The sequence below is a fragment of the Streptomyces sp. NPDC056161 genome, from assembly GCF_042268025.1.
Classification (GTDB): Bacteria; Actinomycetota; Actinomycetes; order Streptomycetales; family Streptomycetaceae; genus Streptomyces.
Map to the genome: position 1 here is coordinate 286,747 of NZ_JBHJUV010000003.1, position 57,671 is coordinate 344,417.

46 protein-coding genes and 2 pseudogenes are annotated in these 57,671 nt (G+C 70.4%); 30 read left to right on the forward strand and 18 right to left on the reverse strand.

What is annotated here, in order from left to right; translation table 11 throughout:
• Positions 1-527 precede the first annotated feature (527 nt).
• The 3 genes from ACFC09_RS04985 (at position 528) to ACFC09_RS04995 (ending at position 6,555) form a co-directional block, all read left to right on the forward strand.
• Positions 528-4,313 (forward strand): ABC transporter ATP-binding protein, encoded by a 3,786-nt coding sequence (locus ACFC09_RS04985; RefSeq protein WP_376524023.1) that lies wholly within the window; start codon positions 528-530, stop codon positions 4,311-4,313.
• 243 nt (positions 4,314-4,556) lie between these two features.
• A complete protein-coding gene (locus ACFC09_RS04990; protein WP_376524025.1) occupies positions 4,557-4,946 on the forward strand; it encodes a hypothetical protein in 390 nt (129 codons plus the stop codon).
• Between the two features lie 169 nt (positions 4,947-5,115).
• Positions 5,116-6,555: a S28 family serine protease gene (locus ACFC09_RS04995; RefSeq protein WP_376524027.1), complete on the forward strand. Its 1,440-nt coding sequence runs from the start codon at positions 5,116-5,118 to the stop codon at positions 6,553-6,555.
• 138 nt (positions 6,556-6,693) lie between these two features.
• Here ACFC09_RS04995 and ACFC09_RS05000 read toward each other — a convergent pair whose 3' ends face one another.
• The 3 genes from ACFC09_RS05000 to ACFC09_RS05010 form a co-directional block, all read right to left on the reverse strand.
• Positions 6,694-8,520, reverse strand: a complete 1,827-nt coding sequence (locus ACFC09_RS05000) for a glycoside hydrolase family 3 protein (protein WP_376524029.1) — start codon at positions 8,518-8,520, stop codon at positions 6,694-6,696.
• A 288-nt stretch (positions 8,521-8,808) separates the two neighbouring features.
• The gene (locus ACFC09_RS05005) at positions 8,809-9,606 is read right to left on the reverse strand and encodes a sugar phosphate isomerase/epimerase family protein (protein WP_376524031.1); all 798 of its coding nucleotides are present in this window, start codon (positions 9,604-9,606) and stop codon (positions 8,809-8,811) included.
• An 18-nt stretch (positions 9,607-9,624) separates the two neighbouring features.
• Positions 9,625-10,620 carry a GNAT family N-acetyltransferase gene (locus ACFC09_RS05010; protein ID WP_376524032.1) on the reverse strand — a complete coding sequence of 332 codons (996 nt, stop codon included), beginning with the start codon at positions 10,618-10,620 and terminating at the stop codon, positions 9,625-9,627.
• A 312-nt stretch (positions 10,621-10,932) separates the two neighbouring features.
• On the opposite strand from ACFC09_RS05010, the gene ACFC09_RS05015 reads away from it, so the two are divergent.
• Positions 10,933-12,360 (forward strand): alkaline phosphatase family protein, encoded by a 1,428-nt coding sequence (locus ACFC09_RS05015; RefSeq protein ID WP_376524033.1) that lies wholly within the window; start codon positions 10,933-10,935, stop codon positions 12,358-12,360.
• 152 nt (positions 12,361-12,512) lie between these two features.
• On the opposite strand, the gene ACFC09_RS05020 is transcribed toward ACFC09_RS05015, so the two are convergent.
• Both ACFC09_RS05020 and ACFC09_RS05025 read right to left on the reverse strand, forming a co-directional pair.
• Complete coding sequence (locus tag ACFC09_RS05020) at positions 12,513-13,418, reverse strand: helix-turn-helix transcriptional regulator (RefSeq protein WP_376524035.1); 906 nt, start codon at positions 13,416-13,418, stop codon at positions 12,513-12,515.
• 102 nt (positions 13,419-13,520) lie between these two features.
• A complete protein-coding gene (locus ACFC09_RS05025; RefSeq protein ID WP_376524036.1) occupies positions 13,521-14,567 on the reverse strand; it encodes a LacI family DNA-binding transcriptional regulator in 1,047 nt (348 codons plus the stop codon).
• A 502-nt stretch (positions 14,568-15,069) separates the two neighbouring features.
• Here ACFC09_RS05025 and ACFC09_RS05030 point away from each other — a divergent pair.
• The 8 genes from ACFC09_RS05030 to ACFC09_RS05065 all read left to right on the forward strand — a co-directional run bounded on the left by ACFC09_RS05030 (position 15,070) and on the right by ACFC09_RS05065 (position 23,911).
• On the forward strand, positions 15,070-16,230 hold the full coding sequence (locus tag ACFC09_RS05030) for a Gfo/Idh/MocA family protein (RefSeq protein WP_376524038.1): 1,161 nt from the start codon (positions 15,070-15,072) through the stop codon (positions 16,228-16,230).
• Positions 16,227-17,402 (forward strand): dihydrodipicolinate synthase family protein, encoded by a 1,176-nt coding sequence (locus ACFC09_RS05035; RefSeq protein ID WP_376524039.1) that lies wholly within the window; start codon positions 16,227-16,229, stop codon positions 17,400-17,402. Before ACFC09_RS05030 ends, ACFC09_RS05035 begins: the two co-directional genes overlap by 4 nt.
• A gap of 32 nt (positions 17,403-17,434) precedes the next feature.
• The gene (locus ACFC09_RS05040) at positions 17,435-18,235 is read left to right on the forward strand and encodes a sugar phosphate isomerase/epimerase family protein (protein WP_376524123.1); all 801 of its coding nucleotides are present in this window, start codon (positions 17,435-17,437) and stop codon (positions 18,233-18,235) included.
• Between the two features lie 800 nt (positions 18,236-19,035).
• Positions 19,036-19,551 (forward strand): hypothetical protein, encoded by a 516-nt coding sequence (locus ACFC09_RS05045; RefSeq protein ID WP_376524040.1) that lies wholly within the window; start codon positions 19,036-19,038, stop codon positions 19,549-19,551.
• 181 nt (positions 19,552-19,732) lie between these two features.
• Entirely contained in the window at positions 19,733-20,230 is a 498-nt protein-coding gene (locus ACFC09_RS05050) for a hypothetical protein (protein ID WP_376524041.1), read from the forward strand.
• Positions 20,231-20,457: 227 nt separating this feature from the next.
• Positions 20,458-22,860, forward strand: coding sequence for a glycoside hydrolase domain-containing protein (locus tag ACFC09_RS05055; protein WP_376524043.1), 2,403 nt, complete (start codon positions 20,458-20,460; stop codon positions 22,858-22,860).
• A complete protein-coding gene (locus tag ACFC09_RS05060) occupies positions 22,860-23,252 on the forward strand; it encodes a hypothetical protein (RefSeq protein WP_376524045.1) in 393 nt (130 codons plus the stop codon). Before ACFC09_RS05055 ends, ACFC09_RS05060 begins: the two co-directional genes overlap by 1 nt.
• A 224-nt stretch (positions 23,253-23,476) precedes the next feature.
• A complete protein-coding gene (locus tag ACFC09_RS05065; protein ID WP_376524047.1) occupies positions 23,477-23,911 on the forward strand; it encodes a hypothetical protein in 435 nt (144 codons plus the stop codon).
• Positions 23,912-24,364: 453 nt separating this feature from the next.
• Here ACFC09_RS05065 and rbsD read toward each other — a convergent pair whose 3' ends face one another.
• The 5 genes from rbsD to ACFC09_RS05090 all read right to left on the reverse strand — a co-directional run bounded on the left by rbsD (position 24,365) and on the right by ACFC09_RS05090 (position 30,444).
• Positions 24,365-24,754 (reverse strand): D-ribose pyranase, encoded by a 390-nt coding sequence (gene rbsD / locus ACFC09_RS05070; RefSeq protein ID WP_376524048.1) that lies wholly within the window; start codon positions 24,752-24,754, stop codon positions 24,365-24,367.
• On the reverse strand, positions 24,751-25,659 hold the full coding sequence (locus tag ACFC09_RS05075; RefSeq protein WP_376524050.1) for a ribokinase: 909 nt from the start codon (positions 25,657-25,659) through the stop codon (positions 24,751-24,753). Before ACFC09_RS05075 ends, rbsD begins: the two co-directional genes overlap by 4 nt.
• Before the next feature lie 105 nt (positions 25,660-25,764).
• Positions 25,765-27,717, reverse strand: coding sequence for a substrate-binding domain-containing protein (locus ACFC09_RS05080; RefSeq protein ID WP_376524052.1), 1,953 nt, complete (start codon positions 27,715-27,717; stop codon positions 25,765-25,767).
• Complete coding sequence (locus ACFC09_RS05085) at positions 27,707-29,314, reverse strand: sugar ABC transporter ATP-binding protein (RefSeq protein ID WP_376524054.1); 1,608 nt, start codon at positions 29,312-29,314, stop codon at positions 27,707-27,709. Before ACFC09_RS05085 ends, ACFC09_RS05080 begins: the two co-directional genes overlap by 11 nt.
• A complete protein-coding gene (locus ACFC09_RS05090) occupies positions 29,311-30,444 on the reverse strand; it encodes a LacI family DNA-binding transcriptional regulator (protein ID WP_376524055.1) in 1,134 nt (377 codons plus the stop codon). The genes ACFC09_RS05085 and ACFC09_RS05090 overlap by 4 nt, the downstream gene beginning before the upstream one ends.
• A gap of 512 nt (positions 30,445-30,956) precedes the next feature.
• Here ACFC09_RS05090 and ACFC09_RS05095 point away from each other — a divergent pair.
• Both ACFC09_RS05095 and ACFC09_RS05100 read left to right on the forward strand, forming a co-directional pair.
• On the forward strand, positions 30,957-31,928 hold the full coding sequence (locus ACFC09_RS05095; protein ID WP_376524057.1) for a hypothetical protein: 972 nt from the start codon (positions 30,957-30,959) through the stop codon (positions 31,926-31,928).
• 596 nt (positions 31,929-32,524) lie between these two features.
• Positions 32,525-33,502: a hypothetical protein gene (locus tag ACFC09_RS05100; protein WP_376524059.1), complete on the forward strand. Its 978-nt coding sequence runs from the start codon at positions 32,525-32,527 to the stop codon at positions 33,500-33,502.
• A 217-nt stretch (positions 33,503-33,719) separates the two neighbouring features.
• Here ACFC09_RS05100 and ACFC09_RS05105 read toward each other — a convergent pair whose 3' ends face one another.
• Positions 33,720-34,664 (reverse strand): hypothetical protein, encoded by a 945-nt coding sequence (locus ACFC09_RS05105; protein ID WP_376524060.1) that lies wholly within the window; start codon positions 34,662-34,664, stop codon positions 33,720-33,722.
• Between the two features lie 142 nt (positions 34,665-34,806).
• Positions 34,807-35,220, reverse strand: coding sequence for an ATP-binding protein (locus ACFC09_RS05110; protein ID WP_376524061.1), 414 nt, complete (start codon positions 35,218-35,220; stop codon positions 34,807-34,809).
• 236 nt (positions 35,221-35,456) lie between these two features.
• On the opposite strand from ACFC09_RS05110, the gene ACFC09_RS05115 reads away from it, so the two are divergent.
• The 3 genes and pseudogenes from ACFC09_RS05115 (at position 35,457) to ACFC09_RS05125 (ending at position 36,655) form a co-directional block, all read left to right on the forward strand.
• Positions 35,457-36,293 carry a helix-turn-helix transcriptional regulator gene (locus tag ACFC09_RS05115; RefSeq protein ID WP_376524063.1) on the forward strand — a complete coding sequence of 279 codons (837 nt, stop codon included), beginning with the start codon at positions 35,457-35,459 and terminating at the stop codon, positions 36,291-36,293.
• Between the two features lie 8 nt (positions 36,294-36,301).
• Positions 36,302-36,457, forward strand: a pseudogene (locus ACFC09_RS05120) (DUF397 domain-containing protein); the annotation flags it as partial.
• A 12-nt stretch (positions 36,458-36,469) separates the two neighbouring features.
• Positions 36,470-36,655, forward strand: a complete 186-nt coding sequence (locus ACFC09_RS05125; RefSeq protein ID WP_376524125.1) for a DUF397 domain-containing protein — start codon at positions 36,470-36,472, stop codon at positions 36,653-36,655.
• Positions 36,656-36,694: 39 nt separating this feature from the next.
• Here ACFC09_RS05125 and ACFC09_RS05130 read toward each other — a convergent pair whose 3' ends face one another.
• Complete coding sequence (locus tag ACFC09_RS05130) at positions 36,695-37,072, reverse strand: VOC family protein (RefSeq protein ID WP_376524064.1); 378 nt, start codon at positions 37,070-37,072, stop codon at positions 36,695-36,697.
• Positions 37,073-37,167: 95 nt separating this feature from the next.
• Here ACFC09_RS05130 and ACFC09_RS05135 point away from each other — a divergent pair, with 95 nt between their 5' ends.
• From ACFC09_RS05135 to ACFC09_RS05145, 3 genes are all read left to right on the forward strand, one after another.
• Positions 37,168-37,554 (forward strand): winged helix-turn-helix transcriptional regulator, encoded by a 387-nt coding sequence (locus ACFC09_RS05135; protein ID WP_376524066.1) that lies wholly within the window; start codon positions 37,168-37,170, stop codon positions 37,552-37,554.
• A gap of 196 nt (positions 37,555-37,750) precedes the next feature.
• The gene (locus ACFC09_RS05140) at positions 37,751-38,416 is read left to right on the forward strand and encodes a hypothetical protein (RefSeq protein ID WP_376524067.1); all 666 of its coding nucleotides are present in this window, start codon (positions 37,751-37,753) and stop codon (positions 38,414-38,416) included.
• Between the two features lie 2 nt (positions 38,417-38,418).
• Complete coding sequence (locus ACFC09_RS05145) at positions 38,419-39,429, forward strand: hypothetical protein (protein ID WP_376524069.1); 1,011 nt, start codon at positions 38,419-38,421, stop codon at positions 39,427-39,429.
• Between the two features lie 237 nt (positions 39,430-39,666).
• On the opposite strand, the pseudogene ACFC09_RS05150 reads toward ACFC09_RS05145, so the two are convergent.
• Positions 39,667-40,353: pseudogene (locus ACFC09_RS05150) on the reverse strand (PhzF family phenazine biosynthesis isomerase); the annotation flags it as partial.
• Positions 40,354-40,520: 167 nt separating this feature from the next.
• On the opposite strand from ACFC09_RS05150, the gene ACFC09_RS05155 reads away from it, so the two are divergent.
• Positions 40,521-42,776 (forward strand): ATP-dependent RecD-like DNA helicase, encoded by a 2,256-nt coding sequence (locus ACFC09_RS05155; protein ID WP_376524070.1) that lies wholly within the window; start codon positions 40,521-40,523, stop codon positions 42,774-42,776.
• A gap of 206 nt (positions 42,777-42,982) precedes the next feature.
• Positions 42,983-44,272 carry a citrate synthase gene (locus ACFC09_RS05160; protein ID WP_376524072.1) on the forward strand — a complete coding sequence of 430 codons (1,290 nt, stop codon included), beginning with the start codon at positions 42,983-42,985 and terminating at the stop codon, positions 44,270-44,272.
• Between the two features lie 961 nt (positions 44,273-45,233).
• Here the strand turns inward: ACFC09_RS05160 and ACFC09_RS05165 are convergent.
• Entirely contained in the window at positions 45,234-45,473 is a 240-nt protein-coding gene (locus ACFC09_RS05165) for a heavy-metal-associated domain-containing protein (RefSeq protein ID WP_376524073.1), read from the reverse strand.
• A gap of 117 nt (positions 45,474-45,590) precedes the next feature.
• Positions 45,591-45,731: a hypothetical protein gene (locus ACFC09_RS05170; protein WP_376524075.1), complete on the reverse strand. Its 141-nt coding sequence runs from the start codon at positions 45,729-45,731 to the stop codon at positions 45,591-45,593.
• A 381-nt stretch (positions 45,732-46,112) separates the two neighbouring features.
• On the opposite strand from ACFC09_RS05170, the gene ACFC09_RS05175 reads away from it, so the two are divergent.
• Positions 46,113-47,276, forward strand: a complete 1,164-nt coding sequence (locus ACFC09_RS05175; RefSeq protein ID WP_376524077.1) for a zinc-dependent alcohol dehydrogenase family protein — start codon at positions 46,113-46,115, stop codon at positions 47,274-47,276.
• Positions 47,277-47,414: 138 nt separating this feature from the next.
• Here ACFC09_RS05175 and ACFC09_RS05180 read toward each other — a convergent pair whose 3' ends face one another.
• Complete coding sequence (locus tag ACFC09_RS05180) at positions 47,415-47,615, reverse strand: helix-turn-helix transcriptional regulator (protein WP_376524079.1); 201 nt, start codon at positions 47,613-47,615, stop codon at positions 47,415-47,417.
• A gap of 473 nt (positions 47,616-48,088) precedes the next feature.
• On the opposite strand from ACFC09_RS05180, the gene ACFC09_RS05185 reads away from it, so the two are divergent.
• Entirely contained in the window at positions 48,089-48,391 is a 303-nt protein-coding gene (locus ACFC09_RS05185) for a hypothetical protein (RefSeq protein ID WP_376524080.1), read from the forward strand.
• Positions 48,388-50,055, forward strand: coding sequence for an amidase (locus tag ACFC09_RS05190; RefSeq protein WP_376524081.1), 1,668 nt, complete (start codon positions 48,388-48,390; stop codon positions 50,053-50,055). Before ACFC09_RS05185 ends, ACFC09_RS05190 begins: the two co-directional genes overlap by 4 nt.
• Before the next feature lie 273 nt (positions 50,056-50,328).
• Here ACFC09_RS05190 and ACFC09_RS05195 read toward each other — a convergent pair whose 3' ends face one another.
• Complete coding sequence (locus ACFC09_RS05195) at positions 50,329-51,255, reverse strand: sugar phosphate isomerase/epimerase family protein (protein WP_376524086.1); 927 nt, start codon at positions 51,253-51,255, stop codon at positions 50,329-50,331.
• Positions 51,256-51,385: 130 nt separating this feature from the next.
• On the opposite strand from ACFC09_RS05195, the gene iolC reads away from it, so the two are divergent.
• The 5 genes from iolC to mmsA all read left to right on the forward strand — a co-directional run bounded on the left by iolC (position 51,386) and on the right by mmsA (position 57,573).
• Positions 51,386-52,336: a 5-dehydro-2-deoxygluconokinase gene (iolC, locus tag ACFC09_RS05200; protein ID WP_376524087.1), complete on the forward strand. Its 951-nt coding sequence runs from the start codon at positions 51,386-51,388 to the stop codon at positions 52,334-52,336.
• 95 nt (positions 52,337-52,431) lie between these two features.
• Complete coding sequence (locus ACFC09_RS05205; protein WP_376524126.1) at positions 52,432-53,316, forward strand: deoxyribose-phosphate aldolase; 885 nt, start codon at positions 52,432-52,434, stop codon at positions 53,314-53,316.
• Positions 53,317-53,323: 7 nt separating this feature from the next.
• Positions 53,324-54,148 (forward strand): 5-deoxy-glucuronate isomerase, encoded by an 825-nt coding sequence (gene iolB / locus ACFC09_RS05210; RefSeq protein WP_376524089.1) that lies wholly within the window; start codon positions 53,324-53,326, stop codon positions 54,146-54,148.
• Positions 54,145-56,055 (forward strand): 3D-(3,5/4)-trihydroxycyclohexane-1,2-dione acylhydrolase (decyclizing), encoded by a 1,911-nt coding sequence (gene iolD, locus ACFC09_RS05215; protein WP_376524091.1) that lies wholly within the window; start codon positions 54,145-54,147, stop codon positions 56,053-56,055. The genes iolB and iolD overlap by 4 nt, the downstream gene beginning before the upstream one ends.
• Positions 56,056-56,070: 15 nt before the next feature.
• The gene (mmsA, locus tag ACFC09_RS05220; protein ID WP_376524093.1) at positions 56,071-57,573 is read left to right on the forward strand and encodes a CoA-acylating methylmalonate-semialdehyde dehydrogenase; all 1,503 of its coding nucleotides are present in this window, start codon (positions 56,071-56,073) and stop codon (positions 57,571-57,573) included.
• Positions 57,574-57,671: the final 98 nt, after the last annotated feature.

Consider the following 57,671-nt stretch of genomic DNA (forward strand, 5'->3'; position numbering starts at 1 on the left):
GGGAACTGCGCGCCCAGCCACGGACAAGCCGCGGACCGATGCCCCCGTGTCCCCCGCGGCGGTGCGGCCTGGGCACCCCACCGGACCGTTGCCCGCAGCGGAGCGGAGGCCCAGGCGCGTCCCCGGAAGGGGCGCGGGGAACTGCGCGCCCAGCCACGGACAAGCCGCGGACCGATGCCCCCGTGTCCCCCGCGGCGGTGCGGCCTGGGCACCCCACCGGACCGTTGCCCGCACCGGAGCGGAGGCCCAGGCGCGCCCCCGAAGGGGCGCGGGGAACTGCGCGCCCAGCCACCCCCCCCCTTGGCCGGGGCCGAACGACCACCCCCCCTCGGCCGGGGCCGAACGACCACCACCCCCCGGCCGGAGCCGAAACTCCACCACCACCCCAGAAAACCCTTGCTCCCCCTGGCGGCGCCACCTCGACAACCCCGCCCAACCCAGCGGAGCGCTTTGTTGCGGCGGGATGAAATCCGGTGCTCAGCGCGTTGGTGCTGTGCGGTAGACCAGGATGAAGGGGAGGCACCGGGGTGACACCTCAACCGGGATGGGCACGGCGGCTGGCGGGATACGCCTGGCGGTATCCCAAGGACGTCGTCCTGGCCCTGGGCGCCTCACTGGCGGGCATGGCCGTGATGGCACTGGTCCCGTTGGCCACCAAGGTGATCATCGACGACGTGATCGGCGACCACAGCCGCGCCATGGCCCCCTGGGCGGGCACCCTGATCGGTGCCGCCCTGGTGGTCTACGTGTCCGCCTACGTGCGCCGCTACTACGGCGGCCGGCTCGCCCTCGACGTCCAGCACGATCTGCGGACCGACATGTACGGGACGATCACCCGTCTCGACGGGCGCCGCCAGGACGAGCTGTCCACCGGCCAGGTGGTCGGCCGCGCCACCAGCGACCTCCAGCTGATCCAGAGCCTGCTGTTCATGCTCCCGATGACCATCGGGAACGTCCTCCTGTTCCTGGTCTCCCTGGTCGTCATGGCCTGGCTGTCGCTGCCGCTGACCCTGGTCGCGCTCGCCGTCGCCCCCGCGCTCGGCTGGATCGCCCGGCGCAGCCGCACCCGGCTGCACCCCGCCACCTGGTACGCGCAGGCCCAGGCCGCCGCCGTCGCGGGCGTCGTCGACGGCGCCATCAGCGGCGTACGCGTGGTGAAGGGCTTCGGGCAGGAGGAGCAGGAGACCGGGAAGCTGCGCGAGGTGGGCCGCAGGCTGTTCGCGGGGCGGCTGCGGACGATCCGGCTGAACAGCAGGTACACACCCGCCCTCCAGGCCGTCCCCGCCCTCGGCCAGGTCGCCATGCTGGCCCTCGGCGGCTGGCTCGCCGTGCGCGGGCACATCACCCTCGGCACCTTCGTCGCCTTCTCCACCTACCTGGCCCAGCTGGTCGGCCCGGTCCGGATGCTCGCCGTGGTGCTCACCATCGGCCAGCAGGCCCGCGCCGGCACCGAACGCGTCCTGGAACTGATCGACACCGAGCCCGGCCTGCGCGAGGGCACCAGGACGCTGCCCGCGGACGCGCCCGCGACCGTCGAGTTCGACGACGTGTCCTTCGGATACGACCCGCAGCACCCCGTCCTGCGCGGGCTGAGTTTCGAGATACCCGAGGGCGAGACCCTGGCCGTGGTCGGCTCCTCCGGCTCCGGCAAGTCCACGGTCTCCCTGCTGCTGCCGCGTTTCTACGACGTCACCCACGGCGCCGTCCTGATCGGCGGCCACGACGTGCGCGAGCTGACGTACGACTCCCTGAGGGCCGCCATCGGCCTGGTCCCCGAGGACTCCTTCCTCTTCTCCGACACCGTGCGCGCCAACATCGCCTACGGCCGCCCGGACGCCACCGCCGAGGAGGTCGAGCTGGCCGCCCGCGCCGCCCAGGCGGACCGCTTCATCGCGGAACTGCCCGGCGGCTACGACACCAAGGTCGGCGAACAGGGCCTCACCCTCTCCGGCGGCCAGCGCCAGCGCATCGCGCTCGCCCGCGCCCTGCTCACCGACCCGCGGCTGCTGGTCCTCGACGACGCCACCTCCGCCGTGGACGCCCGGGTCGAGCACGAGATCCACGAGGCGCTGAAGCAGGTCATGGCGGGCCGTACGACCCTGCTCATCGCGCACCGCCGCTCCACCCTCGGCCTCGCCGACCGGATAGCCGTCCTCGAAGACGGCCGGCTCGCCGACCTCGGCACCCACGACGAACTCCAGGAGCGGTCCGCCCTCTACCGCCGCCTCCTCACCGACCCCGACGAACTCGGCGGCGTCTCCCCGGGCCACACCCAACCCGCGGCGCTCCCCGAGGACACCTCCGTCCGCGCGGAACTCGACGCCGAGTTCGACGCCGAGCGCGGCGTCACCCCGCGCCTGTGGACCGGCGACCGCGCACCGAAGGACACCGCCCTCGCGGGCACCCCGGCCACCCCGGAACTGCTCGCTCAGGTCGAGGCGCTGCCCCCGGCCGACGACACCCCCGGCATCGACGAGGCGCGGGCCGTGCGGCCCGAGCGGTCGTACGGCCTGCGGCTGCTGCTGCGCGGCTTCGGCCCGCCCCTGCTCGTCAGCCTGCTGCTCGTCGCCGTCGACGCGGGCATGGGCCTGCTGCTGCCGGTCCTGATCCGGCACGGCATCGACCAGGGCGTCACCCGTACGGCGCTCGGCGCCGTCTGGTCGGCCTCGCTGCTCGCGCTGGTCGCGGTCCTCGCCCAGTGGGCGGCGCAGATCGGCGAGACCCGGATGACCGGCCGCACCGGCGAACGCGTCCTGTACTCGCTGCGTCTGAAGATCTTCGCCCAGCTCCAGCGGCTCGGACTCGACTACTACGAGCGGGAGCTGACCGGCCGGATCATGACCCGGATGACCACGGACGTGGACGCGCTCTCCACGTTCCTGCAGACCGGCCTGGTCACGGCGTTCGTCTCGGTCGTCACCTTCTTCGGCATCATGGTCGTCCTGCTGGTGATCGACGTACAGCTCGCGCTGGTCGTCTTCGCCACCCTGCCGCCGCTGATCGTCGCCACCTTCTTCTTCCGCCGGGCCAGCGTGAAGGCGTACGAACTGGCCCGTGAGCGGGTGTCGGTGGTCAACGCCGACCTCCAGGAGTCGGTGTCCGGGCTGCGGATCGTGCAGGCGTTCCGGCGCGAGCGGGACGGCCTGCGCCGGTTCACCGAGCGCAGCGACAGCTACCGCGGCGCCCGCATCCGCGGCCAGTGGCTGATCTCCGTCTACTTCCCCTTCGTCCAGTTGCTGGCCTCGGTGGCCGCCGCGGCCGTACTGATCGCGGGCGCGGGCAGGATCGAGGCGGCCACCCTGACCACCGGCGCCCTGGTCGCCTACCTCCTCTACATCGACCTGTTCTTCGCGCCGGTCCAGCAGCTCTCCCAGGTCTTCGACGGCTACCAGCAGGCCACCGTCTCCCTCGGCCGCATCCAGGAACTGCTGCGCGAGCCGACGTCCACGAAGGCCGCCGGCGCACCGCTCGACGTGCCCTCCCTGCGCGGCGACCTGGCCTTCGAGAACGTCGACTTCGCCTACCGCGCCGACGGCACCGACGCGCCGGGCGAGGCCGCCCTCACCGGGATAGACCTGCGGATACCGGCCGGGCAGACCGTCGCCTTCGTCGGCGAGACCGGGGCCGGCAAGTCGACCCTGGTCAAGCTGGTGGCCCGGTTCTACGACCCGACCGGCGGCCGGGTCACGATCGACGGGCGGGACCTGCGCGACCTCGACCTCACCGCGTACCGCCACCGGCTGGGCGTGGTCCCGCAGGAGGCGTACCTCTTCCAGGGGACCGTCCGCGACGCCATCGCCTACGGCCGTCCCGACGCCACCGACGCCGAGGTGGAGGCCGCGGCCCGCGCGGTCGGCGCGCACGACATGATCGCCCGGCTCGGCGGCGGCTATCTGCACGAGGTCGCCGAGCGGGGACGCAACCTCTCGGCGGGCCAGCGCCAGCTGATCGCGCTCGCCCGCGCGGAACTGGTCGACCCGGACGTGCTGCTCCTCGACGAGGCGACGGCCGCCCTCGACCTGGCCACCGAGGCGCAGGTCAACCAGGCGACCGACCGCCTCTCCGGCCGCCGTGCCGCCCACTCGTCGGCCGACCGCCTGCCCGCACGCGGCGCGGCGCGCACCACGCTGATCGTCGCCCACCGCCTCACCACCGCGGCCCGCGCCGACCGGGTCGTCGTGATGGACCACGGACGGGTCGCCGAGGACGGCACCCACGAGGAACTGCTGGCGCTCGGCGGGCGGTACGCCGAGCTGTGGCGGACCTTCGTCGGCCAGGCCGAGCCGGAGGAGCCGGTCGGCGCCCTCGGCTGAGGCCGCCCGGCCCGCACGCCGCCGCCCCCGCAGGCCCCCCGCCGCCTCGGTGGTGAGGCAACCGTCCGACGGGTGCCGTGCGTCCGTACATCAGTACGTGACGTCCGTACGTGACACCAGTAGGTGACATCAGTACGTGACACCAGTACGCGACATCCGTACGCAACCGCAGTACGCGCTCAGCCGTCCGGCAGCCCTGCCCGATCCTTGTCCGACGGCCGTGACCTGAGAGGGACGAGACAAGTGGCCAGTGGTGCGATACGGCGGCGTCTGGTGCTCGGGGCGGCCGTGCTGGCCGCCTCCGGGGCACTCGCGCTCGCGGTGCCCGGCGGCGCCCGGGCGGCGGACGAACTGTGCGCCGGGCGTGTGGTGAAGACCCTGCCCTTCACCACCGGCTCCGTCCACGTCTACAAGCGGGACGGCTACGTCTGCGCGGTCACCCTCCCCGACAGGCCCGGCGGCAAGCGCACCATGTCGGTCAGCGTGCAGGCGCGCGGCAACCGCCCGGTCGTGGACAAGGGCCGCTACGTGTACCGGGCGGGCCCGGTCACCGTGCACGCCGGGCACCGGTGCGTACGGGTCACAGGCTCGGTGGGCAGCGGCTCGGTCAGTTCCGGCTGGATCCTGTGCTGACGCCACCCGCGGCCGGCACCACCCGCTCGACCGTCCCCGTGCACCCCGTCGGGCCGCCTCCTGCTCGGCCCCCGTCGGCCCGCTGACCTGGTGCTGAGCCAATGCCCCCTGGTGGGAAGCGAGTTGCTCCGATAGCTTCCGGCGCACATCTGTCTCGCAGGGAGGGTGCATGCGCAAGTCGCTCAGATGGCTGCTCGCGCTCGCCGTGCTCATAGGCACGCTGAGCACGGCGGGGACGGCCACCGCCACAGCCCGGTCCGCAGCCACCACCGGCAGCACGGACATCAAGGAGCAGCTCCTCGCGATCCCGGGCATGAGCCTGGTCGAGGAGAAGCCCTACACCGGCTACCGCTTCTTCGTCCTCACCTACACCCAGCCGGTCGATCACCGGAACCCGGCCAAGGGCACGTTCCAGCAGCGGATCACCGTGCTGCACAAGGACGTCTCCCGCCCGACGGTCTTCTACACCGGCGGCTACAACGTCTCCACCACCCCAAGCCGCCGCGAGCCGACCCAGATCGTGGACGGCAACCAGGTCTCCATGGAGTACCGCTTCTTCACCCCGTCCCGGCCGTCCCCGGCCGACTGGTCGAAGCTCGACATCTGGCAGGCGGCAAGTGACCAGCACCGCATCTTCCAGGCCCTGAAGAAGATCTACCCCGCCAACTGGATCGCCACGGGCGGTTCCAAGGGCGGCATGACCGCCACCTACTACGAGCGCTTCTACCCGCGCGACATGGACGGCGTCGTGGCCTACGTGGCCCCCAACGACGTCGTCAACAACGAGGACTCGGCCTACGACCGGTTCTTCGCGGCCGTCGGCACCAAGGAGTGCCGGGACCGGCTGAACGCGGTCCAGCGGGAGGCCCTGGTGCGCCGTCAGCCGCTGGAGCGGACCTACGCCGCCCACGCCGCCGACAACGGCTACACCTTCGCCACCATCGGCGGCCTGGACCGCGCCTACGAGGCCGTCGTCCTCGACTACGTCTGGGGCTTCTGGCAGTACAGCGGCCTGCCCGACTGCGACACCGTCCCGGCGGATGCCAAGAACGCCACCGACCAGGAGATCTGGGACTCCGTCGACACGATCTCCGGCTTCTCCGCCTACACCGACCAGGGCCTGGAGACGTACACGCCGTACTACTACCAGGCGGGTACACAGCTGGGCGCGCCGACCATCCACTTCCCGTACATCGAGAAGAAGTACATCAAGTACGGCTACCAGCCGCCCCGGAACTTCGTGCCCCGGTCGATCCCTATGACGTTCCAGCCGAACGTGATGCGCGACGTGGACACCTGGGTCCGCCACAACGCCACGCACATGCTGTTCGTCTACGGCCAGAACGACCCCTGGGGAGCCGAACCGTTCCACCTCGGCAAGGGCGCCCGGGACTCGTACGTCTTCACCGCGCCCGGCATGAACCACGGGGCCAACGTGGCCGGTCTGGTGGCCGACGAGAAGACGCTCGCCACGGCCCGCATCCTGGACTGGGCGGGTGTCGCGTCGACCGCGGTCCGGGCGGACCCGTCGGCGGCCGAGCCGCTGGCCCGCTACGACGCCCGGCTGGACGTCCGGGACGTGGAGCGCGAACCGGCGCTGCGTCCGTGACGCACGGGGCCGCGCCCGCCCTGCGGACGGCGGGCGCGGCCCACCCCGGCGCCCCGAAGGGGCGCGGGGAACTGCGCGACAGGCCACGACGGCGTCGCGCACGACCGACGGCACGGCGCGGCACTCCCGGCGGAGCGCCTAGTACGTCAGCCCGTGCCCGATCGGATACAGCACCCGGGCCGGGTCGTCCGCCCGCTGCACCGGTACGGGCAGCCTGCCTCGGGGCGCGACCCGTCCGGCGATGACCCGGGCGGCGGCGCGCAGTTCGACGTCGGTCCACGAGTAGGTCGCCAGGCAGGCCCGTACGGAGGGCAGGTGGGCGATGTCGTACGGATTGCGCACGGCGACGGCCACCACCGGCCTCCCGGTGGCGAGCAGCTGCTCGACGAGGGACTTCTGGGTGCTCGTCGCCGAGACGTTGTACGTCGCCACGACCACCGCGTCCGCGTCCCGCGCGGCGGCCACCGCCTTGGCGACGGCGTCGGCGGAGGGGTCCGTGCCGGTGGAGAGCGCGGTGGCCGTGAAGCCCAGTTCGGTGAGGGCGGCGGCCAGGACGCCGGTGGGCGGGCCGGTCGTACCGGACGGGGAGGCCGGGTCGGCGCCCACCACCAGGACCTTGCGCTGCGTCCGGTGGGACAGCGGGAGCACACCGCCCGCGTTGACCAGCAGGGTCGTCGTCCGGTCGGCGATCCGGTCGGCGGTGGCCAGGTGCGCGGCCGTGCCGACGGTGCGGCCGACCCGCTCGGCGTCGGCGTACGGGTCGTCGAACAGGCCCAGCCGGGCCTTGAGCCGCAGGACGCGCAGGATCGACTCGTCGAGCCGTGCCTCGGTCAGTTCGCCCTCGCGCACGGCGTTCAGCACGGCGTTCCAGGCCACGTCCAGCGTCGGCGGGTTGAGCAGTTGGTCGACGCCCGCCTGGAGCGCGAGCACCGGCACCCGGTCGTCGCCGTACTTGGTGCGCACGCCCTCCATGCCGAGGGAGTCGGTCACCACGACCCCGTCGTAGCCCAGTTCGCCGCGCAGGATGCCGGTGAGGATGGGCCGGGAGAGGGTGGCCGGGTCGCCCGAGTCGTCGAGGGCCGGGAACTGGATGTGCGCGGTCATGATCGAGTCGATGCCGGCCCTGATCGCGGCCCGGAAGGGGACCGCGTCCAGCTCCTCCCACTGGTCCCGGCTGTGGGTGATCACGGGGAAGCCGTAGTGGCTGTCGACGGCGGTGTCCCCGTGCCCGGGGAAGTGCTTCGCGGTCGCTGCGACCCCGGCCGACTGATAACCCGTCACCTCGGCCGCCACCAGCTCGGCGACGGCGTCCGGATCGGCCCCGAAGGACCGCACGCCGATGACCGGGTTGGCCGGGTTGACGTTCACGTCGGCGTCGGGGGAGTAGTCCTGGTTGACGCCCATCGCGCGCAGTTCTTCGCCCGAGATCCGGCCCAGGGTGCGGGCGTCGGCACGGGAGCCGCCCGCACCGAGCGCCATCGCACCCGGGAAGAGGGTGGCGGGCTTGCCGATCCGGCAGACGGCGCCGTGCTCCTGGTCGGTGGCGATGACGACGGGCAGCCCGCGGGGCTGGTCGAGGGAGGCCCGCTGGATGCCGTTGGACAGCTCCGCGATCTGGCGCGGGTCCCTGGTGTTGTGCGCCCAGGTGAAGTAGATGATGCCGCCGACGCGGTACTTGGCGATCAGTTCGGCGGCGGTCCGTACGCCGATCTCGTTGAGGTTGGCGTCGATGTCGGCCTGGTCGGGGGCGGTGGCCGAATGCCCGTACACCCGCATGACGAAGAGTTGGCCGACCTTCTCCTCCAGGGTCATCCGGGAGATCAGGGCGCGCAGCTGTCTGTCGCCGGGACCGGAGTCGGCGTGCGCTCTCCCGCCGACGGTGAGCGCGGCCGTGACACCCGCGGTCGCGGCGAGGACGGTACGTCTGGAGGGGAGGGCGGTGTTTCCCGGGCTCGTGTCGGGCACGTGCGCTCCTTCCGGAGGGGGATCCGTGGAGATGCGTGGTGATCGGCTGAAGGAAACTTCCGAGGTGTCACCAATATCCGGGAAGTTTCTGCCAGTCAAGGGAGCACACACCACCCGGCGCGCCAGCGCCCCCCACCACCGGACCCTGACCGCGCCGACCCGGCACCGGCACCGGCACCGGCACCGGCACCGACACTGGCACCGGCACCGGCACCGACACTGGCATCGACACCGGCACCGACTGCGAACGGACGCCGGACTGCCCGGCAGGAGGGGCGCGCCGTGGGGCTACGCCGCCTCGCTCAGCAGCCGTACGAGGTGTTCGCGGCCCGCGCCCAGCAGGTCCGGGAGCGGGGCGGCGGCTTCGTACCACCGCTTCTCGTACTCCCAGCACAGCCAGCCGTCCCAGCCGTCCCGGCACAGTACGTCCACGCACTCGGTCAGCGGCAGCACCCCCGCGCCGAGCGGCAGCGGGGTGGTGTCCTCGGCCGAGGCGATGTCCTTGACCTGGACGTAGCCGAGGTAGGGGGCGAGCGAGGCGTAGGTCTCCGAGGGCTGTTCGCCGCCCAGCCAGGTGTGCATCACGTCCCACAGCGACCCGACCTGACGGTCGTCGACCGCGCCGAGCACCCGGGCCGCGTCGGCTCCGGTGCGGTGCGAGTCATGGGTCTCCAGGAGGATGCGGACGCCCAGCGTGGACGCCCGCTCGGCGGCGCGGGCGAGCCGCCGGACGGCCGCCGCGTCGGCGTCCGCCGCGGGCTGGTCGCCCCCGCCGGGGAAGACCCGGACGTACGGTGCGCCGACGTCATGGGCGAGTTCGAGGAGGTGCTGGAGTTCGGCGAGCACGGGCTCGTCGGCGCCGGGCGCGGCGACCCGCGGGTACCCGGCCAGGCCCAGCACCTCGATCCCGGCCGCCTTGAACGCGGCCGCCACGTCCGCACGTTCCGCGGGCCCGAGGCCCGGATGGACCGGCTCCTCCGGATGGGCGCGCAGTTCGACGCCGTGGTAGCCGTGCGCCGTCGCGAGGGCCAGTACCTCAGATACCGGCAGTCCGGGGACGCCGAGGGTGGAGAACGCGAGCTTCATGACCACGGACCCTACTCGTCACTCGCCCGTCGCGCGCAGATCGAGCCGCCAGTCCTGCCCGACCAGGTCCTGCCCGAAGGAGCGGTGCGGCTTCTCGGCGACCAGGACGAAACCGTGCCGCTGGTAGATGCGCCGGGCGGCGCCGAGCACGTCGTTGGTCCACAGCACCAGGTCCCGGTAGCCGACCCCGCGGGCGAAGTCGACGACGGCGCCGACCAGCCGGTCCCCGACGCCGAGCCCGCGCGCTCCCGGCTCCACGAGGAGGAGCCGCAGCCGGGCGGTCGCCGGGGCCTCGTCCCGTACGCACATCACGCACCCCACGGGCCGCCCCCGCCCGCCGTCCGCCGCGTCCGGGCCGGCGGCCCCCCGCCGTGCGGCGATCCACACCCGTTCCAGGTGCGGGTCGTGGTCCTGCGCGAAGTCGGCGACGATACGGGCGACCAGACCTTCGTAGTCCGCGTTCCACCCGTACTCCGCGGCGTACAGGGCGGCGTTGCGCTGCACGATCCAGCCGAGGTCGCCGGGACCGGGCTCCCGCAGGACCACGTCGTCGGCGTCCTTGCGGCCCTCGGGGTCCTCGGCGCCCGCGGCCCGCCCGTCCCCGAGGATGCTGCGGATGGTGTGCATGGCCTCCGCGAGACGGGACCGGTCCCCGGGGCGCACGGCGCCGAGCAGCGAGTCGACGGCCTCCCGGGCCCGCTCGTCCAGCAGCGCGGCCGCCTCGCGCCCGCGCGGGGTGAGGCTGACGCGCCGCCGCCGGGGATCCTTCTCGGAGGGGGCGCGCTCGATCAGCCCGCCCTGCTCGAACTTGTTCAGGATCCGGCTCAGGTAGCCCGCGTCGAGGGACAGCTCGGCACGGAGGTCGGCCGCGTCCGTACGGCGGGAGTTGGCCAGCTCGTACAGGATGCGGGACTCGGTGAGGGTGTACGGGGCGTACAGGTGGCGGCCGTAGTCGAGGGCGCCGATGACGTTCGTGTAGAAGCGGTTGAAGGCGCGGATGTCCTGGACGGTCATGAGGCGGCCTCGGTGTCCGATGGGTGACCCGGTCGAAAAATCTCTGACTCAGTCAGAGATGGTGTGGTTCGAGCGTACGTCCGCGCCGGGCAGCCGTCCAGCGGGCGGGCCGACGTCCGCCTCGCTTTCCGACGGCGGGGCGACGTCCCGGCGACAACCCGGCGACCAGGGTCATGACTTGGCCAACCTCTCCCCTTTTTCCGCGCGTTGTCGCCCCCTTCACCGCATGCCTCTGATGTCCTCGCCATGACGGGCGAAGAGTGGGCGACGGACCTGTGTCCGGCCCACGGGAACTCTCATGAAGGGCACAGCATGGCCGAGTTGACTCGCCGTAGGCTCCTGAGTTCGGCAGCCGGCGCGCTGGGCGGTGCCGCGGCACTCTCGCTGCTTCCACCGAGCGTCCAGAAGGCCGTCGCCGCCGGGCCGCCGGAGGGCGGTTCGCTGAGCGACATCGAACACGTCGTCATGCTCATGCAGGAGAACCGGTCGTTCGACCACTACTTCGGCACCCTCTCCGGCGTCCGCGGCTTCGCCGACCCGCAGGCGCTCCAACTCGGCACCGGACGCTCCGTCTTCTACCAGCCCGACACCGTGAACCCGAAGGGGTACCTGCTCCCCTTCCACCTCGACACCCACGCGTCGAGCGCCCAGGCCATCCCGTCCACCAGCCATGCCTGGTCGGTGCAGCACCAGGCGTGGAACAACGGCAAGATGGACCAGTGGCTGCCGGCCCACCGCAAGGCGGACGGCGTCAACGGCCCCTACGTCATGGGCTACTACACCCGCGACGACATCCCGTTCCAGTTCGCGCTCGCCGAGACCTTCACCATCTGCGACGCCTACTTCTGCTCGGTGTTCGGCCCGACCTGGCCGAACCGGCTGATGTGGATGACCGGGTCGATCGACCCGGCCGGCACCCACGGCGGCCCCATCACCAGCAACAGCGCGCCGTCGCCGTACCGCTGGACGACGTACGCCGAGCGCCTCCAGGCCGCGGGCGTCAGCTGGAAGGTCTACCAGCAGAGCGACGACTACGGCTGCAACCTGCTGGAGCAGTTCGCCGCCTTCAAGAACGCCGAGCCCGGCTCCGACCTCTACGAGCGGGGCGTGCGGCCCCAGCCGGCGGGCACGTTCGAGGACGACGCCCGAGGCGACCGCCTGCCGGCCGTGAGCTGGATCATTCCGACCAGCACCCAGTCCGAGCACCCCGACTACCTGCCCGCGGCCGGCGCCGCCTTCGTGGCGTCGAAGATCGAGGCCGTCGCCGCCAACCCGGACGTGTGGCGCAAGACCGCCTTCATCCTCAACTACGACGAGAACGACGGCCTGTTCGACCACGTGCCGCCGCCCACCCCGCCCGCCGGCACGAAGGACGAGTTCATCGGCGGCCTGCCCATCGGCGGCGGCTTCCGGGTCCCGGCCATCATCGTCTCCCCCTGGACGATGGGCGGCTGGGTGGCCTCGGAGCCCTTCGACCACACCTCGTCGCTGCGGTTCCTGGAGCGTTTCACGGGGGTCGCGGAACCGAACATCAGCGCCTGGCGCCGGTCCACCTTCGGCGACCTCACCAGCGCCTTCCGCTTCCAGGACGCCGGCCCGCAGGCGCCCGGACTGCCGGACGACACGGCGGCGCAACTGGAGAAGGCGAAGGAAGAGGTGGCGACGCTGCCGAAGCCGACCCTGCCGGGCGCGAACCAGAGCTTCCCGCAGCAGGAGCAGGGCAGCAGGCCACACGTGTAGTCCCGGGCCGCGGCCCGGCCGTTGCGCACGCCGCTTCCCTCCGCACGCGTCGCGGCGGGCAGGCCGCGCACGGCCGCCGCGCCCCGGCCGTTGCGCACGCCGCCGCCTTGGGCCGGGGCCACGGCGTGCGCCGGGCGGGGACGGACCGTCCGTCAGGGCCGAGGGGGTGGGGGCGCGCTGGTGGGGTGGGGGCGCGCGTCCTGTTCCTGCCCGTCGGTGGCGGACCAGCTGGCGAGCAGCTTCAGGCCGTCCGCGGAGGCGGTCCCGGGTGGTGCGCTGTAGACGACGACGCTCAGGCCGCTCTCGTCGGGCAGGTTCATGGTCTCCTGGTCCAGCTCCAGGTCGCCGACGAGCGGATGGTGGAGCCGTTTCGTGGTCATGCGGAAGACGTGCACGTCCTGGGAGCCCCACATGACCCGGAAGGCGTCGCTGCGGGTGGACAGCTCACCGATCAGGTTCGACAGCTCCCGGTCGTGGGGGTTCTTGCCCGCGCCGACGCGCAGCGCGCCCACGGCGAAGCGGGCCATCCGCTCCCAGTCGGCGTAGAACCGCTCGGCGGCGGGGTGGAGGAACGCGAACCGGGCGACGTTCCCCCCGCAGGCCGGGTCGGCGTACATCTGGGAGTACAGGGCCCGGCCCAGCGGGTTGGCGGCCAGCACGTCGAGCCGGTCGTTCATCACGAACGCCGGCAGCTCCGGCATGCCCTCGACGATCCGCGCCACGCTCGGCCGCACCGCAGGCCGGGCCGCCCGCTGCCGGGGCCGCGCCCCGGGCGCCGGACCTGCGGCGCGAGCGAGGTCGTAGAGGTACATGCGTTCGGTTTCGTCGAGCCGCAGGGCCTGGGCGAGGGCGTCCAGCACACTGTCGGAGACACCCCTGAGGCTGCCGCGCTCCAGGCGCGTGTAGTACTCGACGCTCACCCCGGCGAGCGCCGCGACCTCACCCCTGCGCAGCCCCGGCACCCGCCGCCGGCCGTACGTCGGCAGCCCCGCCTGCTCGGGGGTGATCCGGTCGCGGCGGGAGCGGAGGAATGCGCTGACTGCGTCCCGGTTGTCCATGCCGACAGGGTAGGCGGGCCGCGCCGCGGATGGGGGCCCCTGCCAGTACCCCCCTCGCCGCGCGAGGCCGGGGCCGCGCCCGGCGCCCTCCCCGCGCCTCCTTCAGGCGCGGGGCAGCCCCGACGACTCCCGGACCATCAACTCGCCCCGCACCGTCGCGATCCTCCCGGGCGGCGGTTCCTCGCGGCCCGTCGCGATACGGCCCGCGCGCGCCCCGGCCTCGGCGAGCGGGAGCCGGACCGTCGTGAGGGAGGGCACCGCGTCGGCGCTGAACGGCAGGTCGTCGAAGCCCACCACCGAGATGTCCTTCGGGATGCGCAGGCCGGACTCCCGCAGCGCGGCGCACGCGCCGAGCGCGACGGTGTCGTTCGCGGCCACCACCGCCGTCAACGACGGGTCCCGGCGCAGCAGTTCCTTCGTCGCCTCGTAGCCGGAGCGGCGGTCGTAGCGGCCGTGGACCGTCCACTGCGGGTCCGCGTCGATGCCGGCCGCGGACAGCGCCGCGCGGTGGCCCTCCAGCCGGTGCCGGGTGGTCGTGCGCTCCTGCGGTCCGGCGATGTAGCCGAGGCGCCGGTGCCCCAGACCGATGAGGTGGTCGGTCAGCTCGCGGGCCCCGTCCCGGTTGCCGAAGGTCAGCGCGACGGCCTCGGCCTCCGGAGCGGGCGGACGCCCGCACAGCACCACCCGGGTGCCCGCCTCCGCCAGCCTGCGCAGCTTGGCCGCGACCGCCGCCGCGTGCGGGGCGTCCTCCACGGCGCCGCCGGTGAGCACCACCGCCGCGGCCCGCTGCCGCTGCAACAACGTCAGGTAGGTCAGCTCGCGCTCCGGCGAGCCACCGGTGTTGCAGACGACCGCCAGCCGTTCGCCGCCCGCGCGTCCGCCCGGACCGCCGATCTCGGCCTGGATCGCGCCGGCCATGATGCCGAAGAAGGGGTCGGCGATGTCGTTGACGAGGATGCCGACCAGGTCGGAGGTGGCGGCGGCCAGGGCGCTCGCCGGTCCGTTGAGGACGTAGTCCAGCTCGTCCACGGCCCGCAGCACCCGTTCCCGGGTCGCGGCGGCCACCGGGTAGTTGCCGTTCAGTACGCGCGACACCGTCGCGGGGGAGACCTGCGCGCGGGCCGCCACGTCCGCCAGGGTCACCGTCATCTCGTCGTCCTCCGGTCGCGCATCTCGTGGTGCGAGTCGTTCGAGTCGCAAGTCGTCATGGGTCGATACGGGTCTGTAGTGATCGGCATTAATCGGTATTGGTGGGCATTGGTGAGTATCGGTCGGTATGGATCGCTATGAGTGGTGAGTGCCGTGTTCGCCGTAGGTGATTCGCCGTATTCCGTGGATCCGCCCCCGCGCGGGCGGCGGTGAGCACGTGATCCCGAGCGGGCGATCCCGAGCGGACCATACGGCCGACCTCTCGCACCCTCGCCCCCTCGATTCATCCGGAATGGACACACCCCTTGAAAGGACCACTGGTCAGAGGCTAGCTTCCCCAGTGATAGAAAGCGCTTGCTGTTAAGGTGGCCGTGCCTGCCCGCCGTGCGTTCCCGCCCGGCGTGCCGCGCGGCGCATGCCTGCGGGGCGGCCGTGACATACAGGAGAAGAAGGGACTTCGGATGCCCGCGAAGGGACTTCGGATGCCCACGAAGGGACTGACGTGACACGCAAGACGGTGCGTATCGCCATGAACGGCGTGACCGGGCGCATGGGCTACCGCCAGCACCTCGTCCGGTCGATCCTCGCCCTGCGCGAACAGGGCGGACTCGACCTCGGCGACGGCACCGTGCTGTGGCCCGAGCCGATCCTGGTCGGCCGCCGCGAGCACGCCCTGCGGGCCATCGCCGAGCGGCACGGCCTGGACCCCGCCGCCGGCGTCTCCACCGACCTGGACGCGGTCCTCGCCGATCCGTCGGTCGACATCTACTTCGACTCCCAGGTCACCTCGGCCCGCGAGGAGGCGATCAAGAAGGCGGTCGCGGCCGGCAAGCACGTCTACACCGAGAAGCCCACCGCCACCGGCCTCGACGGCGCCCTGGAACTCGCCCGCCTCGCCCACGCCAAGGGGATCAAGCACGGCGTCGTCCAGGACAAGATCTTCCTGCCCGGCCTGCTCAAGCTGAAGCGGCTCATCGACGGCGGTTTCTTCGGCCGCGTCCTCTCCGTGCGCGGCGAGTTCGGCTACTGGGTCTTCGAGGGCGACTGGCAGTCCGCGCAGCGCCCCTCCTGGAACTACCGCGCCGAGGACGGCGGCGGCATCGTCGTGGACATGTTCCCGCACTGGGAGTACGTCCTGCACGAGCTGTTCGGCCGGGTCACCTCCGTACAGGCCCTCGCCGCCACCCACATCCCGCAGCGCTGGGACGAGACCGGCAAGCCGTACGAGGCCACGGCGGACGACGCCGCGTACGGCATCTTCGAGCTGGACGGCGGAGCCGTCGCCCAGATCAACTCCTCCTGGGCGGTCCGCGTCAACCGCGACGAACTGGTCGAGTTCCAGGTGGACGGCACCGAGGGATCGGCCGTCGCCGGGCTGCGGCGCTGCCGCGCGCAGCACCGCTCCGCCACCCCCAAGCCGGTGTGGAACCCGGACATCCCGGCCACCGAGGTCTTCCGCGACCAGTGGCAGGAAGTACCCGACAACGGGGAGTTCGACAACGGCTTCAAGGCCCAGTGGGAGCTGTTCCTGAAGCACGTCTACGCCGACGCCCCCTACCACTGGGACCTGCTGGCCGGCGCCCGCGGCGTCCAGCTCGCCGAGCTGGGCCTGAAGTCCTCGGCGGAAGGCCGCCGCCTCGACGTACCGGAGATCTCGCTGTGACCATCCGACTCCCGGACGCGCACGGCGTGCTGCGGACCTACGAACCGCGCACCGAGCCGCTCGCGCCCACCCCCGGCACCCCCTTCACCTCCCGTACGGTCCTCTCGGCGGCCCACGTCGTCGCCGACCCGTACGCCGACGTCCACCCGGGCTCGCCCGCCGCCGTCGACTGGGACGCCACCCTCGCCTTCCGCCGCCACCTGTGGTCCCACGGGCTGGGCGTCGCCGAGGCGATGGACACCGCGCAGCGCGGGATGGGCCTCGACTGGGCGGGCGCCGCCGAGCTGATCCGCCGGTCCGCGGCCGAGGCGCGGGCGACCGGCGGCCGGATCGCCTGCGGGGTGGGGACGGACCAGCTGACCGCGGCCGCGTCGACGGTCGGCCACCCCTACGACCTGGCCGGGATCCGCGCCGCCTACGAGGAGCAGCTCGCCCTCGTCGAGGAGTCCGGCGCGCAGGCCGTCCTGATGGCCTCGCGGGCGCTGGCCGCCGTGGCCAAGGGCCCGGAGGACTACCTGGAGGTCTACGGCCACCTGCTCCGGCAGGCCGCCGAACCGGTGATCCTGCACTGGCTGGGCCCCATGTTCGACCCGGCCCTGGAGGGCTACTGGGGGAGCGCCGACCTGGACGCCGCCACCCACACCTTCCTGGAGGTCATCTCCGCCCACCCCGACAAGGTCGACGGCATCAAGGTCTCCCTGCTGGACGCCCAGCGGGAGATCGCCCTGCGCCGCCGCCTGCCCGACGGGGTCCGCTGCTACACCGGCGACGACTTCAACTACCCCGAGCTGATCGCCGGCGACGAACAGGGCTTCAGCCACGCCCTGCTCGGCATCTTCGACCCGCTGGGCCCACTGGCGGCCGAGGCGGTACGCGTCCTCGACACCGGCGACACGGACGGCTTCCGCCGGCTGCTGGACCCGACCGTCGCCCTCTCCCGCCACCTCTTCCAGGCGCCCACCCGCTACTACAAGACGGGCGTGGTCCTCCTGGCCTGGCTCGCGGGCCACCAGTCCCACTTCACGATGGTCGGCGGCCTCCAGTCGGCCCGCTCCCTGCCCCACCTCGCCCGCGCCTACGAACTCGCCGACGGCCTCGGCCTGTTCCCGGACCCGAAACAGGCCGAGGCCCGCATGAAGAACCTGCTGTCGCTGTACGGGGTGAACCAGTGAGCACCGCACTCGCCCGCTTCTCCATCAACCAGATGACCGTCAAACAGCTCTCCCTGCCCGAACTGGTCGCCGCGTGCGCGCAGTTGGGCGTGCCCGGGGTGGGCCTGTGGCGCGAACCGGTCCAGTCGTACGGCGTCGAGGCCACGGCCGAGCTGGTGCGTGACGCGGGCCTGACGGTGACGACCCTGTGCCGCGGCGGTTTCCTCACGGCCGTCGATCCCGAGGAGCGGACGGCGGCCCTGGCCGACAACCGCCGCGCGGTCGACGAGGCCGCCGCGCTCGGCACGGACACCCTGGTCCTGGTCTCCGGCGGCCTGCCGCCCGGCACGAAGGACCTGCGGGCGGCCCGCGAGCGCATCGCGGACGCGCTGACGGAACTCGCCCCGTACGCCGAGGACCACGGCGTACGCCTGGCCATCGAGCCCCTGCACCCCATGTTCGCGTCCGACCGCTGCGTGGTCTCCACCCTCGCCCAGGCCCTGGACCTGGCCGAGCGATTCCCCGCGCACCAGGTGGGGGTGACCGTGGACACGTACCACATCTGGTGGGACGACCGGGCCCCCGCCCAGATCGCCCGCGCGGGCGCGGCCGGCCGCATCCACACCTTCCAACTGGCCGACTGGACCACCCCGCTCCCCGCGGGCGTCCTCAACGGCCGCGGCCAGATCGGCGACGGCTCGGTCGACATGCGGGAGTGGCGGGGATACGTGGAGGCCGCGGGCTACACCGGACCCATCGAGGTCGAGCTGTTCAACGAGGAGCTGTGGGCGAGGGACGGACGGGAGGTACTGGCGGAGACCGCGGAGCGGTTCGTGGAGCATGTGATGGGCTGACGCCCCGCGCACCACCCCACCCCTCCGCGCCCCGCCAGGGGCGCGGAGGGGTGCCTGCTCAGGACTCCGGGCGAGGGCCGCCCGGTCCGATTGCGGGGACCCGTACCAGGCAGTGCGGCTTCGTCAGGAGTCTCACGGAGGTGCGGGATCAGCAGCACTGCCTGCCCCGTCGCCTGCGCTTTCATGCGGACTGCCGCTCCAGCGGCACCCGTGTCGGGCGAGCGCGTCCACTTCGCTGTGGCGAGCCGTGATCCGCTACGGATCAGACGTTCCCACACCAGCACCACCGTCTTCGGCGTGCGGACACCGCGACGGTTCATAGGCGGCCCACCGATACAGGCGTAACAGACGCAGAGAGTCCTCCCGGCCGACCGGTCAGACGATCTCCACCGACACCGGTTGCTGACCAACCCGAAACCCGCGCACATCGGCCCGCCCGACCTGCACCTTTCACGACGCACCCTGCGGCCACAGTGTGCAGGATGTGAAACCGGCCATCCACATATTCGTCACATCTATTCCGCTTGCGCCGTCGGAGGGGCGTGCCGCAGTGGGAGGGCGGCGATCACGTGCAACGTTGACGAGGCTCCGCTTGTGGATCGATTCCAGTCATGAACGCGACAATGCGAAAATATGTTCGCCTCGGTGATCGTTCTTGTTGCTAAGGTCACGCTCACCAGCAGGGCGCCCCTCTGAAGCCGAGCACTCCGGCAGATTTGACGTCGTAATACCCGACGCGTGGCTTACCAGCAGCGCGTAGGTGCGACCACCAGTATTCCGTCACCCGGGAGGACATCCTCGTGTCGATCCTCAGAGCAGGTTTGCGCGTTGCCGCCGCCACTGCCGTACTGGCCGGTTTCGCAGCGGCCGTGCCGCAGGCATCCGCCGTCGACCAGCCCACGGTAAAGGTCTCGGCGAAGGCCGATTCGATCACGCGAGCCCTCGCCCAGGCGGATCCCGTTGCTGCGGCAACGGCTGCCACTGCCTGCGGGTCCGGCTACACGCTGAGCAAGGGCATACCGCTCCCCCTCGGCGTTGATCCCAGTCTGCGTCTCGGCACGCTGTTCGCCTACGAGAACGGCGGCAATGGCTGCGCCATCCTCGACAACAACGTCGGAAAGGCGCAGTACATGTACCTGCACGTCTGCAAGGTCGACGGCACCGGTTGCGACACCGACACGGGGAACTTCACCGAGTACGCCGGCCCGGTCTACGTCACAAGCTTCGCCTGTGCTCCCGTAACCGCCAAGATGGGCAGCACCTCCAGCAACTTGTACATCGACTACAAGAGCGAGTATGTCTTCCCCTGTGACTGAGCACATACTCCGCCGACACCGACTCTCCGCCCGCCTTGTAGTGGCATTAGCGCTGGCGCCACTTGTCCTGACGGCGTGCGGAAGCCAAAGCGACAAAAAGGCCGCTGCCCCGGCTGCACACCGGTCGACAGGTGCAGACCAGTCGGCGGCCCCGGACCGGTCAGGTGCCGCCGACCAATCGGTGGGCGCTCCCCAGCAGACAGCCAAAGCTGATGATCCGTCACTCCAATCGACGGACAACCGCGATGCCGCAGGCGAGGCAGCGCTCAAGGCCGCGAATCAACGCGCTGCCGCAGCCGTCGGCGGAGACCCCGTCGCCCCCGCGAACACTCGCATTCCGGCGCCCGGGAACGATGGACTCGGGAAACCGACCTCCACCGCGGAACATGGTGAAGTCATCGCCTACGGGCCGCGCCGAGAGTCCGGCCGCATGTACATCCCCATCACCATCCACAACGGAGGTGACGACCGCGTCGCCTACCGGGTCAAGGTCACGGTGGTAGGGGGAAGCCAGGATTCCCCCGTCACGGTCGTGACCAAAGCAGACAACGTCTTCCCGGGAACCACTTGGCCGACCCAGGTCGACATTACGGCAGCAGGCACCGACACCAGCCCTGCCGACTTGCGGATCAGCCTGGATGTAGTGCGGGATGTCTACCCATTCGGCGACTCCCGTTGACTTTTTCTGGCACTCGCCACACTTCTCTGTTCGCTGATCTCGTGAACAGTTCTCCGTGACCGGCGAGATGGTGCTCCGTCAGGGCCGATGCGTTCTTAGCTCGCCGATCGGGACGCGTCAGCCCTGGGCTTATGCCTGTGGTGATCTCGGCAACGGTGGTCCGGTCCCACTTCCCTTTTGCCTCATGCGATTTGAGAATCTCCAACCGATCAAGGAGAGGTCGTCCTATGGCTGATGAAAAGGTTCTTGCTGCCCAGAAGTGGGTCAATGCCACCTACGGTAATGTGGCTGGCTACGCAGCGTGCCCCGAAGACGGAAAAACCGGCTGGGTCACTATGTACAGCTTGACCATGGGCCTTCAGCATGAACTGGGTATCAGCCCGGTCGTGGCCAACTTTGGTTCGGGAACCCTCTCCGCACTGTCCACTCTCGGCAACATCGGTATCGGTTGGCAGACGAACAAGAACATCGTCAAGATTATCCGCCACGGCCTGTTCTGCAAGGGCTACTGGGGCGGAGACACCAGTGTCGTCGCCTTCGACTCCGACGCTGCTTCGTCGGTCGACCAGATGAAGGAGAACATGGGCCTCGCCCGGGACGGTGGCGTGGTCCAGCCCAAAGTGTTCAAGGCGATCCTCAACATGGATGCCTACGTCGTTCTCGCCGGCGGTGACGACAAGGTCAGGTCCATACAGCAGTGGCTCAACGGGCGGTACTGGACGAGGAGTACCTGCACCATCGGCCCCACGGACGGCCACTACTCCCGCGACGTCCAGCAGGCGCTGATGAAGGCCATCCAGATCGAGAGCGGCATCCCCGAGGATCAGGCCACCGGAAACTTCGGTCCTGGCACTCAGACCGCTCTCAAGGCCCACACTGTCGGTCCTGGATCTTCCGGAATCTTCATGCAACTGTTCTCCGCCGCCTGTGTCTTCAACGAGCCGGTCACGACCGCGCCCGCAGACGATCAGCGAACCCACTTCACCGACACCTGGGACTCGGACATCGAAGGCTGGGTGGCCAACTTTCAGAAGTTCTCCGCGTTTTCCACCACTGAGCAGACGGGTGTGGGCGACTACCAGACCTGGGCCCAGCTCCTGGTCTCCATGGGGGATCCAGACCGGTCAGCCACCGGCTCCGACACCGCGTACACCATCACGCCGTCACGGGCCCAGCGTATGTACGCCGACGGTTACCGGTACGTTGGCCGCTACCTGAATGAGGCTTCGGCCGGCGGCGGGTCGAAGATGCTTGAGGAGGGAGAACTAAACGATATTTTCGCCGCGGACATCCGGGTCTTCCCCATTTTTCAGGACAACGGCAGAAGCCTGTCGGAGTACTACAGGGACAACGGCTACAAGCACGGCCGCCTTGCGCACGACCAGGCCGTACACTTCGGGTTCAACCGAGGCACCGTCATCTACTTCGCCGTCGACTACGACGCCACCGTGGAGGACATGCCGAAGATCGTGGAATATTTCGGTGGTGTCGTTGCCGGGCTCGCCTCCAAGGGCAAGCGGTACCTCCACGGTGTTTACGGATCCAGGAACGTGTGTGCGCAGGTGACGCAAGAGACCTATGCGGCCTACTCGTTCGTGTCAGGCATGTCCTGGGGGTTCTCAGGCAACCTCGGGTTCCCGCTGCCTGCGAACTGGTCGTTCAATCAGATCAAGGAGTATCAGATCACCAACGGCAGCGACACGTTCGCCCTTGACCGTGACGTTCACCGGCCCAAGTCCGATGAAGGCCAGAAGGACATCAATCGTGCCGCTTCTTCCGCCGCTGACCTTCTCGCGAACATCGACCAGCTGTACAGCCTCGCCGAGAGTTACGGCAAGGGCGACGCGAACCGGCTGGTCACGGACTATTACCGGAAGAAGCGTTATGCGGACGTCCAGTGGAGCATGCTGATCGCCGATGTCGACCGGGAGTTCATCGATTACGCCGATAGCCGGGGGGCAGAACTGATCTCCGACTTCACCGACCCCTTCACAGGGCAGACTCTGAACCCGGATCACCTGCTGGCCACTGCGGCCGGACACATGATCGTGCCGCCTCTGTCTGACAAGAGTAAGGCCAATGCGGGTGACGTGGCCGGATGGGCCGGAGACCTCATGACGTTCTACGGGGAATGGCGTCGCGACAGCGACTCCTACGCCTCCGGTTACACCTACTGCACAGAACGTCTCGGCAAGATCGGTGTGACCTCCACTTTCAGTCTCGGGGACCTCTTGGAGGACGCCGACGGGTTTCTCCTGGCCGAGAAGATGCGGTCTGGCACGCCCATCACGACGGCTCTGCGTGAGCACTACGAGCAGACCGGTGGGGTGACCCGGTTCAGGGACTACCGTGCCAAGCGGTTCAACGCCTCGCAGGCCATTTCGGAGGACGCCGCGTACTACATCCTCACGTCGATCGATGTTCCGCTCATCAACCTCGGGCGTATCGCACTCGAACAGCAGCAGGGAGGGCTCGCTATGGTTCTTTCCCACCTGCTCCCGGAAGACATGCTGAGGGAATACTGCCGAGGCTTCGCGGAGACGCTGACCGCGCGTGCCGAGCTGGAGGCCGGCAGCCAGGCAAAGATGCTGTCGAACCACGTCAGGCTGTTCGCGGACGGTACAGCCTGATGGGTTCCTGGTTCCTGGCGGTGCTCTTCGTGGGCTTCGGGCTGCTCTTCGTGCGGGTCCAGAAGGGCCGACGACTTCTCGGTCTGATCAAGGCATCCACCGCCACGGGAACCCTGTGCTGCCTGCTCGGCTGGTGGCAGGTCATCTTCGCTTCCCCGTCGCACGCATGTCCTGACTTCGACTACATGCGTCCCATCGTCCACTTCGACCGCTATGAGAGCAGTGTGTTCCCGCTGCGGGCCACCTGCTACTGGGACGACGGTCAGCAGAAGGAACTCGTGAGCGGCTGGGTCAATCCACTCCTGTTCACCTGTGCAGCCCTGTTGGCCGGCTGCCTGGTGACGCTGGCGGTCCTTGCCTATCGCCGCTACCGGAAAGGACAAACACAGTGAGCGACACCGCTTACATACCCACCCGACGTCAGGTCCTCGGCCTTACCGCAGGCATCACGGCGGGAGTCCTCCTCGTCAGCAACTCCAGCGCTGCAGCCGCTCCTGCGGAGAGTGCGTGGAAAGGCGGACGAACGCAGAATCACTGGCCCGTCGTCGACGACAGTCACACTGACACTCTCCGGATCGAGGGTACCGACGTCACCGTTCCGCTTCTGAAGGGGGACGTGGCCACCGTGCTGCTGTACGTGGCCCGCCGGTTCGCCTACGAGATCGACATGCTTCGCCCCGGCGACGTCCACGGCTACACCGTCGACCGCACCGTCGGCGCCGACTTCGAGTCGAACTACCTGTCCGGTACCGCGATCGCGATCCGTCCCCTCTTCTACCCGCTGGGAGCGCAGAGGGGCACCGGCCTGTCCGATCTGGAGCGGGTAGTCATCGCGGACATCCTCGCCGACTGTCAGGACGTCGTCGGCTGGGGCGGACACGCGAAGCAGGTCAAGGAGTCCCACTTCCAGATCAATGTTCGCCCCGGTGATCCCAGACTTGTCCGTCTTGCCCGCCGGATCCGTGGCGAGGACGCGGCCCCCGGATCCGGCGCTGGATCGATCGACCCGTTCCTCCCTGATCGCCGCAGAAAGTCTGCCGCTTACCTCTAGGATCCTGCGCCTTGACGGCCGATGGCTTTCTGTCGGGAAAGCGGCGGCCAGTGGTGTGGTCCAGGGCGGCGAGGAGGTGAATTTTCCGGCCCCTGGCCTTGGCCGCCCCATGCAGGCTCTTGCTGTCGACGGCCGGTACGGCAGACCGTACGCCGTGCGGGAGCGGCGGTCGGCGAGCCGACGGCCCACGGTCCCGTCGGTCCAGGGCGTCGCAATCCATCGGGGTCGGCAGCCGGCGGACCGTCGGTTCCGCAGGCAGGAGCCGCTCGGGAGTCGCTGACCGCAGGCAGCGACCTCGCCCCGGCCGGACGCAGAAGGCGGCGAGGCGCAGCGGGTCGGGTCCGGTGTCGAGGGCTTGGTAGAGCCGACGGTCCGCTCCCGGCGGCCTGGTGTGGTGGTGGGGGGCTGCGGGGCGGGTCGGAGACTCCTCGCCGCCCCCGGCGGAGCGCTCCCTCAGAAGAACACCCCGCACCGCAGCAACACGTTCGCATACGGGCGGGCCTCGCCGGTGCGCACGATCAGGCGGGCGTCCCCGGAGAGCTGCTTCAGCCGCTCGTGCGGGACCAGGGACAGCCCGGGGAAGTGCCCGTCGAGCAGGGCGAAGGCGGCCGGATTGGCCGCCCGTGTCTCGTCGGCCGCCGTCGCGCCCTCCACCACGAGTTCGGCGAGCAGCCCCTCAAGCACCTCGGCGAACGACGGCACGCCCGCCCGGAAGGCCAGGTCGACCAGGCGCGGGCCGCGCGGGACGGGCAGGCCGACGTCGCACACCAGCACCCCGTCACCGTGCCCCAACTCGGCCAGCGCCCCGGCCAGTCGGCGGTTGAGGATGCCCGCCTTCTTCACAGCGCCTCGACCTCCGGCGCCGTCGGGTACGACTCCTGGGCGCCCTGTTTCGTCACCGCCGCCGCGCCGACCCGGGCCGCGTAGGCCGCCGCCTCGGGCAGGGCGGAGTCCGCGCCCAGCTTCCAGGCCAGCGCGGCGGTGAACGCGTCGCCCGCGCCCGTGGTGTCCACGGCGGCCACCTTCACCGACGGCACCCGGGTCACGCCGTCGGCATCGGCGGTCAGCGCGCCCTGGGCGCCCAGGGTCACCACCACCGACCGCGGGCCCTTCGCGAGCAGGGCCCGCGCCCAGTCCTCGGGCCGCTCGCCCACCCCGTCCGCCTGCCCGCCCAGGATCACCTGCGCCTCGTGCTCGTTGACGATCAACGGGTCGCAGGCGGCCAGCACCTCCGCGGGCAGCGGCCGGGGCGGCGAGGGGTTGAGCACGAAGCGGCTGTCCGGACCCAGGTTCCGCACCACCTCGACGACCGTCTCCAACGGGATCTCCAACTGTGCCGAGACCACCCGGGAGGCGCGCAGCAGACCGTCCGCGGCCCGTACGTCCGCCGGGGTCAGCCGGCCGTTGGCGCCCGGCGACACCACGATGCTGTTGTCGCCGGACGGATCGACGGTGATCAGTGCGACGCCGGTGGGCGCGCCGCCCACCAGGACGCCCGCCGTGTCGACCCCGGCCGTCCGCTGCGAGTCGAGCAGCAGCCGGCCGTGCGCGTCGTCGCCGACCCGGGCCAGCAGGGCCGTACGGGCTCCCAGGCGGGCGGCCGCGACCGCCTGGTTGGCGCCCTTGCCGCCGGGATGGACGGCCAGGTCGGAGCCGAGCACGGTCTCCCCGGCGCCCGGACGGCGCTCGACGGAGATCACCAGGTCGGCGTTGGCCGATCCCACGACCAGGAGGTCGTAGTCGTACATCGGATTGGCTCCCTGTGGGGTGCGGAGGGGTGCGGAGGGGTGCGGAGGGGTGCGGAGGGATACAGAGGGATACAGAGGGAGAGGGCGGAGGGACGAGGCGTGGTGTCAGCCGGTGAACCCGTTCACGTTGTCCTTGGTGACCACCTTCACCGGTACCTTCACCGTCTCGTCGATCTTCTTGCCCTTGAGCGCGTCGAGCGCGTTGTCCACCGCGATCCTCCCCAACTGGGTGGGCTGCTGCGCCACCGACGCGTACAGCGTGCCGTTCTTCACGGCGGTCAGGCCGTCCGGGGTGCCGTCGAAGCCGACGACCGGGACCGAGCGGCCGGCCTTCGACCCCAGGGCCTTGATCGCGCCGAGGGCCATCTCGTCGTTGGCGGCGATGACACCCTGCACGTCGGGGTGGGCCTGGAGCAGGTTCGACATCACGTCGAGCCCCTTGGTGCGGTCGAAATCCGCGGGCTGCTGGGCCACGACCTGGATGCCCGGGTACGCCTTGAGACCCGCGGTGAAACCGGCGGCGCGCTCGCGGGCGGCGGAGGTGCCGGCCTGCCCCTGGAGGATCACGATCTTCCCGGAGCCGCCCAGCTTCTCGGCGATCGTCTTGGCGGCGAGTTCGCCGCCGGTGACGTTGTCGGAGGCGACGAGGGCGTCCGTACGGGCGTTGTTGACGCCGCGGTCGACGGCGATCACGGGGATCTTCGCCTGGTCGGCGGCCTTCACGGAGTTGCCCGCGGCGTCCGAGTCCACCGGGTTGACGATGATCGCGCCGAGCCGCGAACTGGTGAAGTTCTGCAACTGGTTGGCCTGCTGCGAGGCGTCGTTCTGGGCGTCCGTGACGGTCAGGTCGACGCCGAGCTTCTTCGCCTCGGCCTGCGCGCCCGCCCGGATCTGCACGAAGAACGGGTTGTTGAGGGTGGACAGCGACAGGCCCACCTTCGGGTTGTCGCTGCCGGAGGACCCGTTGTGCAGGAAGGAGGTGGCGCCGACGATCGCCACGGTGACCACGGCCGCAAGACCGTACGACGCCGCCTGCCGGCCCCGGTTGCCGCCGCCGCTGCCCGCGCCCTGCGGGACCGTACCCGCCTTGCGGCGCACGGTGTCGAGCAGCACGGCCAGCGCGATGACGACGCCGATCACGACCTGCTGCCAGAAGGCGGACACGGACAGCAGGTTGAGGCCGTTGCGCAGCACCGCGAGGATCAGCGCGCCGATCAGCGTGCCGAACGCCTTGCCGGTGCCGCCCGCGAGCGACGCGCCGCCGATGACGACCGCGGCGATGGCGTCCAGCTCGTAGCCGTCGGCCGCCTGCGGCTGCGCGGAGGACAGCCGGGAGGCGAGCACGATGCCCGCGGCGGCGGCGAAGACGCCGGAGAGGGCGTAGATCGCGAGCTTCTGCTTCTTGACGCGCAGGCCCGACAGGCGCGCGGCCTCCTCGTTGCCGCCGATCGCGTACATGGAACGGCCGATGTACGTCCGGCCGAGCACGAAGGCCGCGATCAGCCCCATGACGACCATGACCAGCACCGGCACCGGCAGCCAGCCGCCCAGCGTGTCCCCGAGGTGCGAGATCGAGGCGGGGAAGGGGATGGGGGAGCCCTGCGAGATGACCAGGGCCAGGCCGCGGCCCACCGACAGCATGGCGAGCGTCGCGATGAACGGTGGCAGCTTCCCGTACGCGATCAGGAAGCCGTTGACCAGGCCGCAGACGATGCCGGTGACGATCGCGAGGATCACGGCGAGCGCGACCGGCACACCGTGCTGGGTGGCGCCCCAGGCGAGGACCGTGGCCGACAGCGCGGCGACCGAACCGACCGACAGGTCGATGCCCGCCGAGACGATCACGAAGGTCACGCCGAAGGCGAGGATCGCCGTCACGGCCGCCTGGACGCCGATGTTCAGCAGGTTGTCGGTCGTCAGGAAGTCGCCGGACAGGGCCGACAGGACGATGACGAGGACGATGAGCGCGGTGAGCGCGCCGTTTTCGAGCAGCAGGCGGCGCAGGCCGCCCGGGGCGCCGCTCGTGCCCGAACGGCTCTTGAGCGTGTCAGTGGCCACGAGCGGCCTCCGTTTCGGTCGTGGTCGTGGGTGCGGTCGTGGGTGCGGTCGTGGGTGCGGTCGTGGGTGCGGTCGGGGGAGCGGTGGGGGGAACGGTCGGGGGAGCGGTGGGGGTGCTGACGGCGAGCGCCATCACGGCGTCCTGGGTGGCCTCGCCGGCCGCGAGTTCGCCCGCGAGCCGGCCCTGGGCCATCACCAGCACCCGGTCGCTCATGCCCAGGACCTCCGGCAGATCGCTGGAGATCATGAGGACGGCGGCGCCCTGGGCGGTGAGTTCGTTGATGAGCTGGTAGATCTCGACCTTGGCGCCGACGTCGATGCCGCGCGTCGGTTCGTCGAGGATGAGCACCTTGGTGTCGGCGAGCAGCCACTTGCCGATGACGACCTTCTGCTGGTTGCCGCCCGACAGCGTGCCCACCTGCTGGCCGAGGCCCGCCATCCGCACGCCCAGCTGCCCGGCGATCCGTTCGGCCGCCCGGTGCTGCCCCCGCCGGTCGACGAGCCCGGCGCGGGTCGCGGTCCGCAGGGTCACCAGGCCGAGGTTCTCCTCGACGGACGCGTCAAGGACCAGGCCCTGGCCCTTGCGGTCCTCGGGTACGAGGCCGATCCCGGCGCTCAGCGCCGCGCTCACGTCGTGCCGCCGCAGCGGCGCCCCGGCGACCCGCACGGCCCCCTTGTCATAGGGGTCGGCGCCGAACACGGCCCGGACCACCTCGGTCCGGCCGGCCCCGACGAGCCCCGCGACGCCCACGACCTCACCGGCGTGCACCTGGAAGCTGATGTCGTGGAAGACGCCGTCGCGGGTGAGGCCGTCCACGGTGAGCAACGCGTCGCCGGTCGCGGGGCGTTCCCGCGGGTACTGCTGCTCGATGGAGCGGCCCACCATCAGTCGTACCAGCTCGTTCTCCGGCGTGTCGGCCGGGACCTGGCCGACACTCCGGCCGTCCCGGATGACGGTCACCCGGTCGCCGAGCGCGGCGATCTCCTCCAGGTGGTGGGTGATGAACACGACCCCGACGCCGTCCTCGCGCAGCCCGCGCACGATGGCGAACAGCTTCTCGACCTCCTCCGAGGTGAGCACGGCGGTCGGCTCGTCCATGATCAGCACACGCGCGTCCAGGCTGAGCGCCTTGGCGATCTCGACCATCTGGAGGCGTGCGATACCTAGTTCACGGACACGCGCGCGGGGCGACACGTTGAGACCGACGCGAGCGAGCAGGACCTCCGCGTCCGCCTCCATCTTCTTCCGGTCGATCATCCCGAAGCGGCGCGGCTGGCGGCCCAGGAAGATGTTCTCGGCGACCGTCAGGTCGGGTACGAGGTTGAACTCCTGGTAGATGGTGGCGATACCGAGGCGCTCGGAGTCCTGCGCACTGTGGATGCGCACCTCCTCGCCGCCGGCCAGGATCCGCCCGGCGTCGGGGCGGTAGGCACCGGAGAGCATCTTGATCAGGGTGCTCTTGCCGGCGCCGTTCTCACCGAGGAGCACGTGCACCTCGCCGCGGCGCAGGTCGAAGTCGACGCTGTCGAGCGCGACCACGCCCGGGAAGGTCTTGCGAATGCCCTCGATGCGCAGCAACTCGTCCGGGTCGCTCACGACTGGCTCCTGTTCATTACGGGGGACGGCTCTGGCTCTCGGGGAGCTGACGGATTCCGCGAGGCTGACGGTTCTTGTGAAGCCGGCGGCTCCCGGCGGCCGGACGATTCTCGGGGCGCGGGGACCGGTTCCGCGGGATCCGGCTCGCCGCACGAGCGGCGCACGACGAGCCGGGCGGCGAGGGTGACGGACTCGGCCGCCCGCCCCTCGATACGGTCCACCAGCGCCCGTACGGCGGCCCGGCCCAGGTCGCCCGTGGGCTGGGCGACCGTGGTGACCGGCGGGTCGGTGTGCACGAACCACGGGATGTCGTCGAACGCGGCCAGCGCGAGGTCGTCCGGCACCCGCAGCCCGCGCGCGCGAACGGCGTCCAGCGCGCCCAGCGCCATCAGGTTGTCGGCGGCGAAGACGACCTCGGGCGGCTCGGGCAGGTCCAGGAAGCCCTCGGTGACCCGCCGTCCGCTCTCGGCCTTGAAGTCGCCCTGGCCGATGTAGGCGGCGGGCAGCGGGATCCCGTACTCGGCCATGGCCGCCCGGAACGCCTCGACGCGCTCGCTGCCGGTCGTGATGGCGGCGGGCCCCGCGATGATCGCGAGCCGCCGGTGCCCGAGCCGGTGCAGATGGGCGACGAGATCCCGGATCGCGCCCTGCCCGTCCGCACGGACCACCGGGACGTCCACACCCGGGATCCACCGGTCGACGAAGACCATCGGCGTGCCCGCCCGCACGGCGTCCAGCATCAGCGACGAGCCGCCGTCGGTCGGCGAGACGAGCAGCCCGTCGATCCGGCGGTCCAGCAGGTTCCGTACGTGATGGTCCTGGAGGTCGGGCCGTTCGTCGGCGTTGCCGATGATGACGCTGTAGCCGAGCGCGCGGGCCTCCTCCTCGACGGAGCGGGCCAGTTCGGTGAAGTACGGGTTGAGCACGTCGCTGATGACCAGGCCGAGGGTGTGGGTCTGGTCGGTGCGGAGGGAGCGGGCGACGGCGTTGGGCCGGTAGCCCAGGACGTCGACGGCGGCCAGCACGCGCGCACGGGCGTCCGCGCTGACCGACGGATGGTCGTTCAGGACCCGCGACACCGTGGCGACGGAGACCCCCGCCTCGGCGGCGACGTCCTTGATGCTCGCCATCGCCGTACCACCTCCTTGTGGACACGCTTGAGGACACGTGTGGACATGCTTGAACACGCCTGTGCACGCCTGAACACGCCGTGGAATCGATTACATCGACACGTACGGAGGATTGGAATCGATTACACGGGTCGGAGGCAAGAGGCGGAGGGTGGCCGAAACCCAATCGTGACCCGGGGCTGTGCTGAGGCGGGGCCGTGCTGAGGCGGGGCCGCCGTGGGCGTTGCGCCGGGCTGACGCAGCGGAACCTCGACGGCATGGTCATCCGCGCCGACCGTGTCGCCGTCCCCGGCCCCGGCCCCGTCCCCGATGGTGCGGGCCCGTGGTGGTCCGGAAAACACCGGCATCACGGTGAAAATGGAACCCCACTGACGAATCGACGCCCTCCGCCCCTACCGCACACGCGACCAGCAGGAATGCATCCCGTCGACCGACCGTGACGCGGAGTGAACCATCGGGAGGTGGGAGTCGTTACCAAGGGAGAAGTCTGCCGAGCGCTGAAGGAGACCCTCATGGCGAGCATTTCCGACGAAGCTCTTGCGAAGCTGTTGAATGAGACAGAAAAAGGTAAATTGCCCGGCCCGGGGAGCTCGCGGGTCAATGTAGAGGTAGAAAATAATAGAGGGTTCAAGAAAGTTGAATCCTTTCTCTTCTACCCTTGGCTTAGGACCCAGCTGGGACCTGGGAGGGGTCGCCCTTACTCTACGGACTTGATTGAAGCACTTGCAAAGCACGGCTATGAACCCGAAGAACTTCTCAATGGATGGCGTCTTCGGGTCGCCGGGTCGGAAAGAGGCCGGGACCACGACCAAACCGGTAACTCCCACAGTCGAGAGGAAGAAAGTTCTCGCACTCCGATGGCTGAGAAGATGCCGACCGGTTTCCCCGGCCAGTTGGGTTTGGCCGATGCCAGCCTGAACGCCGAGTACGGATATCGGGTGGGAGTCGGCGCACAGGGTTACGCCATGACCCACGCCCAAGAAAGTGTTCCCTGGGAAGTGCCGGACTTCGAAGAGGAAACCCGCGTCGGAGCCCAGGAGCTCGCGGCAGAAATGTCCGCCGCGTACCCAAATTGGCAGGAACTCATCTACGGTGTCACTGACCAGGACTACCTACCGCAGGTACCGCAGCAAGGCTTCAATGAAATGCCGGTCAGTTTCGGGAACCAGGCAGTCCCGGCTGTTCTCCCCGGCCCGGCCTACGATTTCAGCTACCCGATGGGACCCGGCATACAAGGCGGTCCGGCCCAGCCTTACGGCAACTTCTACCAAGCCCCGACCGATATGGGCTACGGCCAAAGCAGTCCGCCTCACAACCCCGTCCACGGGCACGCCGTCCTAACTCAGCCTCCGCTCGGCCCGGCCGGCCAGTTCGGGATGCACGGAACGGACCAGCGCACGACGGACCGGGGCTGGACGGGCGGGCAGTGGCAGATGCCGTCGCAGGGGCAGGTGCCATCGCAGGGGAAGGCACCGACGCGTTGACGGGCCGCCCCGGGTCCGGTGGGTATCCGGTTCCGGCCGTCGTCTGACGGCGGTCCTCTGCCCCGACGAAGACCGCGATGCGGTGGTCGCGCGGCAGCCGGTCCAGGTGTTCGGCGGCGGACCGCTGCACCTCGCGACTTCTTCAAGCGCTGGGGCGAGGAGGTTCCGCGCCCCAGCCTCTCGTCATCGTGAGTCGGCGACCCGACGGCTCACCCGCTCACCCCTCGGTGAACAACTCCGCCGCGTCGGTGGCGTGGACGGCGCGTTGGGCCCAGGCTTCGAGCTGGTCGATTGGCGGTGGCGCTGTTCTGGGTGATGACGATGAGCACGGGCTCGCAGCGGTACTTCTCGAACAAGTACGAGAGGTAGTAGGGCCAGCTGCCCCGTCCCCGATGGTGCGGGCCCGTGGTGGTCCGGAAAACACCGGCATCACGGTGAAAACGGAACCCCACTGACGAATTGACGCCCTCCGCCCCTACCGCACACGCGACCAGCAGGAATGCATCCCGACCGCCTGACCGTGACGCGGAGTGAACCATCGGGAGGCGGGAGCCGTTACTACGGGAGAAGTCTGCCGGGCCCTGAAGGAGACCCCCATGGCGAGAATTTCCGATGAAGCTCTTACGAAGCTGCTGAATGAGACAGAAAGAGGTAAATTACCTCGCGAGAGAGACCTGCGGGTCAGTGTAGAGGTAGACGATAATAAAGCGGAGGGGGGTAAAAGAGTTGAATCTTTTTTGCCCCATGACTGGTTTTACAATCAGTCGCAAACAGGGAGGATGCGTCCTTACCCTGCGGGCTTGATTGAAGCACTTGCAAAGCACGGCTATAAAATCGAAGAATATCTCGATGGGTGGCGTATTCGTGAGGTCACGTCGAAAGGAGGCGCGGACCGCGACCAAGCCAGTAGCTCCCGCAGTCGTGAGAAAAAAAGCTCTCCCACTCCGAAGGCTGAGAAGATACCGACCGGCTCTCCCAGCCAGTCGGGCTCGGCCGATGCCAGCCTGAACGCCGAGTACGGATATCGGGTGGGAGTCGGCGCACAGGGTTACGCCATGACCCACGCCCAAGAAAGTGTTCCATGGGAAGTCCCCGACTTCGAAGAGGAAGCCCGCGTCGGAGCCCAGGAGCTCGCGGCAGAAATGTCCGCCGCGTACCCAAATTGGCAGGAACTCCTCTATGGTGCCACTGCCCAGGACTACCTACCGCAGGTACCGCAGGAAGGCTTCATTGAAATGCCGGTCGGTTTCGGGGACCAGGCGGTGCCGGCTGTTCTCCCCGGCCCGGCCTACGATTTCAGCTACCCGGTGGAATCCGGCATACAAGGCGGTCCGGCCCAGCCTTACGGCGACTTCTACCAAGCCGCGACCGATATGGGCTATGGCCAAAGCAGTCCGCCTCACAACCCCGTCAGCGGACACGCCGTCCTAACTCAGCCTCCGCTCGGTCCGGCCGGCCAGTTCGGGATGCACGGAACGGACCAGCGCACGACGGACCGGGGCTGGACGGGCGGGCAGTGGCAGATGCCGTCGCAGGGGCAGGTGCCATCGCAGGGGAAGGCACCGACGCGTTGACGGGCCGCCCCGGGTCCGGTGGGTATCCGGTTCCGGCCGTCGTCTGACGGCGGTCCTCTGCCCCGACGAAGACCGCGATGCGGTGGTCGCGCGGCAGCCGGTCCAGGTGTTCGGCGGCGGACCGCTGCACCTCGCGACTTCTTCAAGTGCTGGGGCGAGGAGGTTCCGCGCCCCAGCTTTTCGTCATCGTGAGTCGGCGACCCGACGGCTCACCCGCTCACCTCTCGGTGAACAACTCCGCCGCGTCGGTGGCGTGGACGGCGCGTTGGGCCCAGGCTTCGAGCTGGTCGAGGTCGGTGCAGGTGGTCACGCGTTCGCGGACGGTGTCGGGGACGGGGATGCCTCGCCATTCGAGGATGCGGAGAACCATCTTGGCCTGGCCTTCGGCGCGGCCCTGCTCCAGTCCCTGCTCCAGTCCCTGCTCCAGTCCTTGTTCCAGTCCTTGTTCCAGTCCTTGTTCGCGGCCTTCTTCGCGGACTTGTTCGGCCAGGGGGTGTCGCCAGAAGTACTGGATCGCCGTCATCAGGTCCCTCCACATCTGTTTCGCCTGGGGATCGACCAGGCATGAGTCGACGAACTGCACGAAGACCGCGGCGCTGTCGGTGTCGACGGTCCGCAGGGCGGCTGCCAGGGATTCCAGTACGGCCGCGCCTTGTGGACCCTGTCCGTGTGGCATGGCCGACAGCACCGCAAGAGGTACGTCCTGCTTGGCCTGCCGCTCGTCGGCGATGAGCGGTACGTTGTCCGGACCGAGCACGAGCGGGCGTACGGTCAGCGAATCCCAGCCGGGGAAGCCGAGCCTGATGGGCTGTGCGGCCCACTTGGCAGTGGCGCTGTTCTGGGTGATGACGATGAGCACGGGCTCGCAGCGGTACTTCTTGCGCAGACAGGACAGGTGGTACGGCCAGCTTCCCCGCCTCCGATCGTCGGCCTCTCCGAGTGATTCGACCACGAGGAGGTAGGTTCCCTCGTCGGTCTCCGCCCGCAGCAGGGTGTCCACGCGGCGTTCGACGGGTTCGATCTCGGTGAGGTCCACGTTCAGCGCGGCGATCTCCCGGGGTTCGGGAAAAGGCACGTCCAGTACTTGCTGTAACGCCCTCGTCAGCAGTGCCGGGTCCTTCTGGAAGATCCGGTGCAGCGCTTCATGCGATGAGCCGACCATCTGCTCTCCTTTCGTACGATGTGATCAACGAGTCGGGCGCCGGGGCGGCACGGCCGCAGCGGGGTCGTCTACCGTCTGCGGCGGCGTCGTGGCCGACCGCTTTCCATTTCCCCGCGCCCCTTCGGTGCGCGAGCCGCCTGCTTCAGGCGGCGGCGAGTTCGCACCACACGTACTTGCCCCGGCTGCCCTGTCTGGTCAGCGGCTGCCAGCCCCAGAGGTCCGAGCAGGCCCGGACCAGCGCCAGCCCGCGGCCGTCCTCCAGGTCGGAGAGCTGGTCCAACGGGAGTGGCGGCTCCGGAGGTTCGGGGTCGGCGTCCCACGCGCCGATCCGCAGCACCCCTGCCGACCAGCGCACTCGGAGCGCGGCGGGGCCCTTCGTATGGCGTACGGCATTGGAGATCAGTTCCGTCGCCAGCAACTCGGCGACGTCGACCAGACCGATCAGACCGTGGATCGTCAGGATCAGGCGGAGGGTGCGGCGACTGACGGTGACGGCGCGTACGTCGTTCGGGATGTAGAGGGAGTACTCCCAGGGTTCCGCGGTGTTTTCGGGCATGGGTCAACTCCGGTTCGGCGGCGAGGGTTCTTCGGAACGTTGCGATGACCGGCGGTGGCCTTGCCGCAGCCGTCATGGCAGGACGGAGCGGTGCGCTTCCGACTCCCCGGTGTTTTCGCAGCGTGTGCGTCGCATCACCGACAGTAGGTCTATAGATTCATGTCGTGCAAGTCTGTCGCGTAATCTGTCGCCTGAACGAGTCGCGCTTGCAGGCGCGTTGAGCCGAGGAGTGACAGATGGCGCTGAGGCGCGAACCGACGGCCCGGCAGATGCGTTTGGCTGTCGAACTGCGCAGACTCCGTGAAACAGCAGGTTTCAGCGCCCGCCAGGCTGCTGCGCTGCTCGGTGTGGGCCCCGCCCAGATCACCCACATCGAGTCCGGGCTGGCGGGCGTGAGTGAGAAGCGGCTCCGTCGCCTTGCCTCCCACTACGCCTGCACGGACGAGAAATTCATCGATGCCCTGGTCGTCATGGCCACTGATCGGACGCGAGGGTGGTGGGAGCGGTACAGGGGCCTGCTACCGACGTCCTTCTTGGACCTTTCCGAACTGAACCATCACGCCTTGTTCCGTCGGGATGTCGCGATCCTCTACGTGCCGGGACTGATGCAGACGGAGGCTTACGCGCGCGCCGTCTTCACGGGCCGCGTGCCTGAACTCACGTCCGATGAGCTTGAGTTGCGCGTGCAGCACCGAATGGCCGGTCAGAAGATCGCTATTGCCTACGAGCTGGTCATCCACGAGTCGGCTCTGCGCATCAGAGTCAGCGATCGCGCAGCCACCAGGGTGCAACTCACCAAGCTCCTGGAACTCTCCCACGCGGACAACGTCACCGTGCGTGTCATCCCGTTCGACTTGGACGGGTTCGCTAGAGCTGCCAGCACGATGACTTACGTCGGTGGCCCCGTGCCCAAACTGGACACAGTGGTGCGTGACGTACCCCATGGCTCGGCCTTCATCGACTCCGAAGCTCAACTGGGTGCCTTTCGAACGCGCTTCCGTAAGGTGGAAGCTGTGTCACTTGACCCCGCAGGGTCGCGTGACTTCATCCACATGCTTGCGAAGGAGTTGTGAGGCACGCAATGGACAACTGGCGGAAGTCGTCCTACTCGGGGCCCGATGACGGCAACGAGTGCGTGGAGGTGGCCCACTCGCCCGCCCATGTCGCCGTTCGCGATTCGAAGGCTCCGGCCCAGGCGATTCTTGCCTTCCCGACCGTGGCTTTCATAGCGTTCATCGACGGCCTCAAGGTGGCCAACTGGCGGAAGTCGTCCTACTCGGGTCCCGGCGACGGCAACGAGTGCGTGGAGATAGCAAGCTCCTCCACTCATGTCGCCGTCCGCGACTCAAAGGCGCCGGTCAGAGCCACCCTCACCTTCCCCCCCGACGCCTTCACCACCTTCCTCGAAGCACTCAAGAAGAACCCCCGCCGCTGACCTCGGTCCGCGGCGGGGGCCGGCGCGCCGGACGGCGGCTCATGCACGGATGATCCTGCTGACCAGTTCGTCGTTCCACTGCACGTACTCGACACCCGCTCCGTCGGCGTGGCGGGCGTACAGGAAACGTCCGGTCGGGCCGTCGGCCGCGGGGGTCGTGATCGTGGCGTCCGCGGACTTCAGGGTCGCCTGGAGGGCGTCGAGGTCCTCGACGACGACCGTGGCGGTGGCATGGTCGTACTTCGCGCGTTCCTCGGCCGGTCCCGCGATCACCAGGAAGTCGCCGATGGCGGCGAGGCCGACCGCCTCGAAGGCCAGTCGCAGGTGGGGCTGCTCGCCGGTGAGCTGCTGCAAGAGGGGCAGCGCCTGGTCGAGGTCGTCGGTCCACAGGCGTGCGTATGTCTTCAGGATGGCCATGTCTGTCTCCCATAGATCACTTCTGGTTACTCGGAAACCGTAGGTGAGTATTCTCTGACGTGGAAGAATGCACTTTTTGGTGAGAGAGGCACCTGATGGAAACCGAGCAGAGCCGACGTCCGCCGGAGGACGCGGACGAGACCCGCGTCCACTCCCTGGCGCAGGAGATCTTTTCGGGGACCGCCAGCAAGTGGGCTCTGCTGATCATCAATGCCCTCGGTACGCGGACTCTGCGGTTCACCGATCTGATGACCGAGGTGGAGGGCGTCAGCCACAAGATGCTCACCCAGACCCTGCGCGGGCTGGAACGGGACGGAGTCATGCACCGGACCGTCCACGCGACGGTGCCGCCCCGCGTGGACTACCGCCTCACCGAGGCGGGCCTGGAGCTGCGCGACAGGATCAACGGCATGTGTACCTGGACCCGCCGCTACCTGGACGAGATCGAATCCGCGCGCCGCCGCTTCGACGACGGCAAATGATCGCCATCTCGTCGATCCGGTACGGGACTTGAGTGCGCGTTCCCCCGAACTCGCCGTCGTCCGCCGGGTCGTCTGTGAAGGCGCCTTCACGAACTTCACGGAGCCGCATCGGTCTCACGTGGTACCGGGCCCCATGTCCGCCTCTCATGGGACCATCCTTCGGCACGCCGTCACCTACCTCTGAGGACAAGCGCTCATGCTGACCACGCGACGCAGGACGGCAGCGGCCGGCCTCCTTGCCGCCCTCGCCCTCTCCGTGACCGCTTGCGGCGGCGACTCCACCGGCGACTCCAGCGGTGACAAGATCAAGGGGACGGACAGCGGGCAGTCGGGTTCCGCGACTCCGTCCACCTCCGCCTCCGCGACGGCTGGGACGAACGCACCGGCATTCGACCTTCCGTCGGACATCACCGTCACCGTCGACAGGCAGCCGACGGGGGACGCCACCAAGGACGCGGTCCTGCGAGATGTGGCGTACGCGGCGCAGGCCCGTGTCGAGGCGTTCGGCAAGGGGGATGGCGAGACCGCCAATCTGAGCCGCTTCCTCGCGGCCAACGCCCGCATCTACTGGGCCGACCGCGTCGCCGAGTTCAAGAAGGAAGGGCTGACCGTGACGGGCGATTACCGCTACTACGGTTTCGAGGTCACGGACGTCGTGAACGGCAAGGCGGCGGCTCACTACTGCGAGGACCAGAGCAAGGCGTACAACAAGGAGATCAAGACGGGGAAGGTGCAACGCACCCAGCCGAGCGACAAGGATTTCGTTCTGTACACCGTCCAGGCCGCGCGGGACTCCGCCGGTGACTGGCAGGTGGTGCAGCAGAATTGGACGAAGGGGGATGCGTCGTGCGTGCAGGGATAGGCGTGAGCGGTGTTCGTCCGGCTCTCCGGACGGCCGCGGCCATCGGCCTCGTTGTGGCGCTGGGGACGGGCCTGCCGGCGTATGCGGGTGAGACCACGGGCGGTGACTCGGGAAACACCGACCCGGGCCGGTCGGCCCCCGGTGCCGACTCCGCCAACGGCAAGATCGGCGCCCACATCCAGATCCGGCAGAGCAGGACCGGTCGCTCCGGTGGTTCCACCGCGACCGCCACCTCCTCCGACGCCAACTGGAAACCGCCGGTCTGCTGGTACGAGCCGATGTACTCGGCCGACGAATACGAGAAGTTCATCAAGGACGCGTACGGCGGCGCACGGGAGCCCGCGGCGAGCTACGCCAAGAAACGGGACGAGGAGGATTACCACAAGGGGGACAAGGGCCTGTGGTGGCAGGTGCAGTTCCGTGACGACGACTACAGCACGGCGTGCCCCGTCACCACCGACAACTGGGAGATCTGGGTCCCGCCGGCCGACCCGAGGCCCGACCCGAACAAGCTGACTCCGGAGATGCTTTCCGAACTTGCCTACAACTCCACCAAGTTGCCCACTCCTCCCGTCTTGCTGAGCCCGGCCGCCGACCGGCTCATCGTGAACCTCGGGACGCGGGTGAAGCTCGACAGCGACTTCGACCGGGTGTGGACGACCGCCAGCATCGACTACAAGGGCGTTCGGCTGGCCGCGACCACCGTCGCGACCCCGGTGGCGCTCAAGATCGATGCCGGTACCGCGGACGCCGACCCCAAGTCGTGTACGTACGACCTGGTCAAGGGCGCGGGCGGCTACACGGTCGACAGCGGGGACGCGGGGTGCAACGTCACGTACCGACGTTCGTCCGGCAGCGGAACCTACCCCTTGAAGGCGTCGATCACCTGGAAGGTGACCTGGACCGACTCCGCCGACCCGGACGGGCCCGCGCGGCAGCCGGGACTGCCGGACGGGCTGTCCACGTTCGAGCAGGACGTGACCGTCAAGGAGATCCAGGCGGTGAACCGCTAGGGCCCAGGCCGCGGCGCCGTACCGGCGCCCAGCCCGGCCCGGCCCGTTCGGACCGTAGGCCGACGGTGTTCGGTCCGTAGGCCGGCGGTGTTCGGTCCGTAAGCCGACCCGCTCGGACGGAGGTTGGTCCGCTCGGACCGGAGGCCGGCCCGTCCGGTGAAGGCCAGATCGGCCGTGCGGGGCGGGGACGATGCCGTGGCGCAGCAGGTACGCCCCGAGGGGACCGTGTCCGTTGCCGGTCACCGGGTCCTCGGCGATCCCGATCGCCGGTGCGAACATCCGCGACCAGGTGAGCAGCCGGGGATCGCCGGTGGCCCTGGTGAAGACGGAGAAGCCGCCCACGCCGGTCTCGCGGCTGAGCGCGGTCAACGCGGCGGGGTCCGGTCGCAGGCCGTCCACCGCGGTGCGGTCGCGCAGTTCGACCAGCACCTTGGCGTGGCCGGTGGACACGGTCTGGACCGGGCCGTCGTCCGCCAGGTCCCGGGCACCGGCGCCCAGGGTTCGTAGCAGCCGCTCCACCCGGCCGCCGTCCCAGGCGGGTCCGAACGTGGCGGCTCCCTGGTGCATGCCGATCCGCACCCGCTCGCCCTCGCGCTGGATCTCCACCCGTTGGAGCAGGCCGGTGCCGGTCTTCTGCACCAGTGAGCCCGACGGCAGCCCGTACTCGACGGCGCGGGCGAAATGCGCCCCCACGGTGGCGTGCCCGCAGGTCGGCACCTCGGTAGTCGGGGTGAAGAACCGCACCCGTACGTCGTGGTCCGTGCCGTCGGCGGCGAGTACGAAGGCCGTCTCCGAGTTGTTCAGTTCCCGTGCGACGGCCGGCATCTGGGCGTCCGTCAGCCCGTCGGCGTCCAGCACCACACCGGCCGGGTTGCCGGTGAACGGCGCACGGGTGAAGGAGTCGACCTGGTACAGGACTCTCATCGGACTTCGTATCACGGGGGCCTCGCCATGGACCCGGTCAACGGTACGACGCCGTCGGCCCCTCCCCGCGGCGCGAGGGCGCCCTCGGCACCGGCGGCCGGCACGGCGGGCCGGTGGCCGGGTGCCTGCCGGACGGCGCTGTCACCGCCCGGCGGTACGGTCGGGGCATGGTGCAGCAGGCGGGGAACGCGACGGCCGAGCGGACGCTCGCCGTGGTCGAGGGTGTGCTGGAGCGGATCACGTACGCCAACGAGGAGAACGGCTACACCGTCGCCCGCGTGGACACCGGCAGAGGCGCCGCGGACCTGCTCACGGTGGTCGGCGCGCTGCTCGGCGCGCAGGTCGGCGAGTCGTTGCGGATGGAGGGCCGCTGGGGCTCCCACCCGCAGTACGGCAAGCAGTTCACCGTCGAGAACTACACCACCGTGCTGCCGGCGACCGTGCAGGGCATCCGGCGTTACCTCGGTTCGGGTCTGGTCAAGGGCATCGGGCCGGTCTTCGCGGACCGCATCACCCAGCACTTCGGCCTGGACACGCTGCGGATCATCGAGGAGGAGCCGAAGCGGCTGATCGAGGTGCCCGGCCTCGGTCCGAAGCGCACCGGGAGGATCGCCGACGCCTGGGAGGAGCAGAAGGCGATCAAGGAGGTCATGCTCTTCCTCCAGACCGTCGAGGTGTCCACGTCCATCGCCGTGCGGATCTACAAGAAGTACGGTGACGCGTCCATCTCCGTCGTGAAGAACCAGCCCTACCGGCTGGCCGCCGACGTGTGGGGCATCGGCTTCCTCACGGCTGACAAGATCGCCCAGTCCGTCGGCATTCCGCACGACAGCCCGGAGCGCGTCAAGGCGGGCCTCCAGTACGCGCTGTCGCAATCCACCGACCAGGGCCACTGCTTCCTCCCCGAGGAACGGCTCATCGCCGACGCGGTGAAGCTGCTCCAGGTCGACACCGGCCTGGTGATCGAGTGCCTGGCGGAGCTGGCCGAGCCGCCGGAGGAGGGCGCCGATCCGGGCGTCGTACGGGAGAAGGTGCCAGGACCCGACGGCGGCGAGCCCGTCACCGCCGTCTATCTCGTCCCCTTCCACCGGGCCGAACTCTCCCTCGCGGCCCAGCTGTCGCGTCTGCTGCGCACCGACGAGGACCGGATGCCGGTCTTCCGGGACGTCGACTGGGACAAGGCCCTCGGCTGGCTCAAGGGGCGCACCGGCGCCGACCTCGCGCCCGAGCAGGAGGCCGCCGTGCGGCTGGCGCTGACCGAGAAGGTCGCCGTCCTCACCGGCGGCCCCGGGTGCGGCAAGTCCTTCACGGTCCGTTCCATCGTGGAGCTGGCCCGCGCCAAACAGGCCCGGGTCGTGCTCGCCGCGCCCACCGGCCGGGCCGCCAAAAGGCTGGCCGAGCTGACCGGCGCCGAGGCGTCCACCGTGCACCGGCTGCTGGAGCTGAAGCCGGGCGGTGACGCGGCGTACGACAAGGACCGCCCGCTCCAGGCCGACCTGGTCGTCGTCGACGAGGCGTCCATGCTGGACCTGCTGCTCGCCAACAAACTGGCCAAGGCGGTGCCTCCGGGCGCCCACCTGCTGTTCGTCGGGGACGTCGACCAACTGCCGAGCGTCGGCGCGGGCGAGGTGCTGCGGGACCTGCTGGCCGACGGCAGCCCGATGCCGTCCGTCCGGCTCACCCGGGTCTTCCGGCAGGCCCAGCAGTCCGGCGTGGTGACCAACGCCCACCGCATCAACTCCGGTCAGCATCCGCTCACCGACGGCATGAAGGACTTCTTCCTCTTCGTCGAGGACGACACGGAGGAGGCCGGCCGCCTCACCGTGGACGTGGCCGCGCGCCGTATCCCGGCCCGGTTCGGGCTCGACCCGCGCCGGGACGTGCAGGTGCTCGCGCCGATGCACCGCGGTCCGGCCGGCGCCGGCACCCTCAACGGGCTGCTCCAACAGGCCGTCACACCGGCCCGCCCGGACCTGCCGGAGAAGCGGTTCGGCGGCCGGGTCTTCCGCGTCGGCGACAAGGTCACCCAGATCCGGAACAACTACGAGAAAGGGGAGAACGGCGTCTTCAACGGCACCGTGGGCGTGGTCACCTCGCTCGACCCGGTCGAGCAGCGGCTGACGGTGCTGACCGACGAGGACGAGGAGGTGCCGTACGACTTCGACGAACTGGACGAGCTGGCCCACGCGTACGCGGTGACCATCCACCGCTCGCAGGGCAGCGAGTACCCGGCGGTGGTGATCCCCGTCACCACGGGGGCCTGGATGATGCTCCAGCGCAATCTGCTCTACACGGCGGTCACCCGCGCGAAACGGCTGGTCGTGCTCGTCGGTTCGCGCAAGGCGATCGGCCAGGCGGTGCGCACCGTGTCGGCCGGACGGCGGTGCACGGCCCTCGCCTTCAGGCTGGAGCACCGAAAATGATCGATCAAATCAGTCGGGAAGGTCACAGAGGCCACAGGGGACTTCCAGATGGGCGGACAACGGGGCAGGATGAGCAAGTTGGCGGCACTGAGTGCCGCCGATAAGCCCAATGGTCGACCCCGAGTGCACTCTCCTGAGCCAAATGGGGGATGGTAGAGACAGTCAGGGCACCTCGAAGATGAGGCACTACGCCGGTGAGGGAAGACGTGAGCGACAACTCTGTAGTACTGCGGTACGGCGACGGCGAGTACACCTACCCGGTGATCGACAGCACCGTCGGTGACAAGGGCTTCGACATCGGGAAGCTCCGCGCCCAGACCGGTCTGGTGACTCTGGACAGTGGTTACGGCAACACGGCCGCCTATAAATCCGCCGTCACCTACCTCGACGGCGAGGCGGGCATCCTGCGGTACCGGGGTTACCCGATCGAGCAGCTGGCGGAGCGCTCCACCTTCCTGGAGGTGGCGTACCTGCTGATCAACGGCGAGCTGCCGACCGTGGACGAGCTGACCACGTTCAAGAACGACGTGACGCAGCACACACTGCTGCACGAGGACGTCAAGAACTTCTACACGGGCTTCCCGCGCGACGCCCACCCGATGGCCATGCTGTCGTCGGTCGTCTCGGCGCTGTCCACCTTCTACCAGGACAGCCACAACCCGTTCGACGAGAAGCAGCGCAACCTCTCCACCATCCGGCTGCTCGCCAAGCTTCCCACCATCGCGGCGTACGCCTACAAGAAGTCGATCGGCCACCCGTTCGTCTACCCGCGCAACGACCTCGGCTACGTCGAGAACTTCCTCCGCATGACCTTCTCGGTCCCGGCCGACGAGTACGAGCCGGACCCGGTCGTCGTCGCCGCCCTCGACAAGCTGCTCATCCTGCACGCCGACCACGAGCAGAACTGTTCGACCTCCACGGTCCGCCTGGTCGGCTCCTCCCAGGCCAACATGTTCGCGTCGATCTCGGCCGGCATCTCCGCCCTGTGGGGTCCGCTGCACGGCGGCGCCAACCAGTCGGTCCTGGAGATGCTGGAGGGCATCCAGGAGAGCGGCGGTGACGTCGACACCTTCATCCGCAAGGTGAAGAACAAGGAGGACGGCGTCCGCCTGATGGGCTTCGGCCACCGGGTCTACAAGAACTTCGACCCGCGCGCCAAGATCATCAAGGCTGCCGCGCACGACGTGCTCTCGGCCCTCGGCAAGTCCGACGAGCTGCTCGACATCGCCCTCAAGCTGGAGGAGCACGCGCTTTCCGACAGCTACTTCGTCGAGCGCAAGCTCTACCCGAACGTCGACTTCTACACCGGCCTGATCTACCGCGCCATGGGCTTCCCGACGGAGATGTTCACCGTCCTGTTCGCCCTCGGCCGGCTGCCGGGCTGGATCGCCCAGTGGCAGGAAATGATCAAGGAGCCGGGTTCTCGTATCGGCCGCCCGCGCCAGATCTACACGGGCGTCGTGGAGCGGGACTTCGTGCCGGTCGAGGGGCGCTGACACCCCGCCGGTGAAGGGCGGCCCGGTCCCCACGGGGGCGGGGCGGCCCCGGACGTGCCCCTTCGGCTCCGCGGCCCCTTCGGCCCGCGAGCCGGAGGGGCACGTCTGTGGTGTCTGGGTCGCCAGTGCGGCTGCTTGCGTCGCCTGCGCGGCCCGCACTGTCTCAGGAGCGGGAGAGATCCCGTAGTCCCCGATGTCCCGTAGTCCCCGATGTCCCGCGGTCCCGATGTCCCGCGGTCCCGTCGTCGTGCGGTCCCGATGTCCCACAGAACCCCCGCGGAACCCCGCGGACGCAGAAGGCGCCCTGGAACGCCGGTCCCCCCACGGGCCGACGACCAGGGCGCCTTCCCGTGTCCCGGTACGGATTCCCCCCACGGGATCCGGCCGGGCGCTTGCGAAAGCAGCGCCTGAATCGCTGCGTGAGCACAACGAGCAAAACCCGCCGTGCTCCAGTGGTGCGTGCATCTGCCGGGACCCGTACAGACCGGGAGGGCCGCTCAAAGCTTCCCGGTGTACGTGCCCCGGCAACGCATCTCTGAGGAAGTCCCCCAAGACATCCTCAGATGCCAGCCGACGCCCCCCAAGACGTCGCCTGGCATCGTCAACTTAGACCGTCGAACCCCTTCGATGGTTACGTTCACACCACTGTGATCTGCGTCTCTTGCATATGTCCGTTAGATGCGCAAGGGCCCCGATATAGCAATCGGCGCTCAAGCGTGAGGATGATGCATGAGCCTTGTGGAGAGCTTATGTGAGGTGCGCTTCGGACTCCAGGGGGCTCCTGCCTCGACTTCGACGTACTGTCGGTAACTTCTGCCGTACTCACCGAAACCTCCGTGATCATCCGGTTCGGTGGGGTGGCTGTGCGTCGGGTCGCGTGCCACCGCCCGGCCCGACGTCGGTAGCCGGTGGCCGGGCGGGGTGTGGCGTGCGGGGCGTGGCGGGTGCTCGGGTGGTCGCCTCAGACCGTGCCGACCAGTTCGAAGCCGGCCTCGTCGACGGCGTCGCGGACGGCCTTCTCGTCGAGCGGCGCGGCGGAGGCGACGGTGACCTCGCCGGTCGAGGCGACGGCCTGCACCGAGCTGACGCCGGGGATCTCGGAGATCTCGGCGGAGACGGCACCCTCGCAGTGTCCGCAGCTCATCCCGCTGACCTTGTAGACGGTGGTGACGGTGGTGGGGGTGTCGATCTGGGCGGTCATGTCTTGCTCCTCGTCGAGGCAGGTGGGGCCGATGGGCTCCACAGTGGGGCCTGCATTCTCCAGATTATACCCCTAGGGGGTATTTACCCAAGGAGGCGGGCCGCACGCGCCTCGCTCTCACGTCGAGTCGCGGTCGTGTCCCTTGGGCGTGCGCAGCGCCAGGACCGCACAGAGCAGGGAGCCGGCGAACAGCAGCAGGGCCGCCAGTGACCGGGCGTTCTCCGCCGCGTAGGCGAACAGGGCCGCCAGTACCGGCACGGCCGGCACGTACCACAGCCGGCGGCGCCACCGGCTCGCGCGGCCCCGGCGTCGCGCGGGCGGGGACCGCCGCGGGCCGGGGATGCGGGCCCTGGGTGCGCCGGGCGGCGGCGAGTGGGTCACGGCGACGGGTCCCCTCGGAGGCGGTTATCCGCACCTTATGCAGACGTGCCCCGCGCCGCAGTCCGGGAGCCGCCGCCGGAGTTCCCGGCCCGGCCGTCACGCCGTCGGACGGCGTCCAGGGGTGCCCCGAGGGGCCCGTCCAGGGGTCCGCCAGGACAATGGCCATCCGGCGGAGCGCCGGCGGAGCGCCGGTGGAGCGCCGGTGGAGCGCCGGTGGAGCGCTCGGCATGGACGGGCCGGACAGAGGAGCAGAGGCGGATGCGGGCTGTGGTGTTCGAGCGGTACGGGGAGCCGGCCGAGGTCCGAGAGGTGGCGGATCCGGAGCCGGCGGAGCACGGGGTCGTGGTGCGGGTCGAGGCGACCGGCCTGTGCCGCAGTGACTGGCACGGCTGGATGGGCCACGACCCGGACGTCACCCTGCCGCACGTGCCCGGTCATGAACTCGCCGGAGTCGTCGAGGCGGTGGGCGCCCGGGTCACCGGCTGGCACCCCGGCGACCGGGTCACCGTGCCCTTCGTCTGCGCCTGCGGGAGCTGCCCGGCCTGCGCGGCGGGCGACCAGCAGGTGTGCGAGCGGCAGACCCAGCCCGGCTTCGACCGCTGGGGCTCGTTCGCCGAGTACGTGGCGCTCGACCACGCCGACGTGAACCTGGTCGGCGTTCCCGACGGGATGTCCTACGCCACCGCCGCCGCCCTCGGCTGCCGTTTCGCGACCGCCTTCCGCGCGGTGGTGCAGCAGGGCCGGGTGGCGGCGGGGGAGTGGGTCGCGGTGCACGGGTGCGGCGGCGTGGGGCTGTCCGCGGTGATGATCGCGGCGGCGGCCGGGGCACGGGTGGTCGCCGTGGACGTGTCGGCCGGGGCCCTGGACCTGGCGCGCGCGTTCGGCGCGGCGGAGTGCGTCGACGCCACGGGCACCGCGGACCCGGCGGCGGTGGTGCGCGAGCTGACCGGCGGCGGCGCCCAGCTGTCCCTGGACGCGCTCGGCTCCCCGGCCACCTGCGCGGCCTCGGTGGGCGGGCTGCGCCGCCGCGGCCGGCACGTCCAGGTGGGCCTGCTGCCCTCCGCGGACGGCAGCACGCCGGTGCCCATGGCCCGCGCCATCGCCCTGGAGCTGGAACTCCTCGGCAGCCACGGCATGGCCGCACACGCCTATCCGGCGATGCTGGAACTGGTCCGGGCGGGGGTGCTGCGCCCCGACCGGCTGGTGACCGCGACGATCCCGCTGGACGCGGCACCGGCCGCGCTGGCGGCGATGGGCGCGGCAGCCGGGGCGGCGGCGGGGGTGGCAGCGGCCGGAGCGGCGGGCGTGGCGGCGCCGGAAGCCGGGCATGCGGGAGCCGGGCGTGCGGGAGCCGGGCGTGCGGGAGCCGGGCGTGCGGGAGCCGGGCGTGCGGGGGTCACGGTCATCGAGCCGTGGGCCTGAGGACCGTCCGCTCCCGCACGCACCGCGTGCGCCGTGGCCCCGCCCGCGGACTCGACGAAGCGCCCGCAGGACGGCCTCGGCACCGGTCGGTCCTTGAGTCGGGCGGGCCCGCGGGCGCAGCCGCAGCGGTCACCGGCGTCAGTCCTGGCGTCGGCCGCGGTTGCGGGGGCGGGAGGCGACCCAGGCGCGGACGGTGTCCGCGTACCAGTAGGGCCTGCCGCCCTCCACGTGGTCGGGCGGGGGCAGCAGCCCGTGTTTGCGGTAGGACCGTACGGTGTCCGGCTGCACCCGGATGTGTGCCGCGATCTCCTTGTAGGACCAGAGCCTTCGGTCGGTCATGAGTCGCACCTCCCTGCACGCGCCGCGGTGGCGACCCGGACGGCCGTCGGAGGAGCCGGGCGCAGCGTCGGCGATCACCAGCCTGTGCGCGGTGAACGACGCGACCCGGGCGCCGGGCAGGGCCTGTGGGCGGGGTGTGACCCAGCGTCAGCAGACATGTGACATAGGGGAAATCCTCGGGACATTTGTGACAGAGGTGATACGGAGGTGCGCGCCGGGCCGCGAAGGGTCGCGCCGACCCGAGGAGGACGCCGAGGAGGACGCCGAGGGGGCCGCCGAGGGGGCCGAGCGGGGCTACGTCCCTCGTGGCGTGCCGGACCCGGGCCGCGGCGGGTCACGGGCCCCCGAGTCGGCCGAGCGACCCCCAGGTCCGCCGCCGTACGGGCAACTACCGTGACACACGGGGTTAATGGGGCGGATACGGCCGGGTGGTGAAGTCTGGCCAGGTTGCCACGCCGACCCAGGAGGATTCCTTGAGCCAACCGCAACCACCCACCGCCGAGCAGGTGGACGCCTACATACGGACCAGGCTCGCGCTGGCCGGGGTCGATCTCGACCTGCTGCCCGAGACCCCCGACGCCGCGACCGGCGTCCCCACCCGCGGTCAGGCCCTCGCCTCCCTGCGGTCGTTCGTCACCGCGTCGGCGGTGGCCATCGCCGGCTGGACTCCGGCAGCGGGCGGGACGCCCGAGCCCGCCTACGCCCAGCAGACCTCGGCGCCCTTGCTGTATCCCTCCGTCACCGAGGCATGGACCGGAAAGGCGGACGCGAAGTGAGCGACGCCCTGGGCGGCACCCGCCGGGCCCTCAACCGCCGTACGTTTCTGGCCAGTTCCGCGGCGGTGACCGGGGCGGCCGTGGCCGGTGGTGTGCTGCTGCCCTCGCCCGCCGCGGCGGCGCCCGCCGCGGCAGCCGGCGGTGCGGGTCTGACCCTGCCCGACATCGAGGTACGCGACGCCGCGCGGAAGGACCCGACCGAGGCGACGCTGGCCGAGGCGGCCGTGCTGATGCGGCAGCGCAAGCTGACCTCGGTCACGCTGGTCGAGGCGTATCTGGACCGGATCGGCACGTTCGACTCCGTCTACCAGGCATACGCCGAGGTGACGGGCGACCGGGCGCTGGCCGCCGCCCGGACCGCCGACCGGCGGACCGGGCGGCGGGGGGTGCTCAACGGGATCCCGCTCTGCATCAAGGACAACTACTTCACCAAGGACGTCCCGACCCGCGCCAATTCGTACATCTTCGAGGACTTCGTGCCCGAGTACGACGCCACCGCCGTCGCCCGGCTGACCGGCGCCGGGGGCATCGTGCTCGGCAAGGGGCAGATGGGGCCGCTGGCGACCACCCGCGCGACGCTGCCCAACGGCACCGTCACCACCGTCAACGCCTGGACCCCGGACGACCCCGCCGTCGACCCGGGCGGCTCCTCCACCGGCCCCGCCTGTGCCGTCGCCGCACGGATGGCGTCCTCGTCCATCGGCACCCAGACCGGCGGATCGATCGTCCTGCCCGCCAACCGGCAGAATCTCACCGGTCTCAAACCCACTCTGGGCCGTGCCTCCGTATACGGCGTCATCCCGCTCTCCTACACCCGCGACCACTCCGGTCCGCTGGCCCGCGACGCGATGGACGCCGCCCTGATGCTCTCCGTGCTCGCCGGTCCCGACCCCGGCGACCCCCGCACCCTCGGCCTCCCGGACGTCCCCGATCTGGTCCGCGCGGCCACCCCGGTCATCGCACGGCGGGGCGGGGCGCAGATGCGGCACGCCACCCGTATCGGGGTGCCGGCCGACTTCCTCGGTACCGACGGCGACGTGCGCCGCGCGCTGCTGGACCGGCTCGACGGCATCTCCGGGGTGACCCTGGTCGATGTCGCCTACCCCGCGGACTGGTCCCTGCTGACCAGCGGGTTCAACGCGGCACGGCTGCCTGAGCGGACGGAACCGTTCCGGTACTGGCTGCGCGAGGATCCCCGCAAGTTCGGGGTGTCCTTGCTGAGCTGGTTGCAGGGGCTGATGCTCTCCGGGGACGAGTGGATCACCGCACAGCGGGCCAAGAACCATCTGCTGCGGGAAGTCCTCGACACGGTCATGAACGACTGCGATGTGCTGTTCCAGACCGATGTGGTGCCCTTCGACCTGCTGGGCCTGCCACTGATCGGCTTCCCCGCCGGGTTCGTCGACGGCGTACCCTCCGGGGTCCTCCTCGGTGGCCAGCCCTACGAGGAGGACCGGCTGCTGGAGGTCGTGGCCGCCTACCAGGCCGTCACCGACTGGCACACCCGTCGCCCCGCCGACCCCGCCACCCCGTCGAAATCCACATCGAAATCCACATCGAAATCCACATCGAAATCCACGTCGACCATGTCCAAAAGCGCCGTGCGCGCGGCCGGCACCGGGCCGCGGCTGACCGCCGAGGAAGCGGCCGAACTGTCCGCCTGACCCGCACCGCCGCCCCGGACCCGACCGCACCGCGGGGCCGGGGCCGGGGCCGGCCCTGGGCGGTGGTGGGTCGCGCGGTGCGGGCAGCTCTCCCCTTGGAGGGGCGCGGGGCAGCGGGGAGCGGCGCCTCCGCCACGGTGGGGCTCTCCTGTTCGAGCGGAGCCGGGAGCCTGGGGGAGCGACCGGTCACGACGGTCACGACGGGCCCGCGGCTGACGTACCGGACCTCCTGCGGAGCGCCTACGGAGCGCCTACGGACCTCCTGTGGAGCGCCTACGCGCCGCAGGATCGCAGGAACGCCCGGGTCCGCTGGGCGATCGGCAGCGGCCGGTCGGGCTCGCAGGGGTACATGTCCTGCTCGACGATCGCGAACAGGTCGACGTCCAGCTTCCCGGCCGCCTCCAGGACCGGCCCGAGCGCGGGCACACCGGCCGGGGGCTCGACCATCACGCCCTTGGCGACCGCGGGCCCGAAGGGGATCTCGTTCGCCCGGACCTCGGCCAGGATCTCCGGGTCCACCTGCTTGAGGTGGAGGTAGCCGATCCGCTCGCCGTAGGTCTCGATCAGCTTGACGCTGTCCCCGCCGCAGTAGGCGTAGTGCCCGGTGTCCAGGCAGAGCGACACCAGGGAGGAGTCGGTGCCGTCGAGGAAGCGGACGACGTTCTCCTCGCTGTCGATGTGGGTGTCGGCGTGCGGGTGGACGACGATCTCCAGGCCGTAGCGCTCGCGCACCTCCCGGCCCAGCCGCTCGGTCTGCGAGGTGAGATTGCGCCACTGCTCGGGCGTGAGCGTGTCCGGCTCCAGCACCTCGCCGGTCTTGTCGTCGCGCCAGAAGGACGGGATGACGACCAGGTGCCGGGCGCCCATGGCCTGGGTGAGGGCCGCGATGTCGGAGACGTGCGCCCAGGTCTTGTCCCACACCGCCGTGCCGTGGTGCAGGCCGGTGAAGACGGTGCCCGCCGACACCTTCAGGCCGCGCCGGGCGGTCTCCTCGGCGAGGACGGCGGGATCGGACGGCAGGTACCCGTACGGGCCCAGCTCGATCCACTCGTACCCGGCCTGGGCGACCTCGTCGAGGAAGCGCTGCCAGGGCACCTGCTGGGGATCGTCCGGGAACCACACGCCCCAGGAGTCGGGCGCCGATCCGACACGGATGCGGGACAGGCCGGGCACGGGAGACTGAGGTGGCGATGACGTCATGGCCGCCAGCGTGCGGCGCGCGGAGGAGACGTGTCAAGCTCTAGTCCGAATGTCTGGACAAAGTATTGACAGGGCTCCCCGAACGGGACTACAAACCGGGGGTGAGCCACGTGCCGAGGAAGGGAAGCCGATGGCGTACGACCTGATCACCATGGGGCGGATCGGGGTGGATCTGTATCCGTTGCAGACCGGAGTGCCGCTCGCCCAGGTGACGTCCTTCGGCAAGTTCCTCGGCGGATCGGCGACGAACGTCGCGGTCGCCGCGGCCCGCCTCGGCCGGAGCACCGCCGTGATCACCCGCACCGGCGACGACGCCTTCGGCGCCTACCTGCACGAGGCCCTGCGCGGCTTCGGCGTCGACGACCGCTGGGTGACCCCGGTCCCCGGCCTGCCGACCCCGGTCACCTTCTGCGAGGTCTTCCCGCCGGACGACTTCCCGCTCTACTTCTACCGGCAGCCCAAGGCGCCCGACCTGGAGATCGACGCCGACGAACTGGACCTCCGGGCCGTGCGCGACGCCCGTATCTTCTGGGTCACCGGCACCGGCCTGAGCGAGGAGCCCAGCCGCACGGCGACCCTGCGCGCCCTCGCCCACCGCGACCGCTCCGGCACGACGGTCTTCGACCTCGACTGGCGCCCCATGTTCTGGTCCGACCCGGACGCGGCCCGCCCCTTCTACGCCGAGGCGCTGCGGCACACCACCGTCGCCGTCGGCAACCTCGACGAGGTGGAGGTCGCCACCGGCGTCCGCGAGCCGCACGCCGCCGCCCAGGCGCTCCTGGCCGCCGGTGTCGAGATCGCCGTGGTCAAGCAGGGCCCCAAGGGTGTCCTCGCGGTCAGCCGGAGCGGCGAGTCCGCCGAGGTGCCGCCGCTGCCGGTCGACGTCCTCAACGGACTCGGCGCGGGGGACGCCTTCGGCGGCTCCCTCTGCCACGGCCTGCTGGCCGGCTGGGACCTGGAGACGATCATGCGGCACGCCAACGCGGCCGGCGCCATCGTCGCCTCCCGCCTGGAGTGCTCCTCAGCGATGCCCACCTCCGACGAGGTGGACGCCGCCCTCGCGGCCGGAGCGGTGCTGTGACCGCCACCGCCGGGACCACCGGCACCCGCGAGGCCACCACCGCCACGACCACCGGCACGACCACCGGCACCCTCCGGGACGGCGGGCGCCCGAGCGTGGACGTCTCCGCGCTGGTGCGCACCCGCACCCAGCATCCCGAGGAAGTCGCCGAGGCCGCGGCCCGCCGCCCGCGCCGCGCGCTGCTGGGCGACAGCGGCCGGCTGATGATCGTCGCCGCCGACCACCCGGCCCGCGGCGCCCTCGGCATCGGCGGCCGCAAGCTCGCCATGGCCAACCGCGCCGACCTGCTGGAGCGGCTGTGCCTCGCGCTGTCCCGCCCCGGCGTGGACGGCGTCCTCGCCACCGCCGACATCCTCGACGACCTGCTGCTGCTCGGCGCCCTCGACAACAAGATCGTCATGGGTTCCATGAACCGCGGCGGCCTCCAGGGCGCCGCCTTCGAACTCGACGACCGCTTCACCGGCCACCGCCCCGAGGACATCGAGCGCCTCGGTTTCGACGCGGGCAAACTGCTGCTGCGCATCGACTACTCCGACCCCGGCTCGCTGACCACCCTGGAGTCCACCGCCCGCGCCATCGACGCGATGGCCGAGCGCCGGCTGCCGGTGTTCGTCGAGCCCTTCATCAGCCGCCGCACCCCCGAGGGACGGGTGAAGAACGACCTGTCCGCCGAGGCCGTCACCCGCTCCATAGCCATCGCCTCGGGCCTCGGCGGCACCTCCGCCTACACCTGGCTGAAGGTCCCCGTCACCGAACACCCCGACGACATGGCCGAGGTCATGGCGACCTCCACGCTGCCCGCCGTGCTGCTCGGCGGCGAGATCGGTGACACCCCCGAGGACCAGGAGGCGGCGTACGAGAAGTGGCGCGGCGCGCTCCGGCTCCCCACCGTGCGGGGTCTGGTGGTCGGCCGGTCGCTGCTGTATCCGGCGGACGGGGACGTGGCCGCCGCCGTGGACACCGCCGTCGGACTGCTGTGAGGGCCGCATGACCAGCAACGACCTGTACCTCCCGCAGGGGTCGACCGCAGGTGACCAGTACGCGCTCGACGTCGGCCCCGAACGGGCCGCCCTGACGCACAGCAGCCTGCGCGTCGTCGAACTGTCCCCCGGTGCCACCCATATGTTCACCTCCGGGGACAGCGAATGGATCGTGCTTCCGCTCAGCGGCGCCTGTACCGTGCGGGTGGAGGACGAGGAATTCCAAATCCGCGGCAGGGAGAGCGTGTTCGCCTCCGCCTCGGACTTCGTGTACGCGCCCCGGGACGCCCGGGTCCAGATCGCCTCCGGCGCGGGAGGCCGCTTCGCCCTGGCAGGAGCGAAGTGCGAGCGACGACTCCCCGCCCGCTACGGCCCCGCGCCGGAGGTCCCCGTCGAACACCGCGGCAGCGGCACCAGCGCCCGTCTGGTGCGCAACTTCGCCTCCGCCGACGCGTTCGACTGCGACAAGCTGATCGCCGTGGAGGTCATCACCCCCGGCGGCAACTGGTCCTCGTACCCGCCGCACAAGCACGACGAGCACCGGCCGGGCGAGGAGTCCGAGCTGGAGGAGATCTACTACTTCGAGATCGACGGTCCGCACGGTCTCGGCTACCAGCGGGTGTTCCCCTCCCGCGCGGGCGGGGCCGACGTCCTCGCCGAGGTCCGTTCCGGTGACGTCGTCCTCGTACCCGACGGATGGCACGGCCCCGCCATCGCCCAGCCCGGCCACGACATGTACTACCTCAACGTCATGGCGGGACCGGGCGCGAAGCGGGAGTGGCGGATCTGCTTCCACCCAGACCACGTAGAGAGCACAGGGGGGTACCGATGACCGCGGCGACCTCAACAACCGCAACGACCGCAACGACACGGCTCACCGTCGCGCAGGCGCTCGTCCGCTTCCTGTCCGCCCAGTACACGGAGCGGGACGGCGAACGGCAGCGGCTGATCGGCGCGACCTGGGGCATCTTCGGCCACGGCAACGTCGCCGGGATCGGGCAGGCGCTCGTCGAGTACGCCGACGTCATGCCCTACCACCAGGGCCGCAACGAGCAGTCCATGGTGCACGCGGCGGTCGGCTACGCACGCCAGTCGGGCCGGCTGTCCACGCACGCGGTGACGACGTCCATCGGCCCCGGCGCCACCAACCTGGTCACCGGTGCCGCGCTGGCCACCATCAACCACCTCCCGGTCCTGCTGCTGCCCGGCGACGTGTTCGCGGCCCGCCCCGCCGACCCGGTGCTCCAGCAGCTCGAAGTCCCCTACGCGGGCGACCTGTCGGTCAACGACAGCCTGCGCCCGGTCTCCCGGTACTTCGACCGGATCAACCGGCCGGAGGCGCTGATCCCGGCCGCGTTGCAGGCCATGCGGGTCCTCACCGACCCCGTCGAGACCGGCGCCGTCACCCTCGCCCTGCCGCAGGACGTGCAGGCCGAGGCGTACGACTGGCCCGAGGAGTTCTTCGCCGAACGGGTGTGGACCGTGCGCCGGCCGCAGGCCGACCCGGTCGAACTCGCCGCCGCCGTGGAGGCGGTCCGCGCGGCCCGGCGGCCCCTCGTCGTCGCGGGCGGCGGCGTCCACCACAGCCGCGCCGAGGAAGCGCTGGCCGAGTTCGCCGCGGCCACCCGTATCCCGGTCGCGTCCACCCAGGCCGGCAAGGGCTCGCTCCGCCACGACCACCCGCAGGACGTCGGCGGCATCGGCCACACCGGCACGGCGACCGCCGACGAACTGGGCCGCACCGCCGACCTGGTGATCGGCGTCGGCACCCGCTACACCGACTTCACCACCGCCTCCGGCACCCTGTTCGACAACCCGGACGTGCGCTTCCTCAACCTGAACATCGCGGCCTTCGACGGCCACAAGCTCGCCGGGCTGCCGCTCGTCGCCGACGCCCGGGACGCGCTGCGCGCGCTGACCGCGGCGCTGACCGAGGACGGAAGGCGGGTGGCCGACTCGTACGTCGCCGAGTACGCCGACGACAAGGAACGCTGGGAACAGCGCGTCGACGCCTGCTACGAGGCCGACGAGCCGGACGTCCGGCCCACCCAGTCGCAGATCCTCGGCGCGCTCGACGCGATCGTCGACGAGAGCGACATCATCATCAACGCGGCCGGATCGCTCCCCGGCGACCTGCACAAGCTGTGGCGGGCCCGGTCCCGGGACCAGTACCACCTGGAGTACGGCTACTCCTGCATGGGCTACGAGATCCCCGCCGCCATCGGGGTGAAGCTGGCCGCACCCGACCGCCCGGTGTGGGCACTGGTCGGCGACGGGACGTATCTGATGATGCCGACCGAGATCGTCACCGCGGTGCAGGAGGGCGTCGCCATCAAGCTGCTGCTGGTGCAGAACCACGGCTACGCGTCCATCGGCGGGCTCTCGGAGTCGGTGGGCGGCGAACGGTTCGGCACCGCCTACCGGTACCCGGCCGCGGACGGCACCCACACCGGCGCCCCGCTCCCCGTCGACCTGGCCGCCAACGCCGCCAGCCTCGGCATGCGGGTGCTGCGCGCCAAGACCGTGGCGGACCTGCGCACCGCGCTCGCCGAGGCGCGGGCCGCCGACACTCCCACATGTGTCTACGTGGAGACCGAAACGGCCGACACTGTGTCGGGCCCGCCTCCCGCGCAAGCCTGGTGGGATGTACCTGTGGCCGAGACCGCCACCCGCCCCTCCGCGGTCAAGGCACGTGAGCAGTACGAACGGAACGTGGCGACCCGACGCCGCCATCTCTGAAGGAGTAACCCGGCCATGACGAAGATCGTCAACCACTGGATCGGCGGCAAGGCCGTCGACGGCGCCTCGGGGACGTACGGGCCGGTCACCGACCCGGCCACCGGGGCGGTCACCACCAAGGTCGCGTTCGCGACCACCGACGAGGTGGACGCGGCCGTCGCCGCGGCCAAGGACGCGTTCGCGACCTGGGGCCAGTCCTCGCTGGCCAAGCGCACGGAGATCCTCTTCCGCTTCCGCGCGCTGCTGGACGCCCACCGCGACGAGATCGCCGCGCTGATCACCGCCGAGCACGGCAAGGTGCACTCCGACGCGCTCGGCGAGGTCGCCCGCGGCCTGGAGGTCGTCGACCTCGCGTGCGGCATCAACGTGCAGCTCAAGGGCGAACTGTCCACCCAGGTCGCCACCCGGGTGGACGTGGCGGGCATCCGCCAGCCGCTGGGCGTCGTCGCGGGCATCACGCCGTTCAACTTCCCGGCGATGGTCCCGATGTGGATGTTCCCGATCGCCATCGCGTGCGGCAACACGTTCGTGCTGAAGCCGTCCGAGAAGGACCCGTCGGCGTCCGTCCGGATCGCCGAGCTGCTGGCCGAGGCCGGCCTGCCGGACGGCGTCTTCAACGTCGTGCACGGCGACAAGGTGGCCGTCGACCGCCTCCTGGAGCACCCGGACGTCAAGGCCGTCTCGTTCGTCGGCTCCACCCCGATCGCCCGCTACATCCACACCACGGCCTCCGCGAACGGCAAGCGCGTGCAGGCCCTCGGCGGCGCCAAGAACCACATGCTGGTCCTGCCGGACGCCGACCTGGACGCGGCGGCCGACGCGGCCGTCAGCGCCGCCTACGGCTCCGCGGGCGAGCGCTGCATGGCCATCTCCGCGGTCGTGGCCGTCGGCGCGATCGGCGACACGCTGGTCGAGAAGATCCGCGAGCGCGCCGAGAAGATCAAGATCGGTCCGGGCAACGACCCGACGAGCGAGATGGGCCCGCTGATCACCGCCGTGCACCGCGACAAGGTGGCCTCGTACGTGCGGGGTGCCGCCGCCGAGGGCGCGGAGGTCGTGCTCGACGGCACCGGGTACACCGTCGAGGGCTTCGAGGACGGCCACTGGATCGGCATCTCGCTGCTCGACAAGGTCCCGACCAGCGCGAAGGCGTACCAGGACGAGATCTTCGGCCCGGTGCTGTGCGTGCTGCGCGCCGACACCTACGAGGAGGGCCTGGCCCTCATCAACGCCTCGCCGTTCGGCAACGGCACCGCGATCTTCACCCGGGACGGCGGCGCCGCCCGCCGCTTCCAACTGGAGGTCGAGGCGGGCATGGTCGGCGTGAACGTGCCGATCCCGGTGCCGGTGGGCTACCACTCCTTCGGCGGCTGGAAGGACTCGCTCTTCGGCGACCACCACATCTACGGCAACGACGGCACGCACTTCTACACCCGCGGCAAGGTCGTCACCACCCGCTGGCCGGACCCGGCCGACGCCCCGGCGGGCGTGGACCTGGGCTTCCCGCGCAACCACTGACGGGATCACGCCGCTCCCGGTGACGGATCCCCGCCACTCCCCGGCGACGGGATCCCCGCCGCCGTTCCCGCCCGCCCGTACCGCGTTCGCGGTACGGG

Coding starts and splice junctions, on each gene's coding strand:
- ACFC09_RS05005 (WP_376524031.1), bottom strand. CDS start 9,606: ATGAAGCTCGCGTTCTCCACCCTCGGCGTCCCCGGACTGCCGGTATCT.
- ACFC09_RS05010 (WP_376524032.1), bottom strand. CDS start 10,620: ATGACCGTCCAGGACATCCGCGCCTTCAACCGCTTCTACACGAACGTC.
- ACFC09_RS05040 (WP_376524123.1), top strand. CDS start 17,435: ATGACCGTCAAACAGCTCTCCCTGCCCGAACTGGTCGCCGCGTGCGCG.
- ACFC09_RS05095 (WP_376524057.1), top strand. CDS start 30,957: ATGGCGAGCATTTCCGACGAAGCTCTTGCGAAGCTGTTGAATGAGACA.
- ACFC09_RS05180 (WP_376524079.1), bottom strand. CDS start 47,615: ATGACCGACCGAAGGCTCTGGTCCTACAAGGAGATCGCGGCACACATC.
- ACFC09_RS05165 (WP_376524073.1), bottom strand. CDS start 45,473: ATGACCGCCCAGATCGACACCCCCACCACCGTCACCACCGTCTACAAG.
- ACFC09_RS05130 (WP_376524064.1), bottom strand. CDS start 37,072: ATGGCCATCCTGAAGACATACGCACGCCTGTGGACCGACGACCTCGAC.
- ACFC09_RS05025 (WP_376524036.1), bottom strand. CDS start 14,567: ATGACGGTGACCCTGGCGGACGTGGCGGCCCGCGCGCAGGTCTCCCCC.
- ACFC09_RS05175 (WP_376524077.1), top strand. CDS start 46,113: ATGCGGGCTGTGGTGTTCGAGCGGTACGGGGAGCCGGCCGAGGTCCGA.
- mmsA (WP_376524093.1), top strand. CDS start 56,071: ATGACGAAGATCGTCAACCACTGGATCGGCGGCAAGGCCGTCGACGGC.
- ACFC09_RS05100 (WP_376524059.1), top strand. CDS start 32,525: ATGGCGAGAATTTCCGATGAAGCTCTTACGAAGCTGCTGAATGAGACA.
- ACFC09_RS05135 (WP_376524066.1), top strand. CDS start 37,168: ATGGAAACCGAGCAGAGCCGACGTCCGCCGGAGGACGCGGACGAGACC.
- ACFC09_RS05075 (WP_376524050.1), bottom strand. CDS start 25,659: ATGTACGACTACGACCTCCTGGTCGTGGGATCGGCCAACGCCGACCTG.
- ACFC09_RS05060 (WP_376524045.1), top strand. CDS start 22,860: ATGGGTTCCTGGTTCCTGGCGGTGCTCTTCGTGGGCTTCGGGCTGCTC.
- ACFC09_RS05110 (WP_376524061.1), bottom strand. CDS start 35,220: ATGCCCGAAAACACCGCGGAACCCTGGGAGTACTCCCTCTACATCCCG.
- ACFC09_RS05115 (WP_376524063.1), top strand. CDS start 35,457: ATGGCGCTGAGGCGCGAACCGACGGCCCGGCAGATGCGTTTGGCTGTC.
- iolB (WP_376524089.1), top strand. CDS start 53,324: ATGACCAGCAACGACCTGTACCTCCCGCAGGGGTCGACCGCAGGTGAC.
- ACFC09_RS05195 (WP_376524086.1), bottom strand. CDS start 51,255: ATGACGTCATCGCCACCTCAGTCTCCCGTGCCCGGCCTGTCCCGCATC.
- ACFC09_RS05090 (WP_376524055.1), bottom strand. CDS start 30,444: ATGGCGAGCATCAAGGACGTCGCCGCCGAGGCGGGGGTCTCCGTCGCC.
- ACFC09_RS05140 (WP_376524067.1), top strand. CDS start 37,751: ATGCTGACCACGCGACGCAGGACGGCAGCGGCCGGCCTCCTTGCCGCC.
- ACFC09_RS05155 (WP_376524070.1), top strand. CDS start 40,521: ATGGTGCAGCAGGCGGGGAACGCGACGGCCGAGCGGACGCTCGCCGTG.
- iolC (WP_376524087.1), top strand. CDS start 51,386: ATGGCGTACGACCTGATCACCATGGGGCGGATCGGGGTGGATCTGTAT.
- iolD (WP_376524091.1), top strand. CDS start 54,145: ATGACCGCGGCGACCTCAACAACCGCAACGACCGCAACGACACGGCTC.
- ACFC09_RS05055 (WP_376524043.1), top strand. CDS start 20,458: ATGGCTGATGAAAAGGTTCTTGCTGCCCAGAAGTGGGTCAATGCCACC.
- ACFC09_RS05020 (WP_376524035.1), bottom strand. CDS start 13,418: ATGGACAACCGGGACGCAGTCAGCGCATTCCTCCGCTCCCGCCGCGAC.
- ACFC09_RS04995 (WP_376524027.1), top strand. CDS start 5,116: ATGCGCAAGTCGCTCAGATGGCTGCTCGCGCTCGCCGTGCTCATAGGC.
- ACFC09_RS05105 (WP_376524060.1), bottom strand. CDS start 34,664: ATGGTCGGCTCATCGCATGAAGCGCTGCACCGGATCTTCCAGAAGGAC.
- ACFC09_RS05015 (WP_376524033.1), top strand. CDS start 10,933: ATGGCCGAGTTGACTCGCCGTAGGCTCCTGAGTTCGGCAGCCGGCGCG.